Source organism: Fuscibacter oryzae (assembly GCF_016765795.1).
GTDB classification, from domain to species: domain Bacteria; phylum Pseudomonadota; class Alphaproteobacteria; order Rhodobacterales; family Rhodobacteraceae; genus Fuscibacter; species Fuscibacter oryzae.
Genome location: NZ_JAESVP010000010.1, coordinates 56,516 through 112,352, shown reverse-complemented (window position 1 = coordinate 112,352; position 55,837 = coordinate 56,516). Strand labels below are relative to the sequence as shown.

Genomic DNA, 55,837 nt, shown 5'->3' with positions numbered 1-55,837 from the left:
GCGGTCATTGCCTATGCCGGGGCCGTTGCCCCCGAGGCGATTGCCGCCACCGGCGCGCTGGCCGAGGCGCGGCGCGATGTGGGCCTTTTGGCCGTCACCTCTGCCGCGCGGCTCTATCAGGGCTGGACGGCGGCGGGGGCCCTGCGCGCCAAGGGCCGGCAAGCCACCTGTCATGCCGAACGCCTGCTGGCGGGCCTGCCGCGCGATTGCGGGCTGATCACGGTGACCGACGGCCACCCGGCGGCCTTGGGCTGGCTGGGGTCTGTGGCTGGGCACCGGACGCGGGCGCTGGGCGTGACGGGCTTTGGCCAAAGCGGCGACATTCCCGATCTTTACCGCGCGCATGGGCTGGATACGGTGGCAATTCTGGCCGCCGTTCGTAGCCTGACACCGGGGCGCCCGGTTCCCGATGCCTGACCGCGCAGGATCGTGACCGCCTGTGCAACTTAGAATGACTTGAAAAAGCGCATCTTCCCTGTAACTTTGAATTTCTATGGACAGGTCCGCGCAACTTCAGGACCATTGTTGAACTGGCAAAGCATCCGAAAACCGGCGGGGAGGGTCGGGGTTAGATCTGCTTTGCTGAAATAGTTCAAAGATCACGGGACATTGGGAGGTGGCCATGGTCGATATCATTTCAAAACGTGACGGTCCGCGACGTGAAGACGAACGCGCGCGCAAGCTGATTCACGAGAATCGGGCAACCATCACCCAGTTGGCCGACAGGCTGACCCAGGGCGGTTACAGCGCGAACAAGGCGGCCAAGGCCGCCGCTGCGGCCGGTCCGCAGGCTGAGGGCAAGCTGATCCATGATCTGTCGCCCGCCTCGGTGCGCAGCCATGATACCGGCGACTTGCGGGTCAAGGTCAGCCTGAACAACCGCGTTGTGGCCTATGATGGCGGCTCTGGCCGTCAGGTCCATCTGTTGGGAGAGATCCGGCGGCAGGACGGCATGCGATATTTCGCCCTGGCAGGATCCGCCAACGGGTTTATATCCGATCTTCCGGCCGAGGTGCTTGGCCCGATCGAAGAACTGGATGGCCAGATCATCGATGCCGCTTGCCCCGAAACCCTGCTGGCGCAGGAAATTTCGGAACGCCTAGGCTATGCCTGACGCCCGGTCTGCCTGACCGGACGGCCATTATCTCCTCCCGCAGTCCCTCTCGCTGCACTTCTGACAGAGAGACAGATCGCAAGGGCACCCAACGCCCCAGCTCTTTGGGAAGGAAAACATGACCGATTTTCTAACGGGATTTCATACCCGCACCGGCATGTTCGATGACTGGCTTGATCAGCGTGCCACCATGCGCGCCTGGGAAGATTTTTTAACCTTTCGCGATGTGGACCGCAGCCAGACCTCGGGTGTGCGGCGCGAGATTCTGGAATCCTGGTCGCGCAGCCTGGCCTCTGGCATCGATGCCACCGCCGTGCTTGCGCCCCTTGATGAAACCGAAGAGCGGCTGGAGGCGGCACGGCAAAAGAATGGCGAGTTGCGCGCGGCGGCGCAGGTGCCTTTTGCCAAGATCGGTCCGCTGCTGGCCGATGCCAATGCGCTGCTGATCCTGACCGATGCGGATGGCACAGTGCTGGACCAGATCGGCGATGACCGCACGCATGAGGCGGCGCGCGGTATCCATCTGGTGCGCGGCGGCAATTGGGATGAGGCGGCGATCGGGACCAATGGTATCGGCACCGCAATCCGGTCGGGCCGGCCCACCGTGGTTCATGCCTCGGAACATTTTTGTCAGGGCATCAAGACCTGGACCTGTGCCGCCGCCCCGGTGCGCGACCCGGTGGACCAGCGCATCATCGGTGCGGTCGATCTGTCCGGCCCGCCCACGATTTTCCGCCCCCACAATGTCGCCATGATCGCCGCCGTCGCGCGCGAGATCGAATCTGCGCTGGCCGAGCGGCAGGATATGCGGCGTATTCGACTGCTTGAGGCATTTCTGGATTCCGGTTCAGCCCATGGCAAGACCGATGCTGTGGTGATCCTGGACCGCATCGGGCGGGTGATGTATCACCGCCACCCCAGCGGCTTGGCCGAGGTGCAAGAGCTGCGCGATCTGGCGTTGGGCCGTCAGTTGATCGCGCTGTCGGGTTCGATGAGCGACCATGACATCGTGCGCGCCATGCCGCCGCATCTGCAACCCAGCGGCGTCAGCCGTCTGGTGCTGGATGGGGAATTCAGCGGCGCCGCCCTGATCCTGCCGCCACGCCGGGGCGCTGTGGCGCAGCTTGTCCGCCCACACTCCGCACCCGTGCGCATTCCGCCGCGCGCCGGGGCCGAGGGCGATGAGCTGCTGATGATCGGGCAAGAGCCGAAATTCCTTGCCGCTGTCGAACTGGCCCGGCGCGCGGCGGCGGCGGGCGCGCCGGTGCTTATTCAGGGCGAGACGGGTGTTGGCAAAGAGCTGTTCGCCCGGCTGGTTCACGCCGGGGCCGGGCACAAGGGGCGCAGCCCGTTTGTCACAGTCAACTGCGGGGCAATCTCGGCTGATCTGTTCGGATCGGAACTGTTCGGCCATGCTGCGGGGGCCTTTACCGGCGCCACCCGCGACGGCAAGGCAGGCAAGTTTGAACAGGCCGATGGTGGTGTGCTGTGTCTGGATGAAATTGGCGAGATGCCGTTGGAATTGCAGCCCTACCTGCTGCGGGTGCTGGAACAGCGCGCGGTGTACCGCATCGGCTGTTCGCGCCGCCGCCAGATCGAGGTGCAGCTGGTCGCCATGACCAACCGCGATCTGGGGCAAGAGGTTGAAACCGGGCGTTTCCGTCGTGACCTGTTCTATCGGATCGGCACCGTCACGATTGAGGTGCCCCCGCTGCGCGAACGCGCCTGCGACATTGCGGTGCTGGCCGACCATTTCAACCAGCGCGTCGCCCAGCGTCTGGGCCGCGACCCGCTTGTGGTGTCAGATGGCGCGATGGACCGGCTGCTGGCCTATCGCTGGCCCGGCAACGTGCGTGAACTGCGCAACCTGTTTGAACGGCTGCATCTGATCGCATCTGGCACCGTTGTGACCGAGGGCGATCTGCCTGCCGCCTTCCATCAGCAGCAACCCGGTCCTGCTCCCGATCCCATAACGCCCCTTGCCGCAGAAGAACCCGCTAGCCTGACCGATCTGGAAGAACAGGCGATCCGCCGCGCGCTGGTCGCGGCAGAGGGCAACCTGACCCGCGTGGCCACGGTTCTGGGTATCTCTCGGCCCACGCTTTACCGCAAGCTCAAGGCCTACGGCATCCGTCGCACCTATGAATGAAACCGCGCGAGGCGGAAGGTTTCCCTTCCGCCCCGGCAGGAGCGCGGCCCTGACCCTCTGGACCCAAATCTCTGGGCCAGGGGGGCGGGAAGCAAATGGGCCGCTTGCTCGAACCTTTCCTTAGGGAACGATGACACCGCGCCCGGTAAAGCGGCGGTTCTTGAAGTCATCAATCGCGGTGTTGATGTCATCCAGCTTGTAAGCGGTGTAGTGCATCTTCACCTTGCCGTCGGCGTTCAGCTCCATCAGCTCTACCAGTTCGGTATAATCGCCCACCAGGCTGCCGCCGATCTTGATCTCATTCGCCACCAGATCCAGCGTCGGTATCTGCACCGTGCCGCCATAGCCGACGACAATCACCTCGCCGCCCTTGCGCAGCAGCTTCCAGCAGATGTTTTCCACTCCCAGCTCGCCCACAAAGTCGATGACCACATGGGCGCCGCCGCCCGTGATGGTCTTCAATTCCTCAATCAGGTTCGGCCCACCGTCCAGGACGTAGTCGGCCCCCAGTTCGCGGGCCAGAACCTGCGCGCCGGGTTCGCGGTCAATCGCAATCGTGCGGCAGCCCGACATTTCGCGCAGCACTTGCAGGGCGATATGGCCCAGACCGCCGACGCCCAGCACGGCGCAGAAACTGCCCGGCGGCAGCATCTTGGCGGCCCGCTTTGCGGCGCGATAGGCGGTGATGCCGGCATCGGCCATGGGCGCCACATCCAGCGGCGCGATATTGGTGTTCAGCTTGATCAGTGACCGTTCGTTGGTCAGGAAATATTCGGCAAAGCCACCGTTCAGGCCAAGGCCGGGAAACAGCCCATGGTCGCAATACATGTCATGGCCGTGGTGGCAGTTCAGGCAAACCCCGCAGGTGCGCAAGGGGTGGCAGATCACCGCATCGCCCGGCTTCACGGTCTTGACGGCGCTGCCCACATCTTCTACCCAACCGGCATTTTCATGGCCCATCACATAAGGCAGCAGGCTGCCATGGGGGTCCATGATGCCCTGCCAGACGCCTTCGATGATGTGCAGATCGGTCCGGCACAACCCGGCGGCGCCGACGCGCACGATCACCTCATCCGGGGCGGTAATGGTGGGGGCGGGAATATCCTCGATCCGCAGTTTCACGTTCATTGCGGGATCGTATTCGTACAGTCTTGCGGCCTTCATGGCGCAGTCCTTTCATGCAAATGGGGGTGATGGGGTGGCCTGCCCGGCCACCCCGCGCCGTCACTGACGGCCCAGCCGTTCCGAGCCGCCGCCAAGGGCGGGGCCGGCGGTGGGGTCAACATAATCCTCGGCATGACCGATCAGGGTTTCGGTGGTCAGGATCAGACAGGCGACCGAGGCGGCATTGCCCAGGGCCGCGCAGGTGACCCGCAAGGGATCAACGATGCCCGCAGCAATCATGTCGCGGAAGGTGCCGTTTGCCGCATCAAAGCCATGGCCCATGCCCGACCGGATCACCTCCGCGATCACCGAATTCGGGTCACATCCGGCGTTGATGGCGATGCGTGCCAAGGGCCGGGTCAGAACCGAGCGCACAAGGTCGATGCCTGCCGCGACATCGCCGCTGTGGCTGGCCGCCAGACTGTCCAGCTCTGGCGCGACATGGGCCAGGGCTGATCCGCCGCCGGGCACAACACCCTCTTCCACCGCCGCGCGGATGGCATGCAGCGAATCCTCGATAAGCTGGATCTTGCGCTTTTGTTCAACCGGGGTCAGCCCGCCCGCATAGATCACGGCGGTGCCACCCGACAGCTTGGCCAACCGCTCGCGCAGTTTGTCCTGCTCGATATTCGGGGGGGCCACGTCATACTGGCGCTGCACCTGAAGGCGGCGCGCGGTGATGGCAGCGGGGTCGCCCTCGCCCTTGATCACCGTGGTCTGGCTGGCCGAGGCGCGCACCTGACGCGCAGCCCCCAACTGATCGCGGGTCACGGCCTCAACCTTCTTGCCAAGATCGCGGGCAAGAACCTCACCCCCGGTCAGAATGGCCAGATCGTCCATCTGCGCGCGGCGCCAATGGCCATATTCCGGCGGATGCACGATCAGGTATTTGCCGGGCGGAGCGGCCTCGAGCAGCGTGACGATCACCTCTGGCGCGATTTCCTCGGCCACGATCAGCAGGGGGCGGCCTTCGGCATCGGCGATCTTGCGGGCGCTGTCCAACGCCGTGGGATCAAGGATCTTCTGGTCGGTCAAGAGGATCAGCGGGCGGTCCAGCACTGCCTCCATCTCGTCCTGATCTGTGACCATGTGATGAGAAAGATAGCCGCGTTCAAACGACATCCCTTCAATCACCTCCAGCGTCGTATCCACCGTCACCGAGAAATCGGCGCTGATGATGCCATCGGCCCCCACGCGCTGATGCGCCTCGGCGACAATGGCGCCAAGGCGCGGATCGGTGGCGGCGATATTCGCCACGGCTGTCAGAAGATGCGGATTGTCCTTGACCGAAACGGCCTGACGGCGCAACGCGGCCACAACGGTGCCCACTGCCAGTTCGATCCCCCGGCACAGATCAACCCCGCGCGCGCCGCGTTCTGCCTGCGCCACGCCCTGCTGGATCATGGCATTTGCCAGCACGATGGCGGTGGTGGTGCCGTCGCCCGCCACCTCGTTCGTTTGCATCGACACTTCGCGCACCACCTGCGCACCCATGTTTTCAAAGCGATCGGACAGTTCGATCTCGGTGGCGATTGACACGCCGTCGCGGGTGATCAGCGGGGTTCCGACCGGGCGGTCGATCATCGCGTTCAGGCCCTTTGGCCCCAGCGTGGGTTCAACGGCGGCGGCAAGGCGGGCAACGCCGCGGGCCAATGCCCGGCGGGCCTCGGCGCTGTGAAGCAGCATGTTCGGCATGGGTAATCCTCCCTTGTGACCGGACGCGGATTGCGCGCCGGTTTCCCTTCGTGGTGGTGGGTTGGCTTCGGTCAGCCTTGGCTGACGTGGCTGTCCTGCTGGTCTTTGGGCGGCACCCGCCCAAGGATGAAGTCGATCAGCTCCGGCTCCTCTCCGGTCCGGTCCACTTCCTTGTAGCGGGTGGCGGCCAGCCCGCGGCACATCGCGCCGTTGAACTCCATATTGATGCGGATGGCGCGCAGCCGCATCAGATGGTCGGGCAGCCCTTCCGCCGTGATCGGGTCGCCGTGCCAGGTGACAAAGGCCGGATCATCGGGCAGGCAGGCCAGACCGTCGCCCACCAGAATCTCGCGGTAGCGCGGCTTTTGCGCCGCCGCCTCGGGCTGGTTGCCAAGGTTCAGCGCATCCATCTGGCCCAAGGTCAGCGTGCTAATCTGGGCCGCCGTCCAGCCCATCGCCTTCAGGCCCAGGATCACGGTTTCCTGCCGACGCAGAAACGCCTTTTCGCGAAACTTCTCGCGCACCTCGGTCAGGTCAGAGCCGTCGGTCATCTCGGCAAAGACCGTCTCGAAGGGCTGCGCGCCGTTGACGGCGGCATTCACCCGGTCGGCAAAGCAATGGTCCAGCAGCCGCACCTGCACCCCCTGCACCCATGGGGCGGCAAGGGTCGCGCTGCGGATACCATCGGCCATCAGGAACGCGAAGTTGGGCGAACACCAATAGGTCGGCAGGCGAAAATCGATCACAACCTCGCCGCTGCGCGACACGTCCAGCCGTTCAACAAAGCCCATGTCGGTGATCGGCTCGTCAAGCTCCGGGTCGGTGACGGCGGACAGCCGCCGCCACACGTCCCTTGCTTGCGCGCCCCGGATTTGTGGCACGCTCATCGCCTTACTCCGCCGCGATGCGCACGGGGGAACCGGCCAGCTCGGCCTTTTTGGCGGCAACGTCGATGCCGTAAAGCCGGGCGGCGTTCAGGCCCAGGATCTTTTCCTTGATCTCGGGCGTCAGTTGCACGCCTCCCCGCTCTGACGAGATGTCCTCGGGGATCTGGAAGTTCCACAAGGCATTCACCAGCCATTGCGGCGTCCAGATTGCATAGTCAGACCCGAACAGAATCTTGTCCGGCCCGATCCAGAACAACAGTTCGGCAATCACCTCGGCAAAATAGCGGGGGCGCGAATGGATGAAGGGCAGCGCCACGGCCAAGCCGCCATAGACGTTGGTTTCCTGCGTCGCGATCCAACAGAAATCATCCAGACGCGGTAGGCCGCAATGCTCGATGATCCAGTTCAGGCCCTGAAAATCGGTGGCGGCATGGTCCACGTCATGCACGTCGAAGGCATCTTTCGACAGCGGAATGATCGTTGGGCCCTTGTGGACGTGGATGTTCTTGATGCCCAGCTTTTCGCACAGCTCAAAGCATTTGTAGGCCGCCGGATCGGTCAGTTTCCAGCCCTTGGAATCGCCGTTCCACTCGGCCGTGTACATCTTGACCCCTTTAATATCAAAGGTCTCTTTCATGTAGTGGATGTATTCGATAGCCTTTTCGCCATCGCGCGGATCGAAGGCCCCATTGACGATAAAGCGCCCCGGATTGATCGCCGCCATCTGGCTGGAGCGTTCGATGGACGAAAAACCTTCCTTGTAGAAATCGCGCAGATAGGTGGACTGGATGATCGCCATGTCATCCGGGCCATCGACGAACAGGTCGCGGTAGATGTCTTCGACCGTCTGCTTTTCGAATTTCGACTTTTCCCAAAGCTGCTCTTTGGGCGACAGCGCGGTGTGATAGGCATAAAAGCAGTCGATGAACTGCTTGCCGTGGATGTTGCGCTGGTTTGCCGGGCTGCCGTTCCAGAAATGGGTATGGCAGTCCAGAACGAAAACTTCTTTGCCGTCTGGCGTCTTGTACATGGTTTCCTCCCTGAATTTTGGCTGCTTGACGGGCCGTCCTGTGGGCGGCCCGTCGGTTCTGGCGGTCAGATGTATTCGAAGACTTCGTCCATATTGCCGAACAGGATCACCGTATTGTCATCGACGCGGACCATCCGGCCATAATGGGTCGAGGTGTTGACCTCGAAGATCTCGGCCGTCATCTCGCGGCCCAGAAACTCGCTGATGTCATCCATGCGGAAGATCAGCTTGCCTTCGCCGTCGATACGAATGGTGGCGGGGTTGTAGGTCACCGTCACCTTCGGGTCCTGGTCCATGAATTCGGCGATGGCGCGGGCCTCGACCGAGTCGTTCATGGTGACGCCACACTCATGCGAGATTTCGCGGCTGCTGAGGTCGATGTCCTTCATCGACTTGAAAATGTTACCCTTGCTGTTGTCGCGCGCTACGCTGGACATGGTCTCTCTCCTCTCAACGGGTCAGGCCGACTTCGCCCAGAATGCGCGCCAGCCGCTCTTGCGAGACGGCCTGCACATCGGCGAAAGACACGGGTTTGGAATGGGGTTGCGACCAGATCGGTTGCAGCGCAGTGGCGGCTTTTTCGGCCAGTGCTGCGTGCTTTTTGACCCAGCCGTTCATCAGCGCGCGGTTGTGGCTGGCGTGCTTTTCGTCGTTCACCAACAGGTAGATCAGGTCGATGGTGTTGGCGAGGTTGCGTTCATAATCCGCCTCGGCGGCCGAAATCACCGGCGGGGTGATGAAATCATTGTTGGCCGCCGCTGCCTGCATCAGAAAACCCGAGCGGAACAACTCGCCCACCAGCGGTTCAAAGATCAGGTTGATGGCGAAGTACTGCTCCAGATAGTCTTCGGTGCCCATGATGGTTTCAATCGCCAGACGGGTGGGCTGCCAGACCGGGTCTTCCAGCCAGGCCTTCTTGCCCGCCTCGTCATCCCAACCCGCGATGTCCATGCCGATTTCGGCCAGATACAGCGTGATGTCCTGGGCCAGCCGCATCTTGTAGGACGAATTGGTCAGCGTGGCGTTGTTGATCATCTGGGTATAGCCATAGCGCTGCGCCTGCATCAGCGAGGTGCCAAGGCCAAACTCAGCGTGCTTCCACGCGCCCAGATGCACCTGAAGGATGCGCTGCCAGGCTTTGTCGAACACCAGATGCGCCCCGGCCTTTCGGGCATTCGAGATGACGGCCTGCACCATCGTCTCGATCTTGGACTGGCGCTGGTAATGGGTGCGTTCCCATTCCTGATCGGGCGCCCGGAAGGCGTGCCAGTTCGACGAAAGGGCGCGGGTGTTGTCTTTGGTATAGGCACCCTTGCCGTTGCCAAAGCTGATGATCCAGTCCTGGATCAGATAGCGTTCGGGATCGGGCTGCACGTCACAGGTGACGTCTTCGTAATGCGTGGCGCGCTTGCCGCGCGGTTCAAAGTAGTTGTAGCGGCGGCTGGACGATCCGGCGAAAATCGCGGCCCCGGCTGCGCCAGAAGCAACGGAACTGGAAGTGGCTACCATAGTCTCTCTCCCTTGTTGGTAGGTGTTCACTGAAACGAGCGATCGGGCCGGCCTTAGTGGCCCGATGAACCGGACGTGGTCGTGAACTTGTCGTAGAAAATCCGCTCGCTGTCGTAGTCGAGCATGAAGAGCGTGGGGGTCAGCGCATCGATCATCGGTGGCGGGCCACAGGCATACACATCGCCCTGACCGGCCAGGCCCAGGTCTTTCAGCTTGCGCGAAACCGCCTCATGGACAAAGCCACGCTCGCCCTGCCAGCCGCCGTCTTCGGGGGCATGTGACAGAACCGGAATGAACTGCACCGCCGGATTGGCCGCCGTGATTGCCGCCAGCCTGTCCAGATGGAACAGGTCGGCCTCGGTCCGCGCGCCGTAAAAGAAATAGACCGGCCGGTCCTCGCCGCTGGCGATATGGTCGTGCAAGATCGACCAGACCGGCGACATGCCCGACCCTGCGCCCACCAGAACCACCGGCCCCTGACGGTTTTCGCGGCGGAAACACATGCCATAGGGGCCCGTGACCTTTACTGCTGCTCCGGCCCGGATTCCTCCGTTGTCGAGCTGGTTCGAGAACTTTCCTTCGGGGTATTTCTTGATGATGAAGGATAGTTTTTGGGTTTCGCTCGGCGGATTTGCCATGGAGAACGAACGCGTGATCGTCTCCCCTTCTTCCGTGGTGACTGTGATATCGACATACTGACCCGCCCAGAACTTGAGCGGCGCATTCAGCTCGATCTCAACGCCGCGAATGTCATGCGTCAGCTTCTGGAAATCCGTGATCCGCCCGTCGAACTGTTTGACGGGGATGGATTTGGACAGGACTTCCTCGTCATAGTTCAGCAGGTCGATCGTCAGATTGTCGAAGGCCTTGGCCCGGCACATCAGGATCTGGCCGCTGTCCTTCTCGCCGTCGTTCAGCGCGAAAGTCGAATATTTCAGCATCTCGACCTCGCCTTCCACCAGCACGCATTTGCAGGCGGAACACTGGCCCTCCTTGCAGCCATGCGGCAGCGAGATGCCCTGGCGGAACGCGGCATCAAGGACGGTTTCATCCTCGGTCACCTCGAATTCCACGCCCACAGGCTCCAGCCTTACGGTGTAAACCTCTCCCATTCTGTCCGGCCTCCTTGCCGTCAGTCCGGCAGCGCGGGGCTGCCAAAGTCATATCGCTGGATGGGGCGGGGGCCGGTTGTGGCCCCCGCCGGTTGGCTTAGTTGCAGGGCTTGATGGTAAAGCCCTTGCGGTATTCGGCGACGTGCTTGTCGCGTGCCTCGGGGGTCATTTCCCGCAGCAGCGTCAGCGGCGACAGCAGGGTGTGGCCGCGCACATCGTCCAGCGTCCACATGTCCTTGTCGTCGAACCGCAGGTGCGGTTGCGGGGTCAGGGTCTTGCCATCGTCACGGACGAAGTTCAGATCCTTGATCGCATCGGCCAGATCCCAGCCGTGATACAGGGTTTCCCACTCACGCTTGCCCGAGAACTTGCCCATCGCCGGGGTCGGACGGCCCTGATACTCGTTCGAGAAGGCCTCAACCGCGGTCCAGCGGTCCAGCTCATGGGCAAAGGTGTGAACCTGACCGTCGATGGTGTCGGTGACCATATCTTCGCGGATCAGGCACGGCACCAGGCACGACCAGCAGCGGTGCGGATAGACGTAGCCGACCTCTTCGTTGAAGGTGATGACCTTCTGGCCCGGCTTCGACAGCTTGGCATACCACTTCCAGAACTCGCCGAACTGGGCGTACCAGCCCGGATATTTGTGTTCGAACCATTCGAAGTCCTTGTCGGTCTGCGCCTCGATCCGCCAGAAGTTGACCGGCCAGCCCACGGCAAAGAACTGCGCCACCTTGTGGACATACTGCTTTTTGGTGATCCGGTTCCACGCCTCTTGCACGTCATCGTGGTGCACCTTGATGCCGTATTTTTCCAAGGGCAGCATGTAGGTGCGATAGTAGTCCTCGAAAATCCAGCGGTGCCACATTTCCGCATAGGATTCCTTTTCCTTGTCGCGGTTGGTGGTGCCGTATTCGATCAACGTGCCGATGGCGGCATCGACGATCGCGTGGTTCTGCCAAAAGGCGTAACGCAGGTCGCGTTCCAGCAGCAGGTGGTTTTCCGGCTCTTTCAGCGCGGCCATCAGCAGCGAATGGCCGTTGCCGATGTGGCGCGATTCATCCGACTGCACCGACAGGAACACCGTGGGCAACGCATAGTCGCCGTTGCGGGCGGCTTCGGAGGGCATGGCCACGAACAGGGTGTTGGTGAAGGCGGTTTCCGCCACAACCGTCAGATACATGCAGGCAGAGGTCATCACGTCGCCGGTGATGAAGCCTTCGCCGAACTGACGGCCGATCGTGGTGGCATAGCATTTCCCGAACGCTTCTTCGGTAATGTCAAAGCCCGCCGGGTCGATGTAATTTTCCATGTACCACTTTTTCAGGTTCATCTGAATGGTGGAGTGGCGGAATTCATCGACCATCTGCATGGTGAACCCGGTGCGCAGGTCTTCGCCGGGGGCGATGCGGGCCACCATGGCCATCGACCGCGCGGCCGAGATTTCGGGGAAGGGGATGATCGCCAGGAACAGCTTCATCCATTCCACCCAGCGCGGCTGCACGTTGCGGAACATATCGCCGCGCAGGGCGGCATCCAGCGCGCCGTAAACCCGGTTGTCCTTTTCTTCCTGCATCGGGAAGTAGGACCGCAGCACCTGCTTCATCGGGTCGCGCGGGGCCTTGTTGATCTTGTAGTCGGTCGGGAAGGTCGCGGCTTCCTGGACATAGCTGGGGTTCCAGCCAAGGTCCGAGATCTTCTTCGTGGCTTCGCCGACCGAGATTCCGCGCTGGGCGGTGATCTTGTTAAGCGTCAGTTGCGTCATGCCATGAGTCTCCTGATGTTGCCCGGCCTGGCAGATGCCATGGCCGGTGGGCGGCAGCACCGCCCGGATGGGTCCGACCGTCGGGGTCGGGTCAGGTCACGGCAAAGGTTCCGGGCAACGGGGCCGAAAACCGGGGGTGGCATTGCTGCCAGTCCGGGGCCACGTCTTCTCCTCCCAATCCTTCGTTCTTATGGGGTCTCGTTTCGGAAACCGCCTTCTTGTGCTGGGGATACATGCAGAAGCCGTGCCAAAAGGGCCGGTGCGGGGCGGTTTTTCACGATTCCCGCAGATGGATTTCTCCAACAGGCTGAATTGTAACGAATTTATTTTTTGCCTGTTTCCGCAGCGGGTTTTCGCAGGTCGGCGGCCTGCCTTGGGGCTGGGCGTTGCAGAACGTTACACCTGTTACGAGGTGGTGATCGTCCGTTGCGCAAAACTGTAACGAACCGCACCTCGGGGCCGGTTACAGGGCGATTCGTCCCGGTTTGGCTATTGGCGCGGTGCAGAAAAATTGTGCGGCAGCGCGGCATGTAAATGGCGGGAACATCTGTAACCGGCGGGTGGAACGAAATGTTACATCCGTAACGTGAAACACAATTTTTCCTATTTATAATCATCAAGTTACGGGTAATTCTTTCCTTCTTGGCCCCGCTTCGTGCTGCTAACATGGCTGTCAGCGCCGGGCCTTTCCCGGCAGGTCGCCTGAGGCTTTACCAATGTCCGGTCCGCTTCCCCTTGATCAGCGCCCTTCGCGCAGCACCGCCGAGGCCATAGTGGCGCGGGCGCCGCAGGATCTGGTGTTCACCATGCGCTTTCTGGGCCAGAGCCAGGAAATCCTGCACAGCCATTTCCGCTGCTTTCTTGAAAGCCGTCTGGCGCAGGCGGGCGTTACGCCTGAAAATCACCCGCTCTTGCCTTTCTTCATCGACAGCCACGCGGTTGAACTGCGCGATTTCGTGGTCACGGGCGTTGCTCTGGCCCGTCCCTTCCGGCTGGGCGAGATTGAGGTGCTGACCGGTGATGTCGAAACGCTGATGCGGGTGGACATCTGGGATGCCATCGCCAGCCATATCGACATGGCCGAGGCGCGCTTTGCCGAAGGTATCGCCCGCGTGGTCGCCACCCTGACCGCTGCCGAGGCCGAAATTCGCGGGGCCGCGACATGAGCGAACAGCCCCGCACCGCGCAAGACATTCTGGCCGATCAATTCCGCCTGACGGCAGATCTGTGCGTTCTGACCGGCGAATACCATCGACTGCTGCAAAAGGTCGCCGCTGCGGGCTTTCTGCGCCAGATGGCCGAAGACGGGCCGGAACACGAACTGGCCGAGGCAGAGCGGTCAGAGATTGCCGCGAACCTTGCCGCTGAATCCTGCGAATCGCGGGTCAACGATCTTGAACAGCGGCTGGGCGCGCTTGGGCGCGAACTGGCCGCTTTGCGCTGAAGGATACATCACATGAATCAGACCCTTGCCCCCGCTGCCCCGCCGCCCTCGGTGCAACCGGCGTTGTTCGATGTTCTGGCCCGAAGCTGGCAACTTGATGCGCCGGTCAGCAGCATTGTGCTGGACCGCGCGGGCAAGACTACCGCCTTTGCGCTGGCCGATGGGCGCATCGCTTTGATGCCGCTGCAAGACCCTGATTCCGCACTTGGCCGGATGCGGGTCGAGGCGGATTCGGGCCGCAGCACCATTCGCCCCCGCGAAAAGCCGGTGGCGCCCCCGATCCTGACCGAACCGCTGGCAGAGGGTGCCGCGTTTCTGGTGCCCTCGGGCGTGCTGGGGTTCGTGACTGGCAGCCGTGACGGGCGGCTGAACCGCATCACGCCGCGCGGTCAGGTCATCGCGCTGACCCGCAAGACCGAACCTCTCAGCGCGCTTGCCTCAGACGGGCAGGGGCGGCTGGCGATTGCCCGCGACGGTCAGACCAGCCTGCATGCAGAGGAGGGGATGGAGCGGCTGTTCGGCCTGCTGACCCCCGGCAGCGCCCATGCGCTTGCCTTTGCGCCTGATGGGCAAAGCGTTGCGGTGATGACGGACCACGCAGTCTTTCTTTGGCAGCCGGGCCACCGCTCATCCCGCCATCCGCTGGGGGGGAGGCAGGCCCTGACCTTTTCACCCGATGGTAACTGGTTGGCGGCGGCGCAGGATCAGGGGTTCTGGCTGTTGCGTCTGTCCGACGGGCGGACGGCGCGGCTTGGCCGGTTCCGCGCCACACCGGCCACCGTTGCCTTCAGCGGTGCGGCGAATGCTGTCTTTGCCTCGGGCGCGTTCCGGGTGGCGGGCTGGTCGCTTGCCACCCCGCCCTTTGACGATGAGGCGACAGGTGCCCTGCGCACTGGCAGGCCGGGACTGGTGCTGGTGGAACGGGTTGCCCCTCACCCGGCGCGTGACCTGATCGCCTTTGGCATGGCCGACGGCGCGGTCAGCATAGCGCAAGTCGGGCAGGCCGATGAAATGGCCCTGCGCCATGCCGATGGGGCCGCGATCACCGCGCTGGTCTGGTCTGCCGATGGCACGCATCTGGCGATTGGCACCGCGCAGGGCGACGCCGCGCTGGTGACGCTGCCGCCGCAACTTTTCAAATGAGGAAGGGAAATATGATGAACAACGCCAAGCCGAAACTGACCGAAGAAGATGCCAGCAAGGATGCCTTCTTTGGCCGCATCGCCGAAATCTCGGAACAGATGATCGCCGCTCATGGCAAGGATTTCGCGATGGGAACGCTGGTTCTGGCCGCCCGCTGGATTGCCAGCGACAAGATCAGTGGAGCGCCGGCGCGCCACTGAACACCACGGGGCCAGCCAAGGTCCAGCGCATCTGATCCAGCAGAATGTCGCGCGACTGTGCGGCAAACGCCAGCAGGCGGGCCCTAACGGGGTCCGCCGCCCCGGCTGTGGCGATGCGGGCCAGATCGCCGTCAAGGCCAATGTCCAGCAGATGCGCCCAGGCACACATCTCATGCAGACGATGCGTCACAAACTCCAGACAGTCGCGCGCCACCGGATTGGCGGGCCATTCGGCGCTGCCCGTCAGTGCGCCGCGCCCAAGGGGCGAGCTGTGGACAGCGCTGCCCAAAAGCGTCAGCACCTCGCGCCGCCAGCGGCCATATTCGCTGTGGTCGGAATGATCGAGGCCGATGGAATAAAGCTTTTCCGCCACCACGCGAAAGGCACGGCCCCCCGCGATGTGGCGCCGCCAAAAGTCATTCGCCTCGTCCGCCGTGCGGCAGGCCAGAAATTGCTGCGCCAGCTTGCGGCGCAGCAACAGCGCCAGCAGCATATCTACATCCTCGGAAATCGAGCGGGCCAGTTGCAGCGCCGGGGGTGTCAACCCCGACAGCACCAGCAACCGCAATGCGCTGACCGTCTCGGTCATCCGCGCGCTCAGAACCTCCAGCGCCTGCCATTGTCCGGCATCCAGCCGCAGCCCGCTCAGCCCGGCACCGCAGCCTGCCGCTCGGTTCAGCGCCATCAGCCAGATCAGCGCCTGATCAAACAGGCACAGCCCGTCATGGGCGCGGCTGTCGTTGGCGGGCGGGGCAGGGGGCAGGGGACGGAACCCCGGCAGGGCATGGATGCAATCGGCCCACAGCCTGTCCAGATCATGGCCGCGCGCCGACCACATCTGGCGCAGCCGTGCGGCCAGTTGCGGCGACATTTCGCGATAGAACCGTTCCGGCCCGATGGGCTGATCCATTGCCTGCGCTGTCCGTTTGCAGCCCCACACCCGAGGTGACGATGACCATAGCCACCCGCCAGACGCAAAGCCAGCGCCAGACCCTTGGCATTCGCCAGTTGCAGGCCATCGCCCTGCTGCACCTGACGAATGAAGGCTTGGCCGAAGAACTGGCGCGCCGCGCGGCGGGCAACCCGTTGCTGCGGCTGCGCCTGCCCGCGCTGAACGTGGATGCAGAGCCAGCGGCCACGGACGGCGGGCTTTACGATCACATTCTGGCCCAGCTCGGCTTGATCTTGCCTGTTCCTGCCGACCGCCCTCTGGCGATGGTTCTTGTCGAGGCGCTGGATGCCAATGGTTGGCTGGACCGCCCGCTGGCCCAGATTGCCGCGCAATCGGGTATTGCGCTGCACCGGGCCGAGGCGGTGCTGGCGCGTCTGCAAGAGGGCATCGAGCCGACCGGCCTGTTCGCCCGTGATCTGGCCGATTGCCTGCGCCTGCAAGCGGCAGAGCAAGGCGTGCTGACCCCGACCATGCAAGCGGTGCTGGACCATCTGCCGCTGGTCGCTTCGGGCGGCCCCCTTGCGGTGGCGCGGGCGGCGGGGTTGGACGCTGTGGCGGTGGCGGCCAGTCTGGCGCTGATCCGGCGGCTGAACCCGCGCCCCGGTCTTGCCTTTGGCGGCAGCGTGGCACCCACCCGCGCGCCGGATGTCATCGTGCGCCGGTCGGGCGATGGCTGGCAGGTTTCGCTGAACCGCGCGACGCTGCCTGAAGTCACGATCAGCGCCGCGACCGTGACCCACCCCGCCCTGCGCGCTGCACGGGCCGAAGCGGAGTGGCTGGCCAATGTGGTGGAGCGGCGCAACCGCACAGTCCTGGCCGTCACGCGCGCGGTGCTGACCCATCAGCAGGGTTTTCTGACGCATGGCCCATCCGCTTTGGTTGCCCTTAGCCGAACCACCGTTGCCGCCCGGCTTGGCCTGCATGACAGCACGGTGGGCCGCGTGGCGCGCGAATTGCTGGTGGAAACGCCGCATGGCCTGCGCAGCCTGTGCAGTCTGTTCGACGCCGGGCCTAAAGCTGCGCGCGAGGGCGGTGGTCCGGCCTGGGCGGCGGTGCGCCTCCGGCTGGGGCAGTTGATCGCCGCCGAAGACCCCGGTGCCCCGATCAGCGATGCCGCTCTTGCCGCCCTTCTGACACGCGAAGGTAAGATACTGGCCCGCCGTACTGTGGCCAAGTTCCGCGACGAAATGGGCATTCCCCCTTGCGCCACCCGCCGCACCCCCGGCCAGCGCGCGGGTTAACCGCCGCCGCCCAGCGTCAGGGCCATGAAGGCACGAAACACCTGCGCGGGGTCTGACAGGGGTTGCGCCCGTGCCCAGGACAGCCCGACATCCATCGACGGAACCGCCTCTCGCGTGGCACGCTGCTCGATCCGCTGCCCCTCCAGGGACCAGGGGCGGTACACCATGTCGGACAGGATGGTAACGCCCATCCCCTCTGCCACCATGGAGCGGACCGCCTCGACCGACGAGGTGGCAAAGACCACGTTCGGCTTAAGATTATGGGCCTCCCAGTAGCGTCCGGCGGTGCGGCTGGCCTCGTCCACCGTCAGCATGATGTAGGGCTGTGCCGCGACTTCGGCCAAGGGCACCTCGGCCTTGGCCAGCAAGGGGTGATCCGATGGGAGCCACAAGCGGCGGCGCGACCGGAACAGCGTTTCGGAATCCAGCGCCCCGGTGTTGTCGAGGTTCGAGGTGAGCATCACCGCCAGGTCCAGATCTCCGGCGACAAGCGCCTCTTCAATCGCGGCACGCGGCAGTTCCGAAAGGTGCAGCGTGACCCCCGGATAGGTCCGGCGAAAGGCCGCGTAATGGCGCGCCATGAAATAGCCCGCCACGGTATAGGTCAGCCCCACCCGCAGGTGCCCGGTGACGCGGGCCTCTTCGCCCAAAGGGCTGTGGACGGCATCATGCACCGCCGCCATGATCGACCGCGCCCGTGACAGGAACCGCGCGCCCTCGGCCGTTACTGCCACCCCTTGCGCGCCGCGGGACAACAGCTTGACGCCCAGTTGCGCCTCCAGTCCCTGAATGCCTGCGGTGACCGCGGATTGAGAGATGTTCATCTCGACCGCCGCCTGGCTGACCTGCCCGGTTTCGGCGGCAGCGATGAAATAGCGAAGCTGTTTCAGGGTCAGGGACATGGCACGACCTTTATCTTTTTTTTCGATATTACGCTACAGAATTTCATATTTGCAAACGCAGCGTGATTCCCCGCACACTTCCTGAAATCAAAACAAATCGGGGGGTGTCATGCCTGTCACGGTCAACTGTGACATGGGCGAAAGCTTTGGGCTTTACCGGATGGGTGATGATGCGGGGCTGATGCCCTTCATCCATATCGCCAACGTGGCCTGCGGCTTTCATGCCAGCGATTTCAACCACATGCGCGAAACCGTGCGTTTGGCCAAACAGCATGGCGTCAAGGTCGGCGCCCATCCTTCGTTGCCCGATCTGCAAGGTTTTGGCCGCCGCGAAATGCGGATGGACCGCGAGGAGATGGCCAATGCGCTGATCTATCAGATCGGCGCGCTGGTGGGGTTCCTCAAGGCCGAGGGGATGGGGCTGAACCACATCAAACCGCATGGCAGCCTTTATGGCATGGCGGGGCGGCAAGACCATATTGCCCAGGCCGTCTGCGATGCCGCCGATGTGTACGGCGTGCCGATTCTTGGCATGACCGGCACCCTGCATGAAACCGTCTATCCCGCGCGCGGGCACCGGATGATTGCCGAATTTTATGGCGATCTGGAGTACCGCCCCGATGGCAGCCTGATCGTCACGCGCGAACATGATGCCAAAGACCCCGACCTGATGGCCGCGCGCTGTGTGCGGGCGATTCTCGAGGGCAAGGGCACCGCTACCGATGGCTCTGACATTCCGGTGCGCTGCGATAGCATCTGCATTCATTCCGACACGCCGAACGCGGTCGATATCGCCCGCGCCGTTCGTGCCGCCGTCCAGCCCTATACCTGAGAGGTTTCCATGGCCCAGATCCTGTCTCCGCTTCCCGGCACGTTCTATCGCAGCTCCTCGCCCGACAAACCGCCCTTCAAGGCCGATGGCGACGGCGTCGCGGTGGGCGATGTGATCGGCCTGATCGAGGTGATGAAGTCGTTCCATGAGGTGCGCTCGGACGTGGCGGGCACCAATATCCACTTTGCAGCCGACAACGAGGAACCCGTGATGGCGGGCGCCGTTCTGGCGGACCTCGACTGATGCTGCGGAAACTTCTGGTCGCAAACCGGGGCGAAATTGCCGTGCGGGTGATCCGCGCTGCGCAGGATCTGGGCATCACCACCGTGGCGGTTTATTCCGACGCCGACCGTGACAGCCTGCATGTGCAGATCGCGGATGAGGCGGTGAATATCGGCCCGCCTGCCGCGAAGAAAAGCTATCTGAACGTCGCGGCCCTTCTGAAAGCGGCGGCGGATACCGGGGCCGACAGCGTTCATCCGGGCTATGGCTTTCTGGCCGAAAACGCCGATTTCGCGGATGCCTGCGCGGCTGCGGGGTTGGTGTTCGTTGGCCCTTCGGGCGATGCCATCCGCATGATGGGCGACAAGGTGGCTGCGCGCGCCGCCGCCCATGCCGCCGGGGTGCCGGTGGTGCCGGGCTCGATGGGCCGTGTGGCCGACATTGACGCCGCGCGCCATATCCTGATCGACACCGGCTTTCCGGTGATGATCAAGGCCGCTGCTGGCGGTGGTGGGCGCGGCATCCGTATTGCGAATGATCTGGCCGAGTTCGAATCCGCCTTCCCTCAAGCCGCAGCCGAGGCACTGGCCGCCTTTGGTGACGGCGGGCTTTACATGGAAAAGGTCATCACCCAGGCCCGGCATATCGAGGTGCAGGTTCTGGGCGACGGCAAAGATGCCGTGCATTGCTTTGAACGCGAATGTTCGCTGCAACGGCGGCGGCAAAAGGTGTGGGAAGAAGCGCCCTCGACCGCGCTCTCCGACCGGGTGCGCGATGAGCTTTGCGCCAGCGCCGTGCGCCTGACCCGTGCGGTGGGCTATTCCGGCGCGGGCACCATCGAATATCTTTATGACGATGCCGCCGACCGCTTTTACTTCATCGAGATGAACACCCGGATTCAGGTGGAACATCCGGTGACAGAAATGATCACCGGCATCGACCTGGTGGCTGAAATGCTGCGCATCGCGGGGGGCGAGCCGCTGCGGCTGAAACAGCGCGACATCACGGTGAAGGGCCATGCCATCGAGGTGCGGCTGAACGCCGAAGATCCGGCGCGCGATTTTGCGCCCTTTCCCGGCACCGTCAGCGGCTTGCGCGTGCCCGGCGGGCCGGGCGTGCGGTTTGAATCGATGCTTTACGCGGGCTACACCGTGCCGCCCTTCTACGACTCGCTGCTGGCCAAGCTGGTCGTTCATGCCGAAACGCGAGAGGCCGCGATCACCCGGCTGGTCCGCGCCCTGCATGAAACCCGGATCGACGGGCTGAAAACCACCAAGCCCCTGTTCCTTGCGCTGGCCGATGACCCTGCGGTGCAGGCCAATGACGTTCACACCCGCTGGCTGGAAGGCTGGCTTGAAACCCACGCGGCCCGGCTCGTGCCGGAACTCGAACCCTAGGAGGGACCATGTCGATCCGTTTCAGTTTCGGGGGCGACGAGCATATCTTCGCCGAGGTCAGCGAGGAAATGTCGCTGGAAGCCTTCTTCACCTCGCTGTCCATGACCAACGCGGTCAAGGCCGCAGGCATCAAGGGCGTGACCGAGATTTGCCCGGCGAATGCCAGTTTCCAGATCAAGTTCGACCCCGACGCGATCAAGCCGGGCGATCTGCTGAAGGAACTGCAAAGCATGGAGGGGGCGGCGTCGAAATCCGACGCCAGCCTGAAAACCCGGATCATGGAAATCCCGGTCCTCTATCAAGACCCCTGGACCCACGAAACCCTGATGCGGTTCCGCGAACGCCACCAGAACCCCAAGGCCACCGATCTGGAATATGCGGCAGAGGTGAACAACCTCGGCTCGGCCGATGATTTCATTCAGGCCCATTCCAGTCAGCCCTGGTTCGTCTCGATGGTGGGTTTCGTCGCCGGGCTGCCGTTCCTTTACCAGATGGTGGAACGCAAGCGGCAGTTGCAGGTGCCGAAATACCTGCGTCCCCGCACCGATACGCCCAAGCTGACCATTGGCCACGGCGGCTGCTTTTCCTGCATCTACTCGGTGCGCGGCGCGGGTGGCTACCAGATGTTCGGCGTCACGCCGATGCCGATCTATGACCCGGCGCAGAAGGTTTCCTATCTGCAAGACGAGATGTGCCTGTTCCGCCCCGGTGACATCGTGAAGTGGAAGCCCGTCACCCGCGACGAATATGACGCCGCGATCGAGGCGGTGGACGCCAACCGCTACGAACCCGTCATCCGCCCCGCCACCTTCAGCCTGACCGAGTTCAACAAGGATATGGCGGGCACCAATGCCAAGCTGATGGAGGCGATCCATGGCCATTAACGTCATCTCTCCGGGCCTTTCGACCACGGTGCAAGACCTTGGCCGCCCCGGATATTATCACCTCGGCATTCCGCTATCGGGCGGGATGGACCGTTTCGCCCTGCGCGCCGCCAACATGCTGGTTGGCAACGACGAAGGGGCCGCAGTGCTGGAGGCGGTGTTTCTGGGGCCGGAGCTGGAGTTTACCGCGCCGGCGACTGTGGCCGTGACGGGGGGCGACCTGCCGCCCAAGCTGAATGGTGAAGAGCGGGCGGGCTGGGAGGCCTTTCCGGTCAAGGCCGGGGATCGTTTGTCCTTTTGCTTCCTGAAAGGCGGCGCGCGGGCCTATATCGCCGTGTCGGGCGGCATTGATGTGCCGGTGAAACTCGGCTCGCGTTCCACTTATACCCTCGGTGCGCTGGGCGGGCATGAGGGGCGGGCGCTGAAGGCGGGCGACAGCTTGGCGGTGGGGCAGGGTGCAGGCGGTAAGGGCAGCGTGCCCGCCAACCTGCGCCGGATGCCCGGCAACCCGGCCGAGTTGCGGATGCTGCCCGGCCTTTACTGGCACCGCATAACCGAAACCGCAGGCAAACAGTTCTTTGCCGACACCTGGAAAGTGGCGCCCGAGGCGGACCGCATCGGATACCGCTTTCGCGGCGGTACCGCGCTGAATTTCGTGGCGCGCGAACAGCCCTTTGGCGCAGGCTCGAACCCGTCGAACATTGTCGATGCCTGCTATCCCTATGGCAGCATTCAGGTTCCGGGCGGCACCGAACCCATCGTGCTGCACCGCGATGCGGTGTCGGGCGGCGGTTACATGATGCTGGGCTGCGTGATCAGCGCCGATATGGACCTGATCGGGCAGCTTCAGCCCCACAGCCCGGCGCGGTTTGTGCAGGTCTCGATGGATCAGGCGCTGGCCGCGCGCCATGACCGGCAGGCCACCTTGCAGCGCGTTCGCGCCCACCTCGACCGCTAGGGCAGGGGCGATGGCCGAAACCGGATCAGCCCCGCCCCCGCGCCTCGCTTGGCGTAACGCCAAAGCGGGCGCGGAAGGCACGGCTGAACTGGGCCTGATCGGGAAAGCCACGGGAATAGGCGATTTCGCCGATGGACCGGCGGTCGCCCGCGTTCTGCAAATCCTCCATCGCCGCCTGCAACCGCGTGTCGCGGATCCACTGGCCCAGCGTGGTGTTGGTGTCGCGCAACAGCTCATGCAGATAGCGCACCGAGATACCACACCCCGCCGCCACCTCATCCGGGCCCAGGTCCGGGTCCATCAGATTGCGGCGCACGAACCCTTCGATCCGCGCCAGATGCGCCGCCCGCACGGTAGAGGCACCCGAGGTCAGCACCCGCTCATCCGACTGGATCGCCAGCGCCAGCAGATCAACCAACTGGCGGCCCACGGTGGTGCGGGTTTCCTCGGTCATCGCATCATAGCGCTGCGGGATCAGGTGAACCATATCGACGAACAGCCCGTTCGCCCCGTTGGTCGCATCGAACTGCAACGAGCAAAAACGGTCCGGCGCGCGGATGCGCCCGCCCAGCAGGGCCGAGGACAGCTTCATCACCCACAGGTCGGCATGTTCGGCGTGGCTGAACTCATAGGGTTCATGGCTGCGCTCCATAAAGAAACAGCCGGGGTTGCCGCGAATTTCGCTGCCGCCTTGGGTAAAGCGCACCTCGGATTTCGCGGGCAGGGTGACAAGGAATTCCTCTGGCCCAGGCTCGCGGAAATGCTTGGGCAGGCGGCGATACATCAGCGCATCGGAGGTCAGCCGCGACAGCGAGACCTGCCCCAGCGTCCAGCTTGTCAGGGTGCCGTCAAACGTCTCGGGCCGCCGGAAGGTCAGGTCCAGCGGGAAATAGGCGCGGGCGATGGTTTCATGCCAATGGCGGCTGTGCGCGCCCTGATCAATGCCGTCTGTCGTGATCGTGGTCTTCATCGCCACCTTCCCCGTTTCCGCCATCAGGCCACGCGCGACACGACCTGTAAAGCGCCAGATCACGCCGTCGGGCCCGACTGCACGGAAACGCAAAAGCCTGTGCGCCCGGCGCAAAGACGGCGCGATAAAAGCGTCGCTAACCTTGCTGTCACAACGGTGCAACAGACGCCGTGTGACAGGGAGTGCAAACGATTCGACCGGGCAATCTGCCCGGACGGTACCCTGTTGCGCGGCCCTAAATGGAGGGCTTCGTGATGGCAACAGCAGCACGGAAAAAGGTTGAGGTCGATCCGATAACCCTATCGGTGGTTCGCGGCATTCTGGAAACCACGCAGCGCGAAATGACGCTGTCGCTGGAGAAGACCGCGCGATCTTCGGTGTTCAACCTGGCGCACGACTATTCGACGGCGCTGTTCAACGCGGCGCCCGAAATGATCTTGCAAGGGCAGGACATCCCGATCCACCTCGGGTCGCTGATCCCGGCGATGAAGGTGGTGGCGGGCTATTTTGGCGATGACATCCACGAAGGTGACCTGCTGATCCACAACGACCCCGCATGGGGCGGCAGCCATGCGATTGATACCTGTTTCTATCGCCCGGTGTTCTGGAAAGGGCGGCTGAAATACTGGACGGTGTGCAAGGGCCACCTGACCGACGTGGGCGGCCCGGTGCCTGCGGGCTACAACCCCAATGCCAAGGAAATCTATGCCGAATGCCTGCGTATCCCGCCGGTCAAGGTGTGGGACCGGGGGCAGCCGCGCAAGGATGTGCTGAACTTCATCCTGACCAACATGCGCGCCCGCCGCGATCAGGAGGGCGATTTCAACGCGCTGATCGGTGCGTGTCAGGTGGGCGAACGCGCCCTGCTGGCCATGTTGGAAAAGTATGGCGAGGAACAGGTGGATGCCTGCATCGACATGCTGCTGGATATGGCCGAAAAACAGATGCGCGGGCTGATTACCAGCGTGCCGGACGGCATCTATGAAGGCGCTGCCATTCTGGAAGATGCAGGCCACGGCTTTGGCGATTTCGAGATCAAAGCCAAGGTCACGATCAAGGACGATACCTGCCACATCGAAATCAGCAGCCCGCCGCAGATCCCGTATTTTATCAACTCTTACGAAGGGAACAGCTATTCCGGCGTCTATCTGGGCCTGATGATGTTCGCCCAATTGCCGCCGCCCTATAACGAGGGGCTGTATCGCTGCGTGACGGTGAACATGGGGCCGAAGGGCACGATCTGCAACGCAGCCGAACCCGCCCCCCACATGAACTGCACCACCACTCCGATGGAAACGCTGACCGACGCGGTGCGGCTGGCCTTTGAAAAGGCGGTGCCGTCCAAGGTTTCGGCAAGCTGGGGCCATGCCAACGGCCTGAACATCGCCGGTTGGGACAAGCGCCATGACGAGGAATATGTGACCATGGTGCTGGCCACCATCATCTCGGGCGCAGGCGCAACGCCGGCGCAAGATGGCTGGCACGCCTGCGGGCCAGAATGCTGTTTCGGCGCGCTGACCTCGGGCGATGTGGAGCTGCTGGAATACAGCTATCCGATCATCATCCACCGTTATTCGCTGATGACCGACTCTGGCGGCGCGGGGAAATTCCGCGGCGGGTCCGGCACCGCCTGGGAGGTGGAGCCGCTGAATGACGACCTGACCTTTATCACCTTCGGCGAAGGCCGCCGCATTCCCGCCGTAGGGGCCGCAGGGGCCGCCAGCACGATGATCGATACCAAGGTCGGGAGGCTGGAGCTGGTTCAGGGCGACCAGTCCGAAACCATCCGCGAAAATGTCATCAAGGTCATCAAACCGGGTGACCGCATCACCAACATGAACCCCGGCGGCGGCGGCTATGGTGACCCGATGGACCGCGCCGTGGAAATGGTGCTGTGGGATATGAAGAATGGCCTCGTCTCGGTTGAAGGGGCGAAGCAGGATTACGGCGTCATCATCACCGACCCGGCCACATTGGCCGTGGACATTCCCGCAACCGAAGCCCTGCGCGCGACCCGTCGCGCCGTGGCTGCGAATTAAGTGGGGATGAACCGATGAAATCGCAATACAGACTGGGCATCGACGCGGGCGGCACCTTCACCGACTTCGTTCTGGCCGAAAAATCCGGGCAGGTGCGGCTTTACAAGGCGCTGTCCACCCCACAAGACCCCACCCTTGCCATTCGCAACGGCCTGCAACTGATGGCCGATGATCTGGGCGTTCCGGCCAGTGAAATCATCCCCAACTGCGATCTGTGCATCAACGGCACCACCGTGGGGCTGAACGCGCTGATCACCCACAAGGGGGCGAAAACCGGGCTGATCTGCACCGCCGGGCATGAGGATTCCCTTGAAATCCGCCTTGGCCACAAGGAAGACGGTTATCGCTACGACCCAGATTATCCGCCCGCCACCATGCTGGTGCCGCGCTATCTGCGCCGGGGCGTGCGCGAACGGGTTCTGTCTGATGGCACCGTCCGCCAGCCGCTGACCGAGGCTGACGTGCGCGCCGCCTGCGAAATCTTCCGCGCCGAAGGGGTGGATACCGTGGCTATCAGCTTCGTCTGGTCGGTCCTGCACCCGGAACATGAGGCCCGCGCCGGGGAAATCGTGCGCGAGATGCTGCCCAATGTCGTGCTGACCCTTGGGTCAGAACTTTACCCGCAGGTCCGCGAATACACCCGCACCTCGACCGCCGTGGTCAACGCCTATCTGGCCCCAATCATGCGGCGCTATGTTCAGGCGGTGGATGCCTATTTCCGCAGCCTTGGGGCCAAGCAGCCCGTGCGGTATTATCAGTCGAACGGTGGGCTGGCGGTGGGGCAGGTGATGACCGACCGCTCGGTCTATGCCATCAACTCTGGCCCCGCTTCGGCCCCGGCTGCCGGGCAATATGTGTGCGACCCCTTTGGCAAGCGCGATGTGATCACCGTCGATATGGGCGGCACGTCGTTTGATATCACGCTGACCAAGGACGGCCTGACTAACATCAACAAGAACATCGACTTTCTGCGCTACCGGATCGGCGTGCCGATGATTCAGGTCGAAACCCTGGGCGCGGGCGGCGGGTCTATCGGCTGGATTGATGAGATGGGCCTGATGCAGATGGGCCCGCAATCGGCAGGGTCAGACCCCGGCCCGGCCTGTTACGGTCAGGGTGGCAAGCTGCCCACGGTATCGGACGCCAACCTTGTGCTGGGCTACCTTAACCCCGACGGGCTGGTCGGTGGCCGCCTGCCGCTGGATTATGCCAAGGCCGAACAGGCCATTCGCACCAACCTTGCCGACCCCTTGGGGATGACCGTCGAACGCGCCGCCTATGGCATGTTCACCATCGTCAACGCCAACATGGTCAATGGCATACGCCGCGTCACGGTGGAACGCGGCTATGACCCGCGCGACTTCGTGCTGGTCGGCGCGGGGGGCGCGACGGCGGCGCATATCACTGCCTTGGCCGATGCCATCGGCATCGACACCATCGTGCTGCCCAAACTCGCCTCGGGTCTTTGTGCCTTTGGCCAGATCATCAGCGACGTGAAGTACAACTACATGGCCACCGCGCCCTTGCGGCTGGACAATGACGCGGCCTATGCCCGGATTGACGAGTTGTTCGCCCAGATCGAGGGGCAGGGCCTTGCCCATCTGCAAGCCGACGGCTTTGGCAAGCAGGACACCCGCGTCAAGCGCAGCCTTGATATGCGCTATGTTGGGCAAGTGCATGAATGCACGGTGGATATCGACACCTTCCAGGTCGATGCGCAGTCCATCGGCCAGATTATCGCGGCGTTCCACAAGCGGCATGAACAGCTTTACACCTATGCCGAGCCGAACTCGACGGTCGAGGTGGTGAATATCGAAAGCACGGTCTACGGCGTCGTCGAAAAGCCGGGCCGCATGTCGATTGGCGCAGGCGCCAGCCCCGACAAGGCGCTAAAGGGCCACCGCGAGGCGGTGTTCACCGCCGATGGCAAGCGCATCCATACCCCGATCTATGACGGCACGCCCTTGGGTGCCGGGGCCACGATCCACGGCCCAGCCGTGATCGAGGAAGTCACAACCACCATCGTGATCGAACCGGGCTGGACCGCGCGGCTGGATGAAAGCGGGTCGTATCTGATGACCCGTGACGGCAGGAAAGGGGACAGATGAGCGAGCTAGTCGCTGACAGGATATCGGTTGCCTTTGCAGGGTTGAAAGCCCTGTCAGAGGTGGATCTGAAGGTCGCCTCCGGCCAGATCGTCGGGCTTATGGGGCCGAACGGGGCGGGCAAGACCACGCTTGTCAACGTGCTGACAGGGTTTCAGCCGCCGACCGCGGGGGCCGTCTTGCTGGACGGCGCTCCCCTGTCGGGGCCGAAGCCACATCTGCTGCGCCGCCGGGGCATCGCCCGCACCTTTCAGGGCGGGCGGCTGTTCCGCGACCTGCTCGTGATCGACAATCTGGAGGTGACGGGCATTGGCCTTGGCCAGTCGCGCAGCGCCGCGATTGCCGAGGCGCGGGCGATGCTGGACTGGGTGGGCATCGCGCACCTTGCGAACCGCATTGCCGGAACTCTGCCCTATACCGATGAACGCCGCGTTGCCATTGGCCGTGCGCTGATGGGGCGGCCCGCCTTTATCCTGCTGGATGAACCGGCGGCGGGGATGAGCGGGCAAGAGGCCGCCGATCTTTCGGCCCTGATCCGCCGTATCGCGCGGGAAATGGGCTGCGGCGTGCTGCTGATCGAACACAATGTCGGGCTGGTGCTGGACCTGTGCGACCACATCGTCGTGCTGGATTCCGGGGCGGTGATCGAAACCGGCGATCCGGCCTTTATCCGCGCAAGCGAGAAGGTGCGCCACGCTTATATGGGCACCGCCGCCGATACCCACATGCCTGTGCTGGAGGTGGGGCAATGAGCCTTCTTACCCTTTCCAACGTCTCGGTCCGCTATGGTCGGTTGACCGCCGTGCGCGGTGTCAGTTTTTCGCTGGCCGAGGGCGAGGTGCTGTTCATCACCGGGCCGAACGGGGCGGGCAAATCCTCGCTTCTGCGCGCCATCGCGGGCGTCACCCCGCCCGCCGGGGGCCGGATCGACTTTGAAGGCCATGACATCACCGGCCGCGCGCCCGAGGACATCGCCCGCCTTGGCCTGTCGATGGTGCCCGAGGGGCGCGATGTGTTTGGCGGGCTGACCATCGAGGAAAACCTGCTGGTCGGCACCGGAATGCACGCCGCCGAACGTGGCTGGCGTGCGCGGGCGGCGAGTGAGCTGGAGGCGGTCTATGCCACATTCCCCATCCTGAAAGATCGCCGCCATGCGCAAGCCGGGCTTCTGTCGGGCGGGCAGCAGCAGATGCTGGTGATCGGCCGCGCCCTGATGACCAATCCGCGCCTTGTGGCGATTGATGAACCCAGCCTTGGCCTTGCCCCCAACATCACCGATCAGGTTTACGAACGCCTGATCGCCCTGCGCGCCGAACGCAAGCTGACCCTGCTGATCGTCGAGCAGTCCAGCACCCGCGCCATGCTTGTCGGCGGGCGGATGATGCTGATGCGCGGCGGCGAGATTCTGCTGGATGGCGACGCCCGCGCCTTGGGCCAAAGCGAGGCGATGCAGGCCGCCTATTTCGGATACGGAGAGCATTGATGGGATCGCTGCTTCAGGTCGTCTTCGACGCGCTGGCCCTGGGGTCGCTTTATGCCCTTGCCGCCCTTGGCATCGCGCTGATCTTCGGGGTTATGCGACTGGTCAATTTCGCCCATGGCGATGTGATCGCCTTTTGCGTATTCGCCCTTCTCTGGCCTTCGACCGATGCGGTGGCCGTGGTTTTTGCCGGAAACCTGCCGTGGTTCCTGCTGATTCCGCTGGTGCTGGCGGTGGGGGCGGCGCTGTCGGTGCTGTCGGAACTGGTGGTGTTCCGCCGATTCCGCCGCGCCAACCCGGCGACCATGATGATCGCCTCTTTCGCGCTGGGCTTTGTCATCCGCTACTTCCTGCTGATGCTTTATTCCAGTCGGCCGAAAAGCATCTCACTTTTGCCCGCGCTGTCGCAACCCATCGAGATTTTCGGTGCGCGCATTCCCCTGCTGCAATTGATCACCATTCTGGTGACCATCGCCGTGCTGTTCGGGCTGACCGCCTTTCTGCGCCGTACCCGCTTTGGCCTTGAAATGCGGGCGGCAGCGGAAAACTTTACCATGGCGCGGATGCTGGGGGTGCGGGCCAACAGGGTGATCATGGGGGCCTTTGCGCTGTCGGGGGCACTGGCCGGGGCGATTGCGCTGATCCTTGGGTCACAAACCGGCACGGCGAACATCACCATGGGCGCCAATGTCATGCTGATGGCCTTTATCGCGACGGTGATCGGCGGCATGGGCAGCCTTGCCGGGGCGGTGATTGCCGGATTCCTGCTTGGGTCTATCGCCACCGTCATGCAGGTCATTCTGCCGCCCGATGCCCGCGCCTTTCGCGATGCCTTCGTCTATGGCGCGGTCATCCTTGTGCTGATCTTCCGCCCGCAGGGCCTGTTGTCCGCGCGCGGCGCGAAGGAGCGTGTCTGATGCGCCAATCCCCCGCCCTTCGCAGCCTGTCGACGCCGATCCTGTTGTCGCTGCTGCTGGTGTGCTTTGCGCTGGCCGCTGTCTTCGCCGGATCGCGGCCCTTCAACCAGACCATCATCGACATCTTTCTTCAGGTGATCTTCGTCGTCGGGCTTTACACCTTTGTCGGCAATTCCGGCGTGATCAGCTTTGGCCACATCGCATTCGCCTGCCTTGGCGGCTATGTCGCGGCCTGGACCACGATCAAGCCGATGCTGAAGGGCGGCGCGATGCCCGGCCTGCCCGACTGGCTGATGCAGACCGAAATCCCCTATTGGGCCTCGGCCCTCGTCGCGGCGCTTTGGGCGGCGCTTTGGGCTGGCATCTTTGGTTCGGTTCTGATGCGGCTGTCAGGCATCGCCGCCTCCATCGCTACATTTGCCATGCTGGCGATGGTGAACTCGATCTATTCCAACTGGGAAAGCGTGACGTCGGCCACTTCTTCCGTTGTGGGCATTCCCATCGTGCGGGTGATCTGGCCCTATCTGATCGCCGCCATAATCGCCGTTTTCGTCGCTTGGGCCTATTCCATCAGCCGCCACGGCCTTGCCCTGCGCGCGGCGCGCGACGAACCCACGGCGGCGGCGGCCAGTGGCATCGACATTCCCCGTGCCCGCCTGATCGCCTTTGTCCTGTCGGGCGGCATCATGGGCGCGGGCGGCGCGCTTTACGCCCATTCCATCGGCATCGTCACGCCCGATACCTTCTATCTGGGCCTCACCTTCACCACGCTGTCGATGCTGGTGGTGGGCGGCATGTCCACCCTGTCGGGCGCGGTGCTGGGGGTGCTGATCCTGTCCACCTTGATTCAAGTGCTGCGCTGGCTGGAGGCGGGCGTGCAGATCGGCACCTCTACCTTCGCCCTGCCCGGCGGGGTGCAGGAAATCGCGCTGGGCGCGGTGATGATCGTGATCCTCATGTTCCGGCCCACCGGAATCATGGGCAACAAAGAACTGAATCTGCCCATGGCAGGTTCGGAAAAAGCGGGCCGCCAAGGCCCCGAACCCCAAACCACCAACAAGGAGTAACCCAATGAAAAGACTGACCGTAACCCTGTGCCTTGCGGCAGCCCTTGCCAGCCCCGCCCGCGCCGATGACGACAAGATCATCGTCGGTTTCGCCACCGCCGCGACCGGATTCATGCAGGCCTATGACAAGCCCGCCGAAGATGCCGCGATGATCCGCATCAAAGAGATCAACGAGGCAGGCGGCCTGCTGGGCAAGCAGATTGAGGTGGTGACCGCCGACACCAAGACCGACCGCGCCGAAGGGGCCAAGGCAGGCCTGTCGGTAATCGACGCCGGTGCCGACCTTGTGGTGGTGTCTTGTGACTATGACTTCGGCTCGCCTGCGGCACTGGCCGCCGAAAGCTCGGGCCTCGTGTCGTTCTTCCTCTGTGCGGAATCGATCAAGGCGGGCATTCAGGGCGTCGGCCCGCATTCCTTCTCGGCCTCGGTTCTTGCCGCCGTGCAGGGAGCGACCATGGCGCAGTGGTCTTATGAAAAGAAGGGCGCGCGCAGCTACTATCGTCTGCTGGATACCTGGACCGAATATAACAAGGGCATCTGTGACGGCTTTGACTGGATGCTGCCGCAACTGGCCGATGCCAAGCTGGTGGGCGAGGATACCTTCCTGAACGAAGACGCCTCGATTGCCGCGCAGATCACCCGGATCAAGGCGCTGCCCCAGGAACCCGATGCCATCATGCTCTGCACCATGATGCCGGGCGCGGTTTCTGCGATCAAGCAGATCCGTGCCGCCGGGATCAACTCGATGATCCTGAACGGCTCTGGCGTGGACGGCAGCTATTGGTTGTCGGCGGTGCCGGATCTGTCGAATTTCTTCGTGCCGGTTCAGGGCTCGGTTTACGGTGATGACCCGAATCCTGCGGTCACCGCCTTCAACGCCAAGTACAAAGAGGCGACGGGGGGCGATCCGTCCACCCAATACACCTATCCCGGCTATGTGATGATCGATGTCTGGGCCAAGGCGGTGGAACGTGCTGGCACCACCGACGCCGATGCCGTGGTGGCGGAACTGGAAAAGATGAACGCCGAACCCACCCTGTTCGGGCCGCGCACCTTTACCCCCGAACTGCATCACCAGAATCAGGCGCGCTATCTGATCGTCGAGACCAAGGCGGGCAAGCCCGGCGTGGTGGATGAATGGACCATCTCGGCCCCGATCCCAGTGGCTGACCTGATGAAATGATCTTGCGGCCCGGCATCCCGTTGCGGGTGCCGGGCGCTTTCGGTCGGTTGCCTCTGCCGCCGCAACAGGCGTAAATCGGGTCGGTCGCGAAAGCGGCCGGTTCCGTGGAGAGTGTGATGCCGACCTGCCCGCTGGATGAATACGAAGCCTTGGCCGCAGGGGCGATGGACCCGGCGGCCTTTGCCTATGTCGCAGGCGGGGCAGGGGCCGAGGTAACACTGCGCCGCAATGCCACGTCTTGGGCCGATGTGGTGCTGCGCCCCCGCCTGATGCGCGACATGGCCGGGTTTTCCACGACCTGCGCGCTGCCGGGGCTGGACCTCGCCTTTCCCTGCCTTGTTGCTCCCATGGCCTATCAGCGCCTTGCCCATGCGGAGGGTGAGGCCGCCATGGCCCGTGCCGCCGCCGCGCAAGGTGCTGGGATTGTGCTCTCCTGCCAAACCTCGGTTGACCCGGAACAGGTTGTTGTCGCCCCGTTCTGGTTCCAGCTTTACCTGCAACCCGATCCTGCCGCGACCCGTGCGCTGGCCGCCCGGGCGCTGGCCTGTGGCGCAGCGGCGCTGGTGGTTACGCTGGATGCGCCGCTGAACGGCATCCGCAACCGGGAAATCGCGGCGGGGTTTGCCCTGCCACGGGGCATCCGCCCGGTGATGCTGGATGCGCTGCCCCCGGTTCCGCCACCGGAAGGCGACCCGATTGCCGGGCTTCTCGCCCGCGCACCGACATGGGCCGATCTGGCAGCACTTTGCGCCGAAAGCCCGGTTCCAGTGCTGGCCAAAGGCGTGCTGACCCCCGAGGATGCACTGCTGGCCATGCAGGCCGGTTGCGCCGGGGTGATTGTATCAAACCACGGGGCGCGCGTGCTGGATGGTTTGCCCGCCACAGCCCATGCGCTGCCCGCCATTCGCGCAGCACTTCCGGGCGTGCCGGTGCTGGCTGATGGCGGTATTCGTTCGGGCGATGACATGCTGCGCGCGCTGGCCTTGGGGGCTGATGCCGTGCTGTTGGGGCGGCCCGCGTTTTATGCGTTGGCCCTTGGCGGGGCTGCGCAGGTTTCCACCTGCCTGCGCCGGTTGCGTGATGAATTTGCCGTGGCGATGGGGCTGATGGGCCTGCGGTCGGTAGATGAAATCGGCCCCGAATGCCTATTCACTTAAACGAGTAGTTGACCGGCACCTTCATGTCGAACGGCCCCTTGCCCATCGCGGCGGGCGGGGCGGGCAGGCGGTCGAACCCGTCGAACATGGCCAGCGTGGCATTGTCCAGTACCGGCCAGCCGGAACTTTCCGCGACCCTGCGGCTGACGATGCGGCCATAGCCATCCAGCGCAAAGGCCACCACCACCTTGCCCTCGGCCCGCGCCTTGCGTGCGGCCTTGGGATAGGTTTTCGCCGCCGCAATCGCCAGCACCAGATCCTTCTGCCACGATTCAATCTGCGCCTTGTCATCATCCGACAGGCCCACCTCGGCCTCGGTCGAGCCGGATTGCTCATCCTGCCCGGCACTCGCGGCGGGGCTGGCCGCCGTGGTCGGCGCGGCGAATTCGGTATGGGTCTGCTCCTCGACCTTGGTGGCGATCTCGGTTGCGTCCTTGGTCGCGTCGGTCTTTTCATCCGGGTTGGCGATGCGGAACTGCAACTCGGGGTCTTTGACGTCGTAAGGAACCTGCGCCAGCATCGGGTCGTTCGAGGCTTTAGTCTCTTCGGTCTTTTCCGCGCTTTCGGTCTGGGCGGCGCTGTCCGCCGACACGTCGCCTTCGGCAAGGTCAGTGTCGGGGGCGGCCAGCAGCATTTCAATCGGGGCAAGGTCGATGAACTCGCGCCCTTTCAACCCCCGTTCCTGCACAACGGGGGCGGGCAGGGGGCGGGCCAGCATCGCCGCGACTACCCCGCCATGGGCAGCAAGGCTAATGCCTGCGCCCAGCATCAACCCAAAGCCCGACCTTGGGGCGAAGACCAGGCTCATGGCGCTGGCGCCTCAGCGGTATCAGCCTGCGCCTCATCTTCCAGCCCGACCAGCCCGATCTTGAGGTAACCCGAGCCGCGCATCCGGTTAATCACTGCCATCACCTCGCCATAGGGCACCGAACGGTCGGCCGAGATATAGATGCGGGTATCGCGCTTGATCATCGTGGCGATGTCCAGTTCCATAGGCAGGGCATCCAGCGTGATGGTGTTTTCGCCAATCAGCAGCGTCAGGTCGGATTTCACGGTGACGATCACCGGCTCTCCCACCCGTGGCGCAGGCTTTGCCGTGGCAACCGGCAGTTCCACCGGCACATCGACGGTGGACAGGGGCGCTGCCACCATGAAGATGATCAGCAAGACCAGCATCACGTCGATGAAGGGCGTGATGTTGATGTCGGTATTGGCGGGCAGGTCGTCATCCGACCCCGAAATCCTGACTGCCATGACCTACTCCGCCGCCAGCGCCACGATCTCGGCCGCAACAATCTGGGCAGACGGGCGCATTGCCCGCCGGTCCAGATCGCGCGACAGGGTACGTTCCACCAACGAGACCGCATCGGCCAGACGCGCGCGATAGCCACCGATCACCCGCGTCAGGTGGTTGTAGAACAGCACCGCCGGAATGGCGGCGATCAGGCCGATTGCGGTGGCCATCAGTGCTTCGGCAATGCCCGGCGCCACTACGGCCAGATTGGTTGAACCGCTTTCGGAAATGCCGACAAAGGCGTTCATGATGCCCCAGACCGTGCCAAAGAGGCCAATGAAGGGCGCGGTGGACCCGATGGAGCCGATCACCATGATGCCGCCCTGCATCGCCCGCGCCGCCCCCGCCTCGATCCGCGACAGGTCGGCGGCGGTGCGGGCCTTGATGCCGTCATTGGGCAACCCGTCCGAGGCAGCCATTTCGGCCTCTGCCGCGTCCTGCATCCGGGCAACGGCACCGCGCCGCGCCAGCTCGGCCCCCAGCCGGCCATGCGCTGCCAGCCGCCGGTAATCGCGCCCCAACCGGGCTGAGGCGGCGGCAATCTGCACCAGCTTACCCGCCCAGACAGCCCAAGCCAGAACCGAGGCGACGATCAGACCCAGCATTACCGATTTCACCACCCAATCGGCATCCATGAACATGCCAAGCGGTGTCAGCGCCCCTGACGCATCGGCGGCGGCCATGGCATCTGCCAGGCCGCTAAAGCCCCAGCCACGGACAAATTCGATCAACGCTTCATTCGATGCAGACATATCAGACCTCGGCCCATTGGCGGATCAGGTTGTGGTAAATGCCGGTCAGGCGCACGACATCAGGTGCATTGGCCCCCATCTCGCCCCCCAGCGACTGAATGGACTGGTCGAGATCGAACAAGATCTCGCGCCGCCCGGCATCGCGGATCATCGATTGCACCCAGAAGAACGATGCCACCCGCGCCCCGCGCGTGACTGGCGTCACCTGATGTAGCGAGGTGGACGGATAGACCACCGCCGACCCGGCAGTCAGCTTGACCGTCTGCGCGCCATAATGGCCCTCAACAATCAGCTCACCGCCGTCATACTCTTCGGGTTCCGACAGGAATACAGTGCAGGACACATCGGTGCGGATCTGCCGCCCTTCACCCGGAATGACGCGGATTGCATTATCGACATGCACGCCAAAGGTTTGACCGCCTTCATAGCGGTTGAACATCGGCGGCAGGATCTGCGCGGGCAATGCGGCCGAAACCCAGGTCGGATTGGCCATCAGCGCCCGCACCAACCGCGCCTGCAAATCGGGCAGCACCGGGCTGTTCAGCGGGATTTGCGCGTTACGCTTGATTTCGGCCGACTGTGGTCCGGCGGTGTGGCGGCCATCCTGCCAGTCGGCCCCGTCCAGAACGGTACGAAACCGGGCAACCTCTTCCGGTGTAAGAATGTCGGGAATGGTGATCAGCATGACAACCCTCGGGAAACGCGGGGGCGTTGCCGCCCCCACGGGTGTTCAGAACTTCATCGACAGGGAAATCGAGGCGGTCCGCCCCGGCGCGACATAGACGAACGGTTGGCCCGAGCGATAGGCGCTGTCGTAATAGGTCTTGTCGAGCAGGTTATCGACCCGGATCGACAGCACGCGATCCTCGCCCAGATCATATTCTGCCATCGCATCCAGCCGCCAATAGGCGGGCAGTTTGTTGCCGTTCTCAGCCGTGGTGCCCAAGGCAAGCGGGCTGCGCCAGGTGGCCTGCCCGCCTACGGTCCATTTGTCGTTCACTTCATACTTGGCAAGAATATTGAACTGTTGTTCGGCAAAATTGGCGATACCCTTGCCGATGTTCGCCGCCGTGCCGCTTTCCAGCACTTCGCTGCCCATCACCGTCGCCCCGCCATAGATCGAAAGGCGGTCCGTAACCTTGCCAGCCAGCCCCAGTTCGACCCCCCGCACCCGGTATTTCAGGGTCGATGTGGTCACCCCTGACACGGTTTCCCGCGCGCCGGATTTCACCGTGTCAAACGCGGCAGCCGACAGGCTCAGATGCCCCATGTCCCATTTGGTCCCGATCTCGATTGAGCGGTTCTTTTCCGGGTCCAGCAACTGCCCCGGACCATCGAGCCCGGCATAGTCGCCGCCACCGGCATCCAGTTCCTGCCCCATCGGGTTGGCCGAGGTGGCATAGGCCAGATAGACCATCCCCCGGTCATTCAGCTTGTAGGTCGCCCCCGCATTCCATGTGAACAGCGTGTCGTCGCGGCTGTAGGCATAAGGCGTGGTTCCGGTCACGCCGCTGCGGGTGATATCGTAATCATCCAGCCGCAGGCCCAGGTTGAAACTCAGCCGGTCTGACAGCTTCATCGTATCGGTCAGATAGAGCGAGGTGGTGTTCACCTCGGTCACGCGCGGCACGTCTGAAAGCGTCAGCGTCGACCCTGCCGGCCAACAGACCGAAGTGTCAGGATTGATCACCGACACAAGGTTGCGACAGGCCGACCCGGTGACACCGCCGAAATCTTCAGAAACCGCGCCGGTATAGGACCACTGATCCACCTTTTCGCGCGAGATACCAAAGCCCGCGACCAGATTATGTTCCACCGCGCCAGTGCCGAAATCATAAGCCAGCTCTGTTGTGTTCGACAGGGTGCTGTTGACCTGCTTGGTGGATTTGGCCGACAGGTTGGTCAGCACCCATTCGCCGTCAATCAGGCTGGCGCCAGAGGGAACCGAGGCGACATAGGCCATGCCGGTGCGCCCAAGTCGGGTGCGGTTGGTCAGCTTCAGGTTCGGCGCGATGTCATAGGCCAGTCCAAAGGTGGCGATATCCTGCTGGCCTTCCTGAAAGTCGCGTCCCTCGACCGTGTAGGTCGTCGAACGGTCCAGCCCGATGGTCTCGGTCGCCGGGCCACCGTTGATCCACGGAATGCCCCAATCAGGCATCCCCTTGATTTCCATGTGATAGGCGTCCAGCGACAGGGTCAGCCGGTCGCTGACATCATATTCCGCCCCGAACGACAGGCCCAGCCGGTCATCGGTGATGCCATCGCGGCCCGCCACTTCGGCAGTTTGCGCCATGGCCGTCACGCGGGTGCGGAATCGGTCATCCCAGACCTTGTTCCAATCCACCGTCTGCCGCGCCAGCCCATAGGCTCCCAGCGTGGTTTCGGTCTTCACGAAGTCTTCATGCTGCGGCTTCTTGGTGACCACATTCACCGCGCCACCCGTGGTGCCGCGGCCCGCAATCGACCCCGATGGGCCTTTGGTGATCTCGACCTGCTCGGTGTTGAACGTCTCGCGCAGGTTGGCACCCGCGTCGCGGATACCGTCGATGTAAACGTCATTCGTCGCCTTGAAGCCGCGAATGAACAGCACGTCGCCAAAGGCGTTGCCGCCCTCACCCGTGCCCAGCGTCAGCCCCGGAGTGGTGCGCGCCAGTTCGCGAACCGAGGTGGCGTTCTTGTCGGCCAGAACCTCGGCCGTCACCGCATTCACCGTGCGGGCGGTTTCCGACAAGGGTTGGCGCAACAACGAGTTGCCTGACGAGACTGCGCGATAGCCGGCGGCTGCATCGGCAAAGGGCGAAAGGCCGTTCTGTCCGGCAGCGGGGGCGTTCGAGGTCGCACCGGTGCTTTCGGCCGGCACAGGAGCCGGGGCGGCCTCGGCGGTTGCAGTCGGGGCAGCGCTTGCCTTCTTGGCGGTTTTCTTGCGCACCACCGTTTCGGCAGGCGCTGCCGTTTCCACATTCACCGTCGGCAGCAGGATCACACCATCTTGCGCCTCTTGCGCCATGCCGGGCAGGGCAGTGGTGATCATGGCCGCCGTGGCCAGCGCGATGGCCTTGCGGTTGCTGTCGGGCGCATTTGGCGCGCGGTTGACCTGCCTCAACGAGGCAGGGCGCGAAATCGTGGTCATCATATCCCCCATGCGAAGTCATCGTTTGCGATTGCTTCGGTGGCTTGACCGCCTTGGGGGTTGGCTTCCGTTCCTGCGCTTTAGAATTGCCTACTAAATAAGTCAACAACTCAGAGTCAGTTTTTGGCAGCCTGATCAGCGCGCCAGTGCCAGTAGGCCCGCCACGTCCAGATGTGCCTCAATATGTGCCGCCAGCGCGTCAAGGCAGGCCTCGACCGCCGCGCCATAGGTCAGACCGGAAGGTGTGGCGCCCAATTCCCGAAGGAACGCGGCCCGGAACCCGTCGGCTGAAAACATGCCATGCAGATAGGTGCCTTGCACCCGGCCATCGGGGCTGCTGGCCCCTTCGGGCTGGCCGTCCAGCAGGGCGAAAGGCCTGCCAGAATCGATGCCCGTGCTGCGGCCAATGTGGATCTCGTACCCTTCAATCGTCTGATCTGTCGCGGCATGGCGCGCGGTCACCCGCGTCAACCGCTTGTCGCCGGTCATCACGGTAGCGAGGTCCAGATAGCCCAGGCCCTCGGTTTCGCCTGCTGGGCCTTCGATGCCGTCAGGGTCCGTGATCCGCTGCCCCAGCATCTGATACCCGCCACAAATCCCCAGAATCCGTCCACCCCGCCGGTGATGCGCCTTCAGGTCAATGTCCCAACCCTGCGCCCGCAGAAAGGCCAGATCCCCCCGCGTCGATTTCGACCCCGGCAGAATGACCAGGTCGCAATCGGGCAAAGGCTCACCCGCCCGTACCATGGTCAGCGTTACGCCCGGCTCCTGTGCCAAAGGGTCCAGATCGTCGAAATTCGCAATCCGCGAGAGCACCGGCACCGCAATGCGAAACGCGCCCGTGCCATGGCGCGCCGGAATATCCAGCGCATCTTCGGCGGGCAGGCGATGCGCATCGGGGAAGTAGGGCAACACGCCGAACCCGCGCCAGCCGGTGCGCCGGGCGATCAGCCGGTCGCCTTCGGCAAACAGGGTCACATCGCCGCGAAACTTGTTGATCAGATAGCCCGCGATCATCGCGGCATCCTCTGGGTCCAGCACCGCTTGGGTGCCTATCATCTGGGCAATCACGCCACCCCGGTCAATGTCACCCACCAGAACCACCGGCACATCTGCCGCCCGGGCAAAGCCCATGTTGGCAAGATCGCCCGCCCGCAGGTTCACCTCGGCCGGGCTGCCCGCACCTTCGACAATTACCAGATCATGCTGCGCAGCAAGATGCTGAAAACTTTGCAGAACAGGAGCCATAAGCTGCGGCTTCAGCGCGGCATAATCCCGTGCTTTCACCGTGGCAAGACGCTTGCCCTGCACGATGACCTGACTGCCCACATCGCTTTCGGGCTTCAACAGGATCGGGTTCATATGAACCGACGGCGGCAACCCACAGGCCAGTGCCTGCAACGCCTGTGCCCGGCCAATCTCGCCGCCATCGGCAGTAACGGCTGCGTTGTTCGACATGTTCTGCGGTTTGAACGGTGCCACCGACAGCCCGCGCAACCGCGCTGCCCGGCACAACCCCGCCACGATCAGCGACTTGCCGACATTCGACCCCGCGCCCTGAATCATCAGCGCCGTCATCGCAGTATTCCGGTGGTGCGCGGGCCGAGGCTGCGGAAGCCTCCGGCGGGGATATTTTCTTCCAGTATGAAAGCCGCAGTCATGAAAGGTGCAGGGCGTCGGTGCCGCGCCTCGGGCCGGTTTTCCGGGCGAGGCGTGGCACTTTCACACTGGGCGGTCATCGGGGTCGCCCCCTGTACCGCCTCTTCATTCTGGCGCATCAAGGTTAACACTTCGTTGCTTTCATATTGGAAGAAAATATCCCGGGGGTGAGGCGCGGCCCGCCGAGGGGGCAGCGCCTCCTTTTCCCCGGCTTAGAACTCCACGCCCGGCTGGGCCTTGATGCCCGACCGGAACGGATGTTTGACCAGTGTCATCTCGGTCACCAGATCGGCCAGTTCTATCAGCTCTTCCTTGGCGTTGCGCCCGGTCAGCACGACATGGGTCTGGGGCGGCTTTTCGGTTCGCAGGAACGCGACCACCTCGGCCACGTCCAGATAATCATAGCGCAGGGCGATGTTGATCTCATCCAGCAGCACCAGTCGGATTGCCGGGTCTCGGATCAGCTCTTTGGCTTTTTCCCAGCCCTTTTGCGCCATGGCGATGTCGCGGGCACGGTCCTGGGTTTCCCAGGTGAAACCCTCTCCCATTGCGTGAAACTGACACAGATCGGCGAAATTACCCTCGATCAGGCGGCGTTCGCCGGTGTCCCAGGCGCCCTTGATGTATTGGACCACCGCGCAGGGCATTTCATGCGCGATACAGCGCAAGACCATGCCAAACCCCGAGGATGACTTGCCTTTTCCGGCCCCGGTATGAACGATGATCAGGCCCTTTTCGCCCTCTTTCGTCGCCATGATCTTGTCGCGCGCGGCCTTTTTCTTGGCCATCTTGGTGGCGTGGCGGGCGTCGGCATCTGCCGCGCCGGTTACCGAAATGTCGCTGTCATCGTGCATCGGGGCGGTCCTGTTCTTGACTCTGTCATGGCTTCTGCCACAGGTAGCACCAAAGGCGCTGGTGCTTGTCCTAGGACAGGCGAAAAGGGAATGCGACAGCTTTTTCGACCCAAAAGGTCGCGAAGGCGAAGCGCAGCCGCCCCCGCGACCGTGACCGGAAAGGTCTGTCCGATCCACTGTTCCAGCAATGGGATGGGAAGGGGGGCAGGCCGTTGGGGCAACCCAGAATCCGCAAGCCGGGAGACCTGCCAGAGCCACTGAAACTGAAACGGGCGGACGGGGTGTTCCGCAGCCGACGGTGTTGCGCTTTGCCTGCGCTTCCCTTCGTCTGACCCCTTTTGCCTTTTGGACAAGGGGTTCGCCATGGCGGCCAAACTGCATGTCTGCATGACCTGCCGCGCGGGTCTGCCCCTGCCGGAAGGTGAGGTGCCGCCCGGTGCCCGACTGCACGCAGCCCTTCTTGCCGCCGATGTGCCGGTGGGGGTGGAGATCGTTCCCGTCGAATGCCTGTCTGCCTGTTCGCAGGGCTGTTCGGTGGCACTGACCGGAGCGGGCAAATGGTCTTACGTCTATGGCCGGCTGACCGACCTTGACGCGCCAGATATTCTGGCCGGGGCCGCCGCCTATGCCGCTACGCCCGATGGCCTTGTGCCTTGGCGAGAGCGGCCGGTGATTTTCCGCAAGCAAAGCCTTGCCCGCATACCCCCGACCATACCCCCGCAGGAGACCGCCCCATGACCGACCTGTCGAAGACTCCCGTCACCGTGATCACCGGCTTTCTGGGCGCGGGCAAGACCACGCTGATCCGCCATCTGATGCAGAACCCGCAAGGCAAGCGGCTGGCGATCCTGGTCAATGAATTCGGCACCGTTGGGGTGGATGGTGACATCCTGAAATCCTGCGCCGATGAGAGCTGTCCGGTGGAAAACATCGTCGAGCTGGCCAATGGCTGCATCTGCTGCACCGTCGCCGATGATTTCATCCCGACGATCGAGGCGCTGATGGCCATGCCGCTTCGCCCTGATCATATCCTGATCGAAACCTCGGGCCTTGCCTTGCCCAAGCCCTTGCTCAAGGCGTTCGACTGGCCCGCGATCCGCTCGCGTATCACCGTCGATGGTGTCATCGCGCTGGCCGATGCCGAGGCGGTGGCGGCGGGCCGCTTTGCTCCCGATGAGGCGGCGGTTCAGGCGCAGCGAGAGGCCGATGACAGCCTTGACCATGAAACTCCGCTGTCCGAAGTGTTCGAGGATCAGATTTCCTGCGCCGACATTGTCCTGCTGTCCAAGGCCGATCTGGCGGGCGAAGCGGGTCTGGCAGCGGCCCGTGCGGTGATTGAGGCAGAGGCACCGCGCAAGCTGCCGATCTTGCCGATGACCGAAGGCGTGATCGACCCGCGCATCATTCTGGGCCTGAATGCCCGCGCCGAGGATGATCTTGCATCCCGCCCCAGCCATCACGATGGCCACGACGATCACGAGCATGATGATTTCGACACCGTGGTGATCGACATGCCCGAAATAACTGACCCTGAAGACCTTGTGGCCCGCATCCAGCGCCTTGCGCGTGCACAAAACATCCTGCGCGTCAAAGGGTATATTGCTGTCACCGGTAAGCCGATGCGGATGCTGGTGCAGGCGGTGGGCGAGCGTGTGCGCCATCAGTTCGACCGCCCTTGGGGCAGCCTGCCCCGGCAGGGGCAGTTGGTGGTGATTGCCGAACATCACGACATCGACCTGACCGCCATTCGCGCCGTTCTGGGGGCCTGATCCGCCATGCATGTCGTCTTCCGCGAAAGCCATGGGCTGGAGGAAACGGACACCGCCTTTGATGTCGGGCAAGACCCGGCGGATCTGGTGGTCATGTCCTTTTCCGATAGCGACCTTGGGGCTTTCGCGGCGGGCTGGCACCGGGCCAAGGGGGCGTTGCCCACGCTGCGGCTGGTCAATCTAGTGGCGCTGCGGCATCCCCTGTCCGTAGATACCTATATTGAAAAGACGCTGCATGCGGCCAAAGGCATCCTGATCCGTCTGATCGGGGGCGAGAGCTATTGGCCCTATGGTCTGGCCTCGGTGCAGGATCTGTGCCGTCGCCGGGGTATTGCGCTGGCGGTGCTGCCGGCCGATGGGCGGCCTGATGCGAGCCTTGATGCGGTGTCCACCCTGCCGGTGTCTACCCTGCGGCGGCTGTCTGACCTGTGCGATGCCGGGGGGGCGGTGGCGGCGCAGGCGGCGCTGGCGCAACTGGCGCTGTCAGCGGGGCTTTATGCCGGGCCGGTTCCGGGCGCCAAGACCTTGCCGGACTGCGGGTTTTATGACCCGGCGCATGGCGTGATTGATGCGCCCATGCCCGATGGCCCCACCGTTGCCGTCGCTTTCTACCGCAGCTATCTGACCAGCGCCGATCTTGACCCGGTGGATGCCCTGTTCGGCGCCCTGCGCGACCGGGGCTTTCACCCGGTCGGCCTGTTTGTTCCGTCGCTCAAGGCCTCCGGCGCGCGGGCGTTTCTGGAGCAGGCTCTGGCCGGCCTGTCGCCCGCCGCCATCGTCAACCTGACTGCGTTTTCGGGCAAGGATGCCACGGGTAGCTCGCCGCTGGACGCGCCCGGTTGCCCGGTGTTTCAGGTGGCGCTGTCCACCGCGCGACGGCGCGATTGGGCCATGGCCACGCGTGGCCTGTCGCCCGCCGATCTGGCGATGCACGTTGTTTTGCCCGAGGTGGATGGCCGCATCTTTGCCGGTGTTATCAGCTTCAAATCGCCGGGCCAGCGCGACCCTGACCTGCAATATTCCCGCTTTGCTCACCGGGCTGACCCGAATCGTGTGGCGCATGTGGCCGAACGAGTGGCAGCGTGGCACCGGCTGGCGGCGGAGAATGCTGCACAGCGAAAGCTGGCCTTTATCTTGTCCACCTATCCCGGCAGACCGGACCAGATTGCCCATGCCGTGGGCCTTGATGCGCTGGCTTCGGTCAATGCTGCCTTGCGTTATTTGCAGGGGCAGGGCTATGGCACCCAACCTGTGGCCGACCTTGGCAGCCGCCTGATATGCGAGACCATCGATTGGCCGCTGACCGACTATCTGACAGCCCTGCAAACCCTGCCGGTGCCCTTGCAGGATGATCTTGCCGCCGCTTGGGGCGATCCCGCCAATGACCCGATGGTGCGGGGCGGCCTGTTCCGCTTTCCCGCCCTTTCCGTCAGCACCGCCCTGATCGCGCTGCAACCCGAACGCGGCGAGGTTCAGGCCCGTGACGCTGATTACCACGATCTGATTCGCACCCCGCGCCACGGCTATGTCGCGTTCTATCTGTGGCTGCGCGCGCAGGGCCTGCACGCGCTGATCCATGTCGGCGCGCATGGCACGTTGGAATGGCTGCCGGGCAAGTCGGTTGCCCTGTCATCTGACTGCTGGCCAGAGGCTCTGGCCGGGTCTGTCCCAGTTATCTACCCCTTCATTGTCAACGATCCCGGAGAGGCCGCGCAGGCCAAGCGCCGCATCGGTGCCGTGACCCTTGGCCACCTCCCGCCGCCCCTTGCCGCCGCATCGGTGCCCGAGGGTTTGCTGCGGCTTGAGCGGTTGCTGGACGAATATTCCACCGCCGACGGGCTTGACCCCGGTCGCCGTGACCGGCTGATCGCGCAGGTGCGGGCCGAGGCGCAGGCGGCGGGGGTTGAGGCCGATCTTGGCCTTCCCCCCGATGCCAGCATGGCCGAGGCGATCACCCGCATCGACCGTTTCGTCTGCGATGTGAAGGAAAGCCAGTATGGCGACGGGCTGCACATCTATGGCCAAGGTGACGGGGAATTGCACGGCCTGACCGAAGCATTGTCAGGCCGCCGCGTGGCCGCAGGCCCCGCCGGTTCGCCGCACCGGGGCCGCAGCGATGTGCTGCCGACGGGGCGCAACCTTTACTCGGTCGATCCCCGCGCCATCCCCTCGCGTGCCGCTTATGCCCAAGGGGTCAAGCTGGCCGAGGAGCTGCTGCGCCGCCATTTGCAGGACAAGGGCGATTGGCCGCGCGGTCTGGTGCTGGACCTGTGGGGCTCGGCCACCATGCGGACGGCGGGCGAAGAGGTGGCGATGGCACTGCATCTGGCGGGGCTGAAGCCGGTTTGGGACGACGGGTCTGACCGGGTTTCGGGCTATGAAATCCTGCCGCTTGCCCTGCTGAACCGCCCGCGCATCGACGTGACGCTGCGCATCTCGGGCCTGTTCCGCGATGTGTTCCCCGGTCTTGCCCAACTGTTTGAAGCAGGGGCCGAGGCGCTGGCCCTGCGGGATGAGACCCCCGAGGACAACCCCTACCTTGCCCGCGCGCCCCGCGTCTTTGGCCCCCAGCCCGGCCTTTACGGCATGGGCATGGCCGAGGCGTTGGAGGACTATTCCGACGCGGGTCGCCTTGCTGCGGGCGAGGCCTGGCTTTCCGCCTCGTCCTGGGCACTGGATGTGAAGGGCGAGGCGCAACCCGCCCGCGCTGCGCTGGAGCAGCGTTTGCTCAACGCTGATGCCTTCGCCCATGTGCAGGACCTGTCGGAAACCGACATTCTGATGGCCGCTGATTATGCCGCCCACGAAGGTGGTATCGCCGCCGCCCGCGCCGCCCTTGGGGCAGCGGCCCCCGCGCTCTACCACCTCGACACCACCAACCCCGCCGCGCCAAAGGCCCGCAGCGTGACCGAAGAAATCGCCCGTGTGGTCCGCGCCCGCGCTGCCAACCCTGATTGGGCGACCGGAATGATGCGCCATGGGTTCCGGGGTGCGGCAGAGATCACCGCGACCTTGGACAATCTAGCCGCATATGCCCATCTGACCCGCGCTGTTCCGGCGCATCTGATTGACCTTTATCACGATGCCACCCTTGGCCGCGCCGATCTGGTTGCCTTCATGCAGGCTGAAAATTCCTTGGCGCTGCAACGCCTGCGCGACCGTTTTGCAGCACTTCATGCTGCGGGCCTGTGGGTCAGCCGCCGCAACTCGATCGCCGCGCAATACGGAGGTGCAGCATGAGCACCCCGGTCATCCAAGGCTGGTGCCCCGGTGCCTTGCGCCCGATGGCGTCGGGCGATGGGCTGGTGGTGCGTATCCGTTTGCGCGGTGGCCGCATGACCCCGGATCAGGTGCGCCAGATTGCAGGGCTGTCCGCCACCCATGGCAACGGTCTGATGGACCTGTCGGCCCGCGCCAACCTGCAATTGCGCGGGGTCACGCCAGACAGCCACGCCCCCCTGATCGCGGCTCTGACCGGCATGGGCCTCATCGACCGTGATGAGCAGGTTGAATCGCGGCGCAACATCCTGATTTCGCCTTTTTGGCGCGAGGGCGATGATACCCAGCGCATCGCGGCCGATCTTGCGCAACGCCTTTCTGCCCCCGACGCACCAGCCCTGCCGGGTAAATTCGGCTATGCCATCGACATCGGCAGCAGCCCCGTGCTGCGAGAGGCCTCTGCCGATATCCGGGTTGAACGGCTGGCCGATGGGGCCCTGATCGTGCGCGCCGAAGGGATGCAATCCGGCGCACGCGCAACCGCCGATACCGCTGCCGATGCCATGTTGCACCTCGCGCGCTGGTTCGTCGCGGCGGGCGGTGTCAATGAGGGCAGGGGCCGCATGGCCGCCCTTGTCGCGCGCGGCGCGCCAGCGCCAGAGTCGTTTCACGAGGTGCCAGCCCCCATGGCCCAGCCCTTCGTGCCCATGCCCGGCCTTTGTGCGGCAGGTGCGCTGGTGGGTCTTGCCTTTGGTCAGACCGACCCCGTTACCCTGACCGCCCTTGCCGCGCTTGGACCCCTGCGGCTGACCCCGTGGCGGATGTTGCTGGTCGAAGGCTTGCGCGCAATGCCCGATTTAACCGGCCTTATCACCGTCTCCAACGACCCGATGTTGCGCGTCGTCGCCTGCACCGGCGCGCCGGGATGTCTTCAGGCGCATCAGCCGACGCGCGATCTGGCCAGCCGCCTTGCACCCCATGTACCGCAGGGCAGCCTGCTGCATGTGTCGGGTTGCGCCAAGGGCTGCGCCCATCCCGGCCCCGCCGCCCTGACCCTGACCGCCACGCCGCGCGGATTTCACCTGATCCGCCGGGGGGCAGCCTCTGCCACGCCCGCGCTGCCCGACCTGAACCCCGTCACGCCCGACCATCTGATCGAGACCTCCTGAATGCCCCACAGCTATATCACCGACGGCGCCGAGATTTACCGCCAGTCCTTTGCCACCATCCGGGCCGAGGCCGATCTGGCGCGCTTTTCGCCCGAGGAAGAGATTGTCGTTGTCCGTATGATCCACGCCGCCGGGATGGTCGGGCTGGAGGCCCATGTGCGCTTTTCCCCCGGCATGGCAATTGCCGCCCGCGCGGCCTTGGAGGCGGGTGCGCCGATCCTCTGCGATGCGCGTATGGTCAGTGAAGGCATCACCCGCGCCCGCCTGCCCGCTGGCAATGATGTGATCTGCACCCTCAACGATCCCGCCGTTCCCGATCTTGCCCGCCAGATGGCCAACACCCGCAGTGCCGCCGCGCTGGAACTGTGGCGCCCCCATCTGGCCGGGGCCGTTGTGGCCATCGGCAACGCGCCGACCGCCCTGTTCCACCTGTTGAACATGCTGGAAGACCCGGCCTGCCCACGACCTGCCGCGATCATCGGTTGCCCAGTGGGCTTTATCGGCGCGGCGGAATCGAAAGAGGCGCTGATGGCCGACCTGCCGGTGCCCTCGGTCATCGTGCAGGGCCGTCTGGGCGGGTCGGCCATCACCGTCGCCGCCGTCAATGCCCTTGCCAGCCGGAAGGAATAACCCATGGGCCGCATCATCTGCACCGGCCTTGGGCCGGGCGACCCCGATCTGATCTCGGTCAGGTCTGACCGGCTGATCCGCGCCGCCACCCATGTCGCCTATTTCCGCAAGCTGGGCCGCGCCGGGCAGGCGCGCCGGATTGTGACCGGAATGCTGCGCAGCGACGTGACCGAATATCCGATGGAATATCCGGTCACGACTGAGCTGCCCTTTGACAGCCCCGAATACCGCGATGCCCTTGCGCGGTTTTACGATGATTGGGCGGCGCGCCTTGCCGACCTGTCGCGCACCGCCGATGTTGTCGTGCTGTGCGAAGGTGACCCCTTCTTTTACGGCAGCTTCATGCACCTGCATTCCCGCCTGCAAGGGCGGGCCGAGGTGGAAATCGTGCCCGGCATCACCGGCATGACCGGCTGCTGGAACGCCACCGGCCAGCCGATCACCTGGGGCGATGATGTGCTGACCGTGCTGATGGCGACGCTGCCAGAGGCGGATCTGGTCAGCCACATGCAGCGATCCGACGCTTTGGTCATCATGAAAACCGGCCGCAACCTGCCGCGCGTGCGCCGGGCGTTGCAGGCGGCGGGCCGGTTGCAGGATGCCTGGCTGGTCGAACGTGGCACCATGCCCGATCAGCGCGTGGCCCGTCTGGCCGATGTCGATCCCGCCGATTGCCCCTATTTCGCGATCGTCCTTGTCCACGGCCATGGCCGCCGCCCGGAACTGGAGGCTGCCGAATGACCGGAACCATCACCGTTGCCGGCCTTGGTCCGGGGGATGAGGCGCTGGTGACCCCACAAGTCCGGCAGGCGCTGGACCGGGCGACCGATGTGGTCGGCTACATTCCCTATGTCGCCCGCGTTGCGGCGCGACCGGGTCTGACGCTGCACCCTTCGGACAACCGGGTGGAGCTGGACCGCGCCAACCATGCGCTGACCATGGCCGCCGAAGGCCGTCAGGTTGTCATCGTCTCCTCTGGCGATCCCGGCGTTTTTGCCATGGCTTCGGCTTTGTTCGAGGCGCTGGAAGCGTGGCAAGGCCCCCCACCGCAGATCGCCATCCTGCCCGGCATCACCGCCATGCTGGCCGCCGCCGCCCGTGCCGGTGCGCCCTTGGGCCATGATTTCTGCGCCATCAACCTGTCGGACAACCTCAAGCCGTGGGATCTGGTCGAACACCGCCTACGCCTTGCCGCGCAGGCCGATTTCGCCATGGCCTTCTACAACCCCCGCTCCGCCAGCCGCCCGCATCAATTCGCCCGCGTGCTGGAGATATTGCGTCAGGAATGCGGGCCGGATCGCCTGATCACATTTGCCCGCGCGGTTACCACACCGGATGAGCATTTGCTGACTATGACACTGGCCGAGGCGACGCCCGAAATGGCCGATATGCGCACCGTGGTTCTGGTCGGCAATGCCGCCACGCGCCGGGTGGGGGATTGGGTCTATACCCCGAGGCGGGCGGGTTGATGACCGATCCACGCCATCACCGCCGCCAGATCATGTGCCACATTCCGCGCGGGCAGGGCAGGCCGGTCGATCAGGATCACCGGCAGGCCAAGCGCGCGCGCCGCGATCAGCTTGGCCTCTGCCCCCGCGCCCCCCGAATTCTTGGCGACGATATGGCTGATGCGGTGGTGGCGCAGCAGGGCCAGATCGCCTTCAACCGTGAACGGCCCCCGGTCGATCACCACAGAGGCATCGGGCAGGGGCAGCCCCCCATCGGGCGGATCGACCAGCCGCAGCAGGTAATGGTGCTGCGGCCTTGCGGTAAAGCTGGTCAGGGTCTGCTTGCCAATCGCCAGAAACACCCGTGCCGGGGCTTTGGGCAGGGCAGCCACCGCCGCCTCGGTATCGCTCACCAGGGTCCAACGGTCGCCTTCGCCCGCCACCCAAGCTGCGCGCTCGAGGGCCAGCAGCGGGGTGCTGGTTTCTGCACAGGCCAGCGCAGCATTCCTGCTGATCTGCGCCGCAAAAGGGTGCGTCGCGTCGACCACATGGCTGATGCCTTCGCTGCGCAGAAACTGCGCCAGCCCCGCGGTCCCGCCAAACCCGCCCAGCCGCATCGGCAGGGGCTGGCCGACTGGGGCAGCCGTGCGACCGGCATAGCTGAAGATCGCCGGAATCCCCTCTGCCGCCAGCCGCGCGGCCAGCAGGCTCGCCTCGGTCGTGCCACCAAGGATCAGGATGTGCGTCATGGATAGGCCCTGGCTTCATATCATCGGTCTGGGCGAAGATGGACTGGCGGGCCTGCCCGATGCAAGCCGTGCCGCGCTGGCTGCTGCGACGGTGATCTTTGGCGGTCCCCGCCACCTAGCGCTGGTGCAGGCAAGCGACCGGGCCCGCCCCTGGCCCGTACCGTTTGATGTAGCACACGTTCTGGTGCATCGCGGGCAGCCGACGGTGGTTCTGGCCTCGGGTGATCCGTTCTGGTTCGGTGCGGGCAGCAGCCTGATGCCTCACCTTGCCCCCGGCGAATGGCTGGCGCACCCCGCGCCTTCAACCTTCTCTCACGCCGCCGCGCGGCTTGGCTGGCGGTTGGAGGAGACGACCTGCCTTGGCCTGCACGCCGCCCCCTTTGCCCGTCTGCGCCCTCATCTGGCGAATGGTGCTCGGCTGATTGTGTTGCTGCGTGACGGCGATGCCCCCGCCGCTTTGGCCGCGTGGCTGGACGGCGCGGGCTTCGGCACCTCTCACCTGCATGTGCTGCAAGCCCTCGGTGGCGTGCAGGAGCGTATCACCCAAACCACCGCCGCCGGGTTCAACACACCCAACATCACCGCCCCCGTCGCCGTGGCGATTGATGCGGCGGGCGACGGTCTGCCGCAAACCCCCGGCCTGCCCGACAGCCTGTTCGCCAGTGACGGCCAGATCACCAAATCTCCGATCCGCGCGCTGACCCTTGCCGCCCTTGCCCCTCGGCGCGGCGAGGTCTTGTGGGATCTGGGCGCTGGTTCCGGCTCGATCTCGGTCGAATGGTGCCTTGTGGGCGGGTTGGCCCATGCGGTGGAGCTGCGCCCCGACCGCGCCACCAACATCCGCGCCAATGCGCTGGGCTTTGGCGTAGACCATAGGCTGGCGCTGCATTCTGGCTCCTCGCTGGATCTGATCGCTACGCTGCCTCGCCCCGATGCCGTCTTTGTCGGCGGCGGCGGCGATATGGCATTGTTCCAGCGCCTGCTCGACACCCTGCCCCCCGGCACCCGCCTTGTCGCCAATGGTGTCACGCTGGAGACCGAAGCGCTGTTGGCGACCCTTCACGCCAGCCACGGCGGCACGCTGACCCGGATCGACATCGCCACCGCCACCCCCCTTGGCACGATGCGCGGCTGGCAGGCCGCCCGCCCCGTGGTGCAGTGGAGCGTCACGCTATGAGGGTCGCCGGTCTCGGTTTTCGCAGCGCCGCCACGGTGGATGACCTGCACGATGCCCTGCATCTGGCAGGCGGTCGGGTTGACCTGCTGGCCACCGATGCAACCAAAGCCAAGGCCCCGGCACTGACCGCGCTTGCAACGCGCCTGAACCTGCCGATCCGTGCCGTACGCGTTGCAGGCCAGCCCACTCCCAGCACCTCGCCACGCGTGCAGGCCAAATTCGCCACAGGATCACTGTCCGAGGCGGCGGCGCTGGTTGCCGCCGGTCCCGGTGCCTGCCTTGTCACCCCCCGCGTCGCAACCCCCAACGGCATGGCCACCGCCGCCATCGCGGAAGGAATATCCGAATGACCGTTCACTTCATCGGCGTAGGTCCCGGTGCCGCCGACCTGATCACCCTGCGCGGGCGCGACCTGATCGCCGCTTGCCCGGTCTGCCTCTATGCCGGGTCGCTAGTGCCCGAAGCCTTGCTGCAACATTGCCCGCCCGGCGCGCGGATCGTGAATACCGCGCCGCTCAGCCTTGACGAGATCATGGCCGAGATTTCGCTGGCCCATGACGCGGGGCAAGATGTTGCCCGCCTGCATTCGGGCGATCTGTCGATCTGGTCGGCGATGGGGGAACAGCTTCGCCGCCTGCGCGCCCTTGGCATTCCCTATGATGTCACGCCCGGCGTGCCCTCGTTCGCTGCCGCCGCTGCGGCGCTGGGGGCGGAACTTACGCTGCCCGGCCTTGCCCAGTCGGTCGTGCTTACCCGCACCTCGGGCCGCGCCAGCGCCATGCCAGAGGGCGAAACGCTGGAGGCATTTGCCAAAACCGGCGCGACACTGGCCATTCACCTGTCGGTCCATGTGCTGGCAGAGGTGCAGGCCCGCCTGACCCCGCATTACGGCCCTGACTGCCCGGTGGCCGTGGTGTTCCGCGCCAGTTGGCCCGACCAGAGGGTTGAGCGTGCCACGCTTGCCACCCTCAACCCCGCGATGGGAGAGGGCGAGCGGACCGCGTTGATCCTCGTCGGCCCGGCGCTGGCCGCCGAAGGGTTCGACGAAAGCCGCCTTTATGCGGGTGACTACGACCGCCGCTATCGCCCGGTCGGCACCACCCCCCGTTTCCCGGAAAGCGCATGATTCCCCCCGGCCTTCTCATCTCGGCCCCCGCCTCGGGCACCGGCAAGACCACGGTCACGCTGGGCCTGCTGGCGGCGTTGCGGGCGCGCGGGGTGACGGTGCAGCCGTTCAAAAGCGGTCCCGACTATATCGACCCGGCCTTTCACACAGCCGCTGCGGGGCGGGTTTCGGTCAACCTTGATACTTGGGCGATGGCGGGCGACCGGCTGGGCGGGCTGGTGACGGCGGCGCAGGGGGCCGATCTGATCGTGGCCGAGGGGTCGATGGGCCTGATCGATGGCGTGGCAACCCCCGGCGAAAGCGGCAACGGGTCTTCCGCCGATCTGGCGGTGGCGATGGGCTGGCCGGTGGTTCTGGTGCTGGATGTTTCAGGCCAGGCGCAATCTGCCGCCGCCGTGGCGCTGGGCTTTGCCGCGATGCGCCCCGATCTGCGGCTGGCGGGGGTGGTCTTGAACAAGGTCGCCTCGCCCCGGCACGAAGCCTTGGTGCGCGACGGCATGGACCGCGCGGGCCTGCGAGTGTTCGGTGCCCTGCCGCGCAGGGCCGCCATCGAACTGCCCGAACGCCACCTTGGCCTTGTGCAGGCCGAGGAGCATCCCCGCCTTGCCACCTTGCTTGCGGATGCCGGGGCGTTTATCGCCCAGCATCTTGACCTGCCCGCCCTGATCGCCGCCGCCGCTGTTACCCCTGCCGCCGCCGTTGCCTCGCCCTTGCCCATTCCCCCTCCCGCCGAGCGCATAGCTCTTGCCCGTGATGCGGCGTTTTCCTTCGTCTATCCGCATTTGCTGGATGGCTGGCGGCGGGCGGGGGCGACGATCCTGCCGTTTTCGCCCTTGGCCGATGAGGTGCCCGACGATACCGCAGGTGCCTGCTGGCTGCCCGGCGGCTACCCCGAACTGCATGGCGGCAGGCTGGCCGAGGCCGGCCAGTTCCGTGACGGCCTTGCCCGGTTCGCCGAAACTCGGCCCGTTCATGGTGAATGCGGAGGCTATATGGCGATGGGTGCGGGGCTGGTGGCCGCCGATGGCACACGGCATCAGATGGCGGGCCTGCTGGGGTTAGAAACCAGCTTTGCCAAACGGCGGATGCACCTTGGCTATCGCCATGCGCGGCTTTTGGCCCCGATTCCCGGCCATGCCGCGGGCCACCGCCTGCGCGGGCACGAATTCCACTATGCCACGATCCTGTCGCAGCCTGACGCGCCGCTGGCACAGGTGACCGACGCCACCGCCACTCCGGTTGCCGAAACCGGATCCACCCGCAGCTTTGCCGGGGGTGGCCGCGCCACCGGCACCTTCTTTCACCACATCGCCGAGGCTACATGACCGGTTTCGTTTCCTTCGTCTCTTCGGGTCCGGGCGACCCCGACCTGCTGACGCTTAAGGCCGTCGCCCGGCTGCAAGCCGCCGATGCGGTGCTATTCGACGACCTGTCCTCTGGGCCTATCCTGTCCCATGCGCGGGACGGGGCCGATCTGGTGGGGGTGGGTAAACGCGCAGGCCGCCCGTCACCCAAGCAAGATCATGTCAGCCGGCTGCTGGTCGATTATGCCGCCACCGGCGCGCGGGTGGTGCGGCTGAAATCCGGCGATTGCGGCCTCTTCGGGCGGCTGGAAGAGGAAATCACCGCCCTGACCGAAGCCGGCATCGGGTATGAGGTCATTCCCGGCGTCACCGCCGCCTCTGCCGCTGCCGCTGCGGCGAACATTCCGCTGACCCGGCGGCTGACGGCGCGGCGGGTGCAGTTTGTAACCGGCGCCGATGTGACCGGCGGCCTGCCCGAAGGGCTGAACTGGGCGGCCCTTGCCGACCCGCAGGCGACCACCGTGGTTTACATGGGCAAACGCACCTTTGCCGCGCTGGTCGAAGGTCTGCGCGCCCACGGTCTGCCCGACAGCACGCCCGCCCTGCTGGCCGAAGCGGTCTCAACCCCGGATCAGAGGCTGCTGCGCGGCACGATGGCCAGCCTTGTGGCCCATCTGGCCGATGGTCCGGGGCATCAGCCGGGGCTGATCCTGTATGGCCCGCTGGCGGGTGGGGCGGAATGAAGCTGACCCTTTGCGCCAGTTGTGTGTTGGGTCGGTCGGGCTTTGCTGCGACCCTGCGCGATGCCCTGAACGGGGTGGCCGTTCCGGCGCAGGTTGCCACAGTCGAGTGCATGTCCGGCTGCACCCGCCCCTCAACCCTTGCCGCCCGCGCCCCCGGCAAGACGACCTATCTGTTCGGCGATATCAACGAATCTGATCTGCCCGACATTCTTGCCTTTGCCCGCCTTTATCACGACAGCCCCGATGGCAATTTTGTCGACGCCCGCCCGCTGGGTGCCCTGCGGCTCAAGGCGATCGCGCGCATTCCCGGCTAATTCGCGGCAGGGGTCGGAAATCTGCCCGATCTGCCGCTATCGACCTTGACCGCATGGCTCCATGACATGCAAATGAAGAGGCAAGGTGTCCCATCAGGTGCAAAGCATCGGGACTGAAACGGGAATGGGGAAGGGGCGGACCAAAACAGGCGCCCCCATCCCCAGCCGCCCCCGCGACTGTCAGCGGTGAGCGGGCTTTCATCAGGCCACTGCCCTTTGGGGCGGGAAGGCGAAAGCTCGTGATGACCCGCCAGCCAGGAGACCGGCCTTGGGACGTGAAACACAACTGCCGTCGGGTGTGACGGCAAGGAGAGATATGATGACGATTTCGACCACGGCCAAAACCACCGCGCTTTCCAAGGCATTCGGCCCTATCCTGATGATGGTGGTCCTTGGCTCTTCGCTGATGTTCGTGGCGGGCCACGCCCAATCGGCGGCGCTGCATGATGCGGCGCATGATGTGCGCCACGCGACCGGCTTTCCCTGCCACTGAGCGCATAACTTAAACCCATGTTCAAACGCATGTTCGTCAGCGCAGTAGTCGCTGGCGGGGTGGCGGGCTTTTTGGCCGCTGCTCTGCATTTCGCATTTCTGCAAGACCGGCTTTTGCTGGCAGAGCAGTATGAATCCGGGGCCCTGATCCATTTTCAGGCGGCCCCTGCCATGGGCCATGATCATGCCGCAGGTGAATCTGCCGACCATGATGATGCCGCAAACGGCGAGGCCGGTCATGACCATTCCACCCCCCAGGGTGCAGTCGACGGGGATGGGCACAGTCACTCGCATGAACCCTCGGGCGGCAGCCTTGGCCGCAATGGCCTGACGGTCATGTTCGACGTGCTGGTCTATGTGGGCTTTGCCATGCTGCTGATCGCCGGGTTCGGCGCAGCAGAGGCGACGGGGCGGCGCATCGGTGCGCTGGAAGGCATCCTGTGGGGGTTGGGTGGTTTTGCGGCCATTCAGCTTGCCCCTGCGATGGGGC

General features: G+C 64.4%; 55 protein-coding genes and 2 riboswitches (2 of these 57 cut by a window edge). Of the genes, 36 read left to right on the top strand and 19 right to left on the bottom strand.

Annotated features, from left to right (window positions below):
* The 3 genes from JI744_RS16825 to JI744_RS16815 form a co-directional block, all read left to right on the top strand.
* Positions 1-417, top strand: the 3' portion of a protein-coding gene (locus JI744_RS16825) for a transketolase (protein ID WP_202662334.1). It extends 1,977 nt beyond the left edge of the window; 417 of the gene's 2,394 nt are visible here — the last part of the coding sequence; the start codon falls outside the window, past its left edge; it ends in the stop codon at positions 415-417.
* Between the two features lie 205 nt (positions 418-622).
* Positions 623-1,114 carry a hypothetical protein gene (locus tag JI744_RS16820; protein ID WP_202662333.1) on the top strand — a complete coding sequence of 164 codons (492 nt, stop codon included), beginning with the start codon at positions 623-625 and terminating at the stop codon, positions 1,112-1,114.
* Positions 1,115-1,232: 118 nt separating this feature from the next.
* Complete coding sequence (locus JI744_RS16815) at positions 1,233-3,263, top strand: sigma-54-dependent Fis family transcriptional regulator (protein ID WP_236019513.1); 2,031 nt, start codon at positions 1,233-1,235, stop codon at positions 3,261-3,263.
* Between the two features lie 120 nt (positions 3,264-3,383).
* Here JI744_RS16815 and JI744_RS16810 read toward each other — a convergent pair whose 3' ends face one another.
* The 8 genes from JI744_RS16810 to JI744_RS16775 all read right to left on the bottom strand — a co-directional run bounded on the left by JI744_RS16810 (position 3,384) and on the right by JI744_RS16775 (position 12,425).
* Positions 3,384-4,427: an NAD(P)-dependent alcohol dehydrogenase gene (locus JI744_RS16810; RefSeq protein ID WP_202662332.1), complete on the bottom strand. Its 1,044-nt coding sequence runs from the start codon at positions 4,425-4,427 to the stop codon at positions 3,384-3,386.
* A gap of 60 nt (positions 4,428-4,487) precedes the next feature.
* A complete protein-coding gene (groEL, locus tag JI744_RS16805) occupies positions 4,488-6,122 on the bottom strand; it encodes a molecular chaperone GroEL (RefSeq protein ID WP_202662331.1) in 1,635 nt (544 codons plus the stop codon).
* A gap of 71 nt (positions 6,123-6,193) precedes the next feature.
* Positions 6,194-7,009, bottom strand: coding sequence for an iron-sulfur cluster assembly protein (locus tag JI744_RS16800; RefSeq protein WP_202662330.1), 816 nt, complete (start codon positions 7,007-7,009; stop codon positions 6,194-6,196).
* A 4-nt stretch (positions 7,010-7,013) separates the two neighbouring features.
* Complete coding sequence (locus JI744_RS16795) at positions 7,014-8,039, bottom strand: amidohydrolase family protein (protein WP_202662329.1); 1,026 nt, start codon at positions 8,037-8,039, stop codon at positions 7,014-7,016.
* A gap of 65 nt (positions 8,040-8,104) precedes the next feature.
* The gene (locus tag JI744_RS16790) at positions 8,105-8,476 is read right to left on the bottom strand and encodes an MmoB/DmpM family protein (protein ID WP_202662328.1); all 372 of its coding nucleotides are present in this window, start codon (positions 8,474-8,476) and stop codon (positions 8,105-8,107) included.
* 13 nt (positions 8,477-8,489) lie between these two features.
* Positions 8,490-9,548 (bottom strand): aromatic/alkene monooxygenase hydroxylase subunit beta, encoded by a 1,059-nt coding sequence (locus tag JI744_RS16785; RefSeq protein ID WP_202662327.1) that lies wholly within the window; start codon positions 9,546-9,548, stop codon positions 8,490-8,492.
* 53 nt (positions 9,549-9,601) lie between these two features.
* Positions 9,602-10,660: an NADH:ubiquinone reductase (Na(+)-transporting) subunit F gene (locus JI744_RS16780; RefSeq protein ID WP_202662326.1), complete on the bottom strand. Its 1,059-nt coding sequence runs from the start codon at positions 10,658-10,660 to the stop codon at positions 9,602-9,604.
* A 97-nt stretch (positions 10,661-10,757) separates the two neighbouring features.
* Positions 10,758-12,425, bottom strand: a complete 1,668-nt coding sequence (locus JI744_RS16775) for an aromatic/alkene/methane monooxygenase hydroxylase/oxygenase subunit alpha (protein WP_202662325.1) — start codon at positions 12,423-12,425, stop codon at positions 10,758-10,760.
* Between the two features lie 716 nt (positions 12,426-13,141).
* Here JI744_RS16775 and JI744_RS16770 point away from each other — a divergent pair.
* Genes JI744_RS16770 through JI744_RS16755 form a run of 4 tightly spaced genes read left to right on the top strand, consistent with a single transcriptional unit; the run spans position 13,142 to position 15,212 of the window.
* Positions 13,142-13,591 (top strand): hypothetical protein, encoded by a 450-nt coding sequence (locus JI744_RS16770; RefSeq protein WP_236019512.1) that lies wholly within the window; start codon positions 13,142-13,144, stop codon positions 13,589-13,591.
* The gene (locus JI744_RS16765; protein ID WP_202662324.1) at positions 13,588-13,869 is read left to right on the top strand and encodes a hypothetical protein; all 282 of its coding nucleotides are present in this window, start codon (positions 13,588-13,590) and stop codon (positions 13,867-13,869) included. Before JI744_RS16770 ends, JI744_RS16765 begins: the two co-directional genes overlap by 4 nt.
* Before the next feature lie 12 nt (positions 13,870-13,881).
* The gene (locus JI744_RS16760) at positions 13,882-15,012 is read left to right on the top strand and encodes a WD40 repeat domain-containing protein (RefSeq protein WP_202662323.1); all 1,131 of its coding nucleotides are present in this window, start codon (positions 13,882-13,884) and stop codon (positions 15,010-15,012) included.
* Positions 15,013-15,023: 11 nt separating this feature from the next.
* Positions 15,024-15,212 (top strand): hypothetical protein, encoded by a 189-nt coding sequence (locus JI744_RS16755; RefSeq protein WP_236019511.1) that lies wholly within the window; start codon positions 15,024-15,026, stop codon positions 15,210-15,212.
* Here the strand turns inward: JI744_RS16755 and JI744_RS16750 are convergent.
* Complete coding sequence (locus JI744_RS16750) at positions 15,187-16,122, bottom strand: hypothetical protein (RefSeq protein WP_202662322.1); 936 nt, start codon at positions 16,120-16,122, stop codon at positions 15,187-15,189. The two genes, JI744_RS16755 and JI744_RS16750, sit on opposite strands and share 26 nt — an antisense overlap.
* Positions 16,123-16,163: 41 nt before the next feature.
* Between JI744_RS16750 and JI744_RS16745 the strand changes: the two genes are divergently transcribed.
* Entirely contained in the window at positions 16,164-17,405 is a 1,242-nt protein-coding gene (locus JI744_RS16745; RefSeq protein WP_202662321.1) for an RNA polymerase factor sigma-54, read from the top strand.
* On the opposite strand, the gene JI744_RS16740 is transcribed toward JI744_RS16745, so the two are convergent.
* On the bottom strand, positions 17,402-18,307 hold the full coding sequence (locus JI744_RS16740) for a LysR family transcriptional regulator (RefSeq protein ID WP_202662320.1): 906 nt from the start codon (positions 18,305-18,307) through the stop codon (positions 17,402-17,404). The genes JI744_RS16745 and JI744_RS16740 overlap by 4 nt on opposite strands.
* Positions 18,308-18,416: 109 nt before the next feature.
* Between JI744_RS16740 and JI744_RS16735 the strand changes: the two genes are divergently transcribed.
* From JI744_RS16735 to JI744_RS16715, 5 genes are read left to right on the top strand one after another with little or no spacing between them, the layout of a single operon-like run.
* Entirely contained in the window at positions 18,417-19,139 is a 723-nt protein-coding gene (locus JI744_RS16735) for a LamB/YcsF family protein (protein WP_202662319.1), read from the top strand.
* Positions 19,140-19,148: 9 nt separating this feature from the next.
* Positions 19,149-19,382 (top strand): acetyl-CoA carboxylase, encoded by a 234-nt coding sequence (locus JI744_RS16730; RefSeq protein ID WP_202662318.1) that lies wholly within the window; start codon positions 19,149-19,151, stop codon positions 19,380-19,382.
* Positions 19,382-20,758, top strand: a complete 1,377-nt coding sequence (locus JI744_RS16725) for an acetyl-CoA carboxylase biotin carboxylase subunit (RefSeq protein ID WP_236019510.1) — start codon at positions 19,382-19,384, stop codon at positions 20,756-20,758. The genes JI744_RS16730 and JI744_RS16725 overlap by 1 nt, the downstream gene beginning before the upstream one ends.
* A gap of 8 nt (positions 20,759-20,766) precedes the next feature.
* Positions 20,767-21,642: a 5-oxoprolinase subunit B family protein gene (locus JI744_RS16720; protein WP_202662317.1), complete on the top strand. Its 876-nt coding sequence runs from the start codon at positions 20,767-20,769 to the stop codon at positions 21,640-21,642.
* Positions 21,632-22,600 (top strand): 5-oxoprolinase subunit C family protein, encoded by a 969-nt coding sequence (locus JI744_RS16715; protein WP_202662316.1) that lies wholly within the window; start codon positions 21,632-21,634, stop codon positions 22,598-22,600. The genes JI744_RS16720 and JI744_RS16715 overlap by 11 nt, the downstream gene beginning before the upstream one ends.
* Before the next feature lie 25 nt (positions 22,601-22,625).
* Here the strand turns inward: JI744_RS16715 and JI744_RS19150 are convergent, their stop codons facing one another.
* Entirely contained in the window at positions 22,626-23,594 is a 969-nt protein-coding gene (locus tag JI744_RS19150) for an AraC family transcriptional regulator (RefSeq protein ID WP_328757499.1), read from the bottom strand.
* Between the two features lie 230 nt (positions 23,595-23,824).
* On the opposite strand from JI744_RS19150, the gene capB reads away from it, so the two are divergent.
* The 8 genes from capB to JI744_RS16670 all read left to right on the top strand — a co-directional run bounded on the left by capB (position 23,825) and on the right by JI744_RS16670 (position 33,518).
* On the top strand, positions 23,825-25,609 hold the full coding sequence (gene capB, locus JI744_RS16705; RefSeq protein WP_202662315.1) for a caprolactamase subunit beta: 1,785 nt from the start codon (positions 23,825-23,827) through the stop codon (positions 25,607-25,609).
* Positions 25,610-25,623: 14 nt separating this feature from the next.
* Positions 25,624-27,717, top strand: coding sequence for a caprolactamase subunit alpha (gene capA / locus JI744_RS16700; RefSeq protein ID WP_202662314.1), 2,094 nt, complete (start codon positions 25,624-25,626; stop codon positions 27,715-27,717).
* Entirely contained in the window at positions 27,714-28,466 is a 753-nt protein-coding gene (locus JI744_RS16695) for an ABC transporter ATP-binding protein (protein ID WP_202662313.1), read from the top strand. The genes capA and JI744_RS16695 overlap by 4 nt, the downstream gene beginning before the upstream one ends.
* Positions 28,463-29,197 carry an ABC transporter ATP-binding protein gene (locus tag JI744_RS16690; protein ID WP_202662312.1) on the top strand — a complete coding sequence of 245 codons (735 nt, stop codon included), beginning with the start codon at positions 28,463-28,465 and terminating at the stop codon, positions 29,195-29,197. Before JI744_RS16695 ends, JI744_RS16690 begins: the two co-directional genes overlap by 4 nt.
* Complete coding sequence (locus tag JI744_RS16685; RefSeq protein WP_202662311.1) at positions 29,197-30,111, top strand: branched-chain amino acid ABC transporter permease; 915 nt, start codon at positions 29,197-29,199, stop codon at positions 30,109-30,111. The genes JI744_RS16690 and JI744_RS16685 overlap by 1 nt, the downstream gene beginning before the upstream one ends.
* Entirely contained in the window at positions 30,111-31,178 is a 1,068-nt protein-coding gene (locus JI744_RS16680) for a branched-chain amino acid ABC transporter permease (RefSeq protein ID WP_202662310.1), read from the top strand. Before JI744_RS16685 ends, JI744_RS16680 begins: the two co-directional genes overlap by 1 nt.
* Before the next feature lie 4 nt (positions 31,179-31,182).
* Positions 31,183-32,361, top strand: coding sequence for an ABC transporter substrate-binding protein (locus JI744_RS16675; protein ID WP_202662309.1), 1,179 nt, complete (start codon positions 31,183-31,185; stop codon positions 32,359-32,361).
* Between the two features lie 116 nt (positions 32,362-32,477).
* Complete coding sequence (locus JI744_RS16670) at positions 32,478-33,518, top strand: alpha-hydroxy acid oxidase (RefSeq protein ID WP_202662308.1); 1,041 nt, start codon at positions 32,478-32,480, stop codon at positions 33,516-33,518.
* Here the strand turns inward: JI744_RS16670 and JI744_RS16665 are convergent.
* From JI744_RS16665 to cobO, 7 genes are all read right to left on the bottom strand, one after another.
* Entirely contained in the window at positions 33,511-34,326 is an 816-nt protein-coding gene (locus JI744_RS16665; protein WP_202662307.1) for an energy transducer TonB, read from the bottom strand. The two genes, JI744_RS16670 and JI744_RS16665, sit on opposite strands and share 8 nt — an antisense overlap.
* Positions 34,323-34,772 (bottom strand): TonB system transport protein ExbD, encoded by a 450-nt coding sequence (gene exbD, locus JI744_RS16660; protein ID WP_202662306.1) that lies wholly within the window; start codon positions 34,770-34,772, stop codon positions 34,323-34,325. Before exbD ends, JI744_RS16665 begins: the two co-directional genes overlap by 4 nt.
* Before the next feature lie 3 nt (positions 34,773-34,775).
* Complete coding sequence (gene exbB, locus JI744_RS16655; protein ID WP_328757495.1) at positions 34,776-35,564, bottom strand: tonB-system energizer ExbB; 789 nt, start codon at positions 35,562-35,564, stop codon at positions 34,776-34,778.
* 1 nt (position 35,565) lies between these two features.
* The gene (locus JI744_RS16650) at positions 35,566-36,249 is read right to left on the bottom strand and encodes a Fe2+-dependent dioxygenase (RefSeq protein ID WP_202662305.1); all 684 of its coding nucleotides are present in this window, start codon (positions 36,247-36,249) and stop codon (positions 35,566-35,568) included.
* 45 nt (positions 36,250-36,294) lie between these two features.
* Complete coding sequence (locus JI744_RS16645) at positions 36,295-38,694, bottom strand: TonB-dependent receptor (protein ID WP_202662304.1); 2,400 nt, start codon at positions 38,692-38,694, stop codon at positions 36,295-36,297.
* 135 nt (positions 38,695-38,829) lie between these two features.
* A complete protein-coding gene (locus tag JI744_RS16640; protein WP_202662303.1) occupies positions 38,830-40,272 on the bottom strand; it encodes a cobyric acid synthase in 1,443 nt (480 codons plus the stop codon).
* A 293-nt stretch (positions 40,273-40,565) separates the two neighbouring features.
* Positions 40,566-41,207, bottom strand: coding sequence for a cob(I)yrinic acid a,c-diamide adenosyltransferase (gene cobO, locus JI744_RS16635; protein ID WP_202662302.1), 642 nt, complete (start codon positions 41,205-41,207; stop codon positions 40,566-40,568).
* Between the two features lie 42 nt (positions 41,208-41,249).
* A riboswitch (cobalamin riboswitch) is annotated at positions 41,250-41,474 on the top strand.
* Positions 41,475-41,570: 96 nt separating this feature from the next.
* Between cobO and JI744_RS16630 the strand changes: the two genes are divergently transcribed.
* Genes JI744_RS16630 through cobJ form a run of 7 tightly spaced genes read left to right on the top strand, consistent with a single transcriptional unit; the run spans position 41,571 to position 49,463 of the window.
* Positions 41,571-41,945, top strand: coding sequence for a DUF1636 family protein (locus tag JI744_RS16630; RefSeq protein WP_202662301.1), 375 nt, complete (start codon positions 41,571-41,573; stop codon positions 41,943-41,945).
* Positions 41,942-42,976, top strand: coding sequence for a cobalamin biosynthesis protein CobW (gene cobW, locus JI744_RS16625; RefSeq protein WP_202662300.1), 1,035 nt, complete (start codon positions 41,942-41,944; stop codon positions 42,974-42,976). Before JI744_RS16630 ends, cobW begins: the two co-directional genes overlap by 4 nt.
* A gap of 6 nt (positions 42,977-42,982) precedes the next feature.
* Positions 42,983-46,216, top strand: a complete 3,234-nt coding sequence (gene cobN, locus JI744_RS16620; RefSeq protein ID WP_202662299.1) for a cobaltochelatase subunit CobN — start codon at positions 42,983-42,985, stop codon at positions 46,214-46,216.
* A complete protein-coding gene (gene cobG, locus JI744_RS16615; protein WP_202662298.1) occupies positions 46,213-47,364 on the top strand; it encodes a precorrin-3B synthase in 1,152 nt (383 codons plus the stop codon). Before cobN ends, cobG begins: the two co-directional genes overlap by 4 nt.
* Positions 47,365-47,994: a precorrin-8X methylmutase gene (locus JI744_RS16610; protein ID WP_202662297.1), complete on the top strand. Its 630-nt coding sequence runs from the start codon at positions 47,365-47,367 to the stop codon at positions 47,992-47,994.
* 3 nt (positions 47,995-47,997) lie between these two features.
* Positions 47,998-48,735 carry a precorrin-2 C(20)-methyltransferase gene (locus JI744_RS16605; protein ID WP_202662296.1) on the top strand — a complete coding sequence of 246 codons (738 nt, stop codon included), beginning with the start codon at positions 47,998-48,000 and terminating at the stop codon, positions 48,733-48,735.
* Positions 48,732-49,463, top strand: a complete 732-nt coding sequence (gene cobJ, locus JI744_RS16600) for a precorrin-3B C(17)-methyltransferase (protein WP_202662295.1) — start codon at positions 48,732-48,734, stop codon at positions 49,461-49,463. Before JI744_RS16605 ends, cobJ begins: the two co-directional genes overlap by 4 nt.
* Here the strand turns inward: cobJ and JI744_RS16595 are convergent.
* Entirely contained in the window at positions 49,439-50,191 is a 753-nt protein-coding gene (locus tag JI744_RS16595; protein WP_202662294.1) for a cobalt-precorrin-6A reductase, read from the bottom strand. The genes cobJ and JI744_RS16595 overlap by 25 nt on opposite strands.
* Here JI744_RS16595 and cbiE point away from each other — a divergent pair.
* From cbiE to JI744_RS16555, 8 genes are all read left to right on the top strand, one after another.
* Entirely contained in the window at positions 50,190-51,368 is a 1,179-nt protein-coding gene (gene cbiE / locus JI744_RS16590; RefSeq protein WP_202662293.1) for a precorrin-6y C5,15-methyltransferase (decarboxylating) subunit CbiE, read from the top strand. The two genes, JI744_RS16595 and cbiE, sit on opposite strands and share 2 nt — an antisense overlap.
* Complete coding sequence (locus JI744_RS16585) at positions 51,365-51,718, top strand: cobalamin biosynthesis protein (RefSeq protein ID WP_202662292.1); 354 nt, start codon at positions 51,365-51,367, stop codon at positions 51,716-51,718. Before cbiE ends, JI744_RS16585 begins: the two co-directional genes overlap by 4 nt.
* A complete protein-coding gene (cobM, locus tag JI744_RS16580) occupies positions 51,715-52,494 on the top strand; it encodes a precorrin-4 C(11)-methyltransferase (RefSeq protein ID WP_202662291.1) in 780 nt (259 codons plus the stop codon). Before JI744_RS16585 ends, cobM begins: the two co-directional genes overlap by 4 nt.
* A complete protein-coding gene (locus tag JI744_RS16575; RefSeq protein ID WP_202662290.1) occupies positions 52,491-53,819 on the top strand; it encodes a cobyrinate a,c-diamide synthase in 1,329 nt (442 codons plus the stop codon). Before cobM ends, JI744_RS16575 begins: the two co-directional genes overlap by 4 nt.
* Positions 53,816-54,541, top strand: a complete 726-nt coding sequence (gene cobA / locus JI744_RS16570; RefSeq protein ID WP_202662289.1) for a uroporphyrinogen-III C-methyltransferase — start codon at positions 53,816-53,818, stop codon at positions 54,539-54,541. The genes JI744_RS16575 and cobA overlap by 4 nt, the downstream gene beginning before the upstream one ends.
* Positions 54,538-54,855: a DUF1636 domain-containing protein gene (locus tag JI744_RS16565; protein ID WP_202662288.1), complete on the top strand. Its 318-nt coding sequence runs from the start codon at positions 54,538-54,540 to the stop codon at positions 54,853-54,855. The genes cobA and JI744_RS16565 overlap by 4 nt, the downstream gene beginning before the upstream one ends.
* Positions 54,856-54,921: 66 nt before the next feature.
* A riboswitch (cobalamin riboswitch) is annotated at positions 54,922-55,140 on the top strand.
* Positions 55,141-55,174: 34 nt separating this feature from the next.
* Entirely contained in the window at positions 55,175-55,348 is a 174-nt protein-coding gene (locus tag JI744_RS16560; RefSeq protein ID WP_202662287.1) for a CbtB domain-containing protein, read from the top strand.
* A 17-nt stretch (positions 55,349-55,365) separates the two neighbouring features.
* A protein-coding gene (locus tag JI744_RS16555) for a CbtA family protein (protein ID WP_202662286.1) crosses the window boundary here: on the top strand, positions 55,366-55,837 show its 5' portion. The gene runs 314 nt beyond the window's last position; 472 of the gene's 786 nt are visible here — the first part of the coding sequence; its start codon is at positions 55,366-55,368; the stop codon falls past the right edge of the window.

Excerpts from the sequence above, each read along its gene's own strand:
- JI744_RS16820 (WP_202662333.1), top strand. The coding sequence starts at position 623 with ATGGTCGATATCATTTCAAAACGTGACGGTCCGCGACGTGAAGACGAA.
- JI744_RS16770 (WP_236019512.1), top strand. The coding sequence starts at position 13,142 with ATGTCCGGTCCGCTTCCCCTTGATCAGCGCCCTTCGCGCAGCACCGCC.
- groEL (WP_202662331.1), bottom strand. The coding sequence starts at position 6,122 with ATGCCGAACATGCTGCTTCACAGCGCCGAGGCCCGCCGGGCATTGGCC.
- JI744_RS16650 (WP_202662305.1), bottom strand. The coding sequence starts at position 36,249 with ATGCTGATCACCATTCCCGACATTCTTACACCGGAAGAGGTTGCCCGG.
- JI744_RS16790 (WP_202662328.1), bottom strand. The coding sequence starts at position 8,476 with ATGTCCAGCGTAGCGCGCGACAACAGCAAGGGTAACATTTTCAAGTCG.
- JI744_RS16815 (WP_236019513.1), top strand. The coding sequence starts at position 1,233 with ATGACCGATTTTCTAACGGGATTTCATACCCGCACCGGCATGTTCGAT.
- JI744_RS16575 (WP_202662290.1), top strand. The coding sequence starts at position 52,491 with ATGATTCCCCCCGGCCTTCTCATCTCGGCCCCCGCCTCGGGCACCGGC.
- JI744_RS16775 (WP_202662325.1), bottom strand. The coding sequence starts at position 12,425 with ATGACGCAACTGACGCTTAACAAGATCACCGCCCAGCGCGGAATCTCG.
- cobN (WP_202662299.1), top strand. The coding sequence starts at position 42,983 with ATGCATGTCGTCTTCCGCGAAAGCCATGGGCTGGAGGAAACGGACACC.
- cobA (WP_202662289.1), top strand. The coding sequence starts at position 53,816 with ATGACCGGTTTCGTTTCCTTCGTCTCTTCGGGTCCGGGCGACCCCGAC.
- cobM (WP_202662291.1), top strand. The coding sequence starts at position 51,715 with ATGACCGTTCACTTCATCGGCGTAGGTCCCGGTGCCGCCGACCTGATC.
- exbD (WP_202662306.1), bottom strand. The coding sequence starts at position 34,772 with ATGGCAGTCAGGATTTCGGGGTCGGATGACGACCTGCCCGCCAATACC.
- JI744_RS16740 (WP_202662320.1), bottom strand. The coding sequence starts at position 18,307 with ATGTCCCTGACCCTGAAACAGCTTCGCTATTTCATCGCTGCCGCCGAA.
- JI744_RS16810 (WP_202662332.1), bottom strand. The coding sequence starts at position 4,427 with ATGAAGGCCGCAAGACTGTACGAATACGATCCCGCAATGAACGTGAAA.
- JI744_RS16795 (WP_202662329.1), bottom strand. The coding sequence starts at position 8,039 with ATGTACAAGACGCCAGACGGCAAAGAAGTTTTCGTTCTGGACTGCCAT.
- JI744_RS16735 (WP_202662319.1), top strand. The coding sequence starts at position 18,417 with ATGCCTGTCACGGTCAACTGTGACATGGGCGAAAGCTTTGGGCTTTAC.
- JI744_RS16690 (WP_202662312.1), top strand. The coding sequence starts at position 28,463 with ATGAGCCTTCTTACCCTTTCCAACGTCTCGGTCCGCTATGGTCGGTTG.
- JI744_RS16685 (WP_202662311.1), top strand. The coding sequence starts at position 29,197 with ATGGGATCGCTGCTTCAGGTCGTCTTCGACGCGCTGGCCCTGGGGTCG.
- JI744_RS16800 (WP_202662330.1), bottom strand. The coding sequence starts at position 7,009 with ATGAGCGTGCCACAAATCCGGGGCGCGCAAGCAAGGGACGTGTGGCGG.
- cobG (WP_202662298.1), top strand. The coding sequence starts at position 46,213 with ATGAGCACCCCGGTCATCCAAGGCTGGTGCCCCGGTGCCTTGCGCCCG.
- JI744_RS16630 (WP_202662301.1), top strand. The coding sequence starts at position 41,571 with ATGGCGGCCAAACTGCATGTCTGCATGACCTGCCGCGCGGGTCTGCCC.
- exbB (WP_328757495.1), bottom strand. The coding sequence starts at position 35,564 with ATGTCTGCATCGAATGAAGCGTTGATCGAATTTGTCCGTGGCTGGGGC.
- JI744_RS16585 (WP_202662292.1), top strand. The coding sequence starts at position 51,365 with ATGAGGGTCGCCGGTCTCGGTTTTCGCAGCGCCGCCACGGTGGATGAC.
- JI744_RS16565 (WP_202662288.1), top strand. The coding sequence starts at position 54,538 with ATGAAGCTGACCCTTTGCGCCAGTTGTGTGTTGGGTCGGTCGGGCTTT.
- JI744_RS16720 (WP_202662317.1), top strand. The coding sequence starts at position 20,767 with ATGTCGATCCGTTTCAGTTTCGGGGGCGACGAGCATATCTTCGCCGAG.
- JI744_RS16595 (WP_202662294.1), bottom strand. The coding sequence starts at position 50,191 with ATGACGCACATCCTGATCCTTGGTGGCACGACCGAGGCGAGCCTGCTG.
- JI744_RS16605 (WP_202662296.1), top strand. The coding sequence starts at position 47,998 with ATGGGCCGCATCATCTGCACCGGCCTTGGGCCGGGCGACCCCGATCTG.
- JI744_RS16765 (WP_202662324.1), top strand. The coding sequence starts at position 13,588 with ATGAGCGAACAGCCCCGCACCGCGCAAGACATTCTGGCCGATCAATTC.
- JI744_RS16645 (WP_202662304.1), bottom strand. The coding sequence starts at position 38,694 with ATGACCACGATTTCGCGCCCTGCCTCGTTGAGGCAGGTCAACCGCGCG.
- JI744_RS16640 (WP_202662303.1), bottom strand. The coding sequence starts at position 40,272 with ATGACGGCGCTGATGATTCAGGGCGCGGGGTCGAATGTCGGCAAGTCG.
- JI744_RS16750 (WP_202662322.1), bottom strand. The coding sequence starts at position 16,122 with ATGGATCAGCCCATCGGGCCGGAACGGTTCTATCGCGAAATGTCGCCG.
- JI744_RS16670 (WP_202662308.1), top strand. The coding sequence starts at position 32,478 with ATGCCGACCTGCCCGCTGGATGAATACGAAGCCTTGGCCGCAGGGGCG.
- cobW (WP_202662300.1), top strand. The coding sequence starts at position 41,942 with ATGACCGACCTGTCGAAGACTCCCGTCACCGTGATCACCGGCTTTCTG.
- cobJ (WP_202662295.1), top strand. The coding sequence starts at position 48,732 with ATGACCGGAACCATCACCGTTGCCGGCCTTGGTCCGGGGGATGAGGCG.
- JI744_RS19150 (WP_328757499.1), bottom strand. The coding sequence starts at position 23,594 with ATGGCGGAAACGGGGAAGGTGGCGATGAAGACCACGATCACGACAGAC.
- capB (WP_202662315.1), top strand. The coding sequence starts at position 23,825 with ATGGCAACAGCAGCACGGAAAAAGGTTGAGGTCGATCCGATAACCCTA.
- JI744_RS16755 (WP_236019511.1), top strand. The coding sequence starts at position 15,024 with ATGATGAACAACGCCAAGCCGAAACTGACCGAAGAAGATGCCAGCAAG.
- JI744_RS16675 (WP_202662309.1), top strand. The coding sequence starts at position 31,183 with ATGAAAAGACTGACCGTAACCCTGTGCCTTGCGGCAGCCCTTGCCAGC.
- JI744_RS16760 (WP_202662323.1), top strand. The coding sequence starts at position 13,882 with ATGAATCAGACCCTTGCCCCCGCTGCCCCGCCGCCCTCGGTGCAACCG.
- JI744_RS16610 (WP_202662297.1), top strand. The coding sequence starts at position 47,365 with ATGCCCCACAGCTATATCACCGACGGCGCCGAGATTTACCGCCAGTCC.
- JI744_RS16715 (WP_202662316.1), top strand. The coding sequence starts at position 21,632 with ATGGCCATTAACGTCATCTCTCCGGGCCTTTCGACCACGGTGCAAGAC.
- JI744_RS16780 (WP_202662326.1), bottom strand. The coding sequence starts at position 10,660 with ATGGGAGAGGTTTACACCGTAAGGCTGGAGCCTGTGGGCGTGGAATTC.
- capA (WP_202662314.1), top strand. The coding sequence starts at position 25,624 with ATGAAATCGCAATACAGACTGGGCATCGACGCGGGCGGCACCTTCACC.
- JI744_RS16680 (WP_202662310.1), top strand. The coding sequence starts at position 30,111 with ATGCGCCAATCCCCCGCCCTTCGCAGCCTGTCGACGCCGATCCTGTTG.
- JI744_RS16665 (WP_202662307.1), bottom strand. The coding sequence starts at position 34,326 with ATGAGCCTGGTCTTCGCCCCAAGGTCGGGCTTTGGGTTGATGCTGGGC.
- cbiE (WP_202662293.1), top strand. The coding sequence starts at position 50,190 with ATGGATAGGCCCTGGCTTCATATCATCGGTCTGGGCGAAGATGGACTG.
- JI744_RS16560 (WP_202662287.1), top strand. The coding sequence starts at position 55,175 with ATGACGATTTCGACCACGGCCAAAACCACCGCGCTTTCCAAGGCATTC.
- cobO (WP_202662302.1), bottom strand. The coding sequence starts at position 41,207 with ATGCACGATGACAGCGACATTTCGGTAACCGGCGCGGCAGATGCCGAC.
- JI744_RS16745 (WP_202662321.1), top strand. The coding sequence starts at position 16,164 with ATGACCATAGCCACCCGCCAGACGCAAAGCCAGCGCCAGACCCTTGGC.
- JI744_RS16730 (WP_202662318.1), top strand. The coding sequence starts at position 19,149 with ATGGCCCAGATCCTGTCTCCGCTTCCCGGCACGTTCTATCGCAGCTCC.
- JI744_RS16695 (WP_202662313.1), top strand. The coding sequence starts at position 27,714 with ATGAGCGAGCTAGTCGCTGACAGGATATCGGTTGCCTTTGCAGGGTTG.
- JI744_RS16785 (WP_202662327.1), bottom strand. The coding sequence starts at position 9,548 with ATGGTAGCCACTTCCAGTTCCGTTGCTTCTGGCGCAGCCGGGGCCGCG.
- JI744_RS16725 (WP_236019510.1), top strand. The coding sequence starts at position 19,382 with ATGCTGCGGAAACTTCTGGTCGCAAACCGGGGCGAAATTGCCGTGCGG.